The 57,671-nt window shown below is 38.4% G+C and carries 45 protein-coding genes and 3 pseudogenes (1 of these 48 running past the window's edge); 41 read left to right on the top strand and 7 right to left on the bottom strand.

All coding sequences use genetic code 11. The annotated features are described in order from the left end of the window. The 3 genes and pseudogenes from gltB to MF646_RS15905 form a co-directional block, all read left to right on the top strand. Positions 1–2,407 carry the 3' portion of a glutamate synthase large subunit gene (gene gltB, locus MF646_RS15915; RefSeq protein ID WP_250097504.1) on the top strand. Its footprint begins 2,189 nt before the window's first position, so the window shows 2,407 of its 4,596 coding nt (coding positions 2,190–4,596); its start codon lies off the left edge, out of view; it ends in the stop codon at positions 2,405–2,407. A 3-nt stretch (positions 2,408–2,410) separates the two neighbouring features. Next, the gene (locus MF646_RS15910) at positions 2,411–3,895 is read left to right on the top strand and encodes a glutamate synthase subunit beta (RefSeq protein WP_250097503.1); all 1,485 of its coding nucleotides are present in this window, start codon (positions 2,411–2,413) and stop codon (positions 3,893–3,895) included. A 170-nt stretch (positions 3,896–4,065) separates the two neighbouring features. After that, positions 4,066–4,385: pseudogene (locus MF646_RS15905) on the top strand (antibiotic biosynthesis monooxygenase). Between the two features lie 36 nt (positions 4,386–4,421). On the opposite strand, the gene MF646_RS15900 reads toward MF646_RS15905, so the two are convergent. Continuing rightward, a complete protein-coding gene (locus tag MF646_RS15900; protein ID WP_250097502.1) occupies positions 4,422–4,715 on the bottom strand; it encodes a hypothetical protein in 294 nt (97 codons plus the stop codon). 209 nt (positions 4,716–4,924) lie between these two features. On the opposite strand from MF646_RS15900, the gene MF646_RS15895 reads away from it, so the two are divergent. Next, positions 4,925–5,254, top strand: a complete 330-nt coding sequence (locus MF646_RS15895; RefSeq protein WP_250097501.1) for a toprim domain-containing protein — start codon at positions 4,925–4,927, stop codon at positions 5,252–5,254. A 141-nt stretch (positions 5,255–5,395) separates the two neighbouring features. On the opposite strand, the gene MF646_RS15890 is transcribed toward MF646_RS15895, so the two are convergent. After that, positions 5,396–6,085: a HipA domain-containing protein gene (locus tag MF646_RS15890; protein ID WP_250097500.1), complete on the bottom strand. Its 690-nt coding sequence runs from the start codon at positions 6,083–6,085 to the stop codon at positions 5,396–5,398. Continuing rightward, entirely contained in the window at positions 6,082–7,164 is a 1,083-nt protein-coding gene (locus MF646_RS15885; protein WP_250097499.1) for a glycosyltransferase family 4 protein, read from the bottom strand. Before MF646_RS15885 ends, MF646_RS15890 begins: the two co-directional genes overlap by 4 nt. 208 nt (positions 7,165–7,372) lie before the next feature. Between MF646_RS15885 and MF646_RS15880 the strand changes: the two genes are divergently transcribed. Continuing rightward, entirely contained in the window at positions 7,373–8,287 is a 915-nt protein-coding gene (locus tag MF646_RS15880; RefSeq protein WP_250097498.1) for a Ppx/GppA family phosphatase, read from the top strand. Between the two features lie 270 nt (positions 8,288–8,557). Here MF646_RS15880 and htpX read toward each other — a convergent pair whose 3' ends face one another. After that, positions 8,558–9,472: a protease HtpX gene (gene htpX, locus MF646_RS15875; RefSeq protein ID WP_250097497.1), complete on the bottom strand. Its 915-nt coding sequence runs from the start codon at positions 9,470–9,472 to the stop codon at positions 8,558–8,560. A gap of 157 nt (positions 9,473–9,629) precedes the next feature. Between htpX and MF646_RS15870 the strand changes: the two genes are divergently transcribed. The 17 genes from MF646_RS15870 to MF646_RS15790 all read left to right on the top strand — a co-directional run bounded on the left by MF646_RS15870 (position 9,630) and on the right by MF646_RS15790 (position 30,586). Continuing rightward, the gene (locus MF646_RS15870; RefSeq protein ID WP_250097496.1) at positions 9,630–9,767 is read left to right on the top strand and encodes a hypothetical protein; all 138 of its coding nucleotides are present in this window, start codon (positions 9,630–9,632) and stop codon (positions 9,765–9,767) included. Positions 9,768–10,175: 408 nt separating this feature from the next. Continuing rightward, the gene (locus MF646_RS15865; RefSeq protein WP_250097495.1) at positions 10,176–13,094 is read left to right on the top strand and encodes a substrate-binding domain-containing protein; all 2,919 of its coding nucleotides are present in this window, start codon (positions 10,176–10,178) and stop codon (positions 13,092–13,094) included. 226 nt (positions 13,095–13,320) lie between these two features. Continuing rightward, complete coding sequence (locus MF646_RS15860; RefSeq protein ID WP_250097494.1) at positions 13,321–14,043, top strand: LytR/AlgR family response regulator transcription factor; 723 nt, start codon at positions 13,321–13,323, stop codon at positions 14,041–14,043. Between the two features lie 569 nt (positions 14,044–14,612). Further along, the gene (locus MF646_RS15855; RefSeq protein ID WP_250097493.1) at positions 14,613–15,608 is read left to right on the top strand and encodes a LacI family DNA-binding transcriptional regulator; all 996 of its coding nucleotides are present in this window, start codon (positions 14,613–14,615) and stop codon (positions 15,606–15,608) included. A gap of 185 nt (positions 15,609–15,793) precedes the next feature. Beyond that, positions 15,794–16,603: a sugar phosphate isomerase/epimerase family protein gene (locus MF646_RS15850; RefSeq protein ID WP_250097492.1), complete on the top strand. Its 810-nt coding sequence runs from the start codon at positions 15,794–15,796 to the stop codon at positions 16,601–16,603. Positions 16,604–16,624: 21 nt separating this feature from the next. Beyond that, positions 16,625–17,812, top strand: a complete 1,188-nt coding sequence (locus tag MF646_RS15845) for a substrate-binding domain-containing protein (RefSeq protein ID WP_250097491.1) — start codon at positions 16,625–16,627, stop codon at positions 17,810–17,812. Between the two features lie 27 nt (positions 17,813–17,839). Next, positions 17,840–19,024 carry a levoglucosan dehydrogenase gene (locus tag MF646_RS15840; RefSeq protein ID WP_250097490.1) on the top strand — a complete coding sequence of 395 codons (1,185 nt, stop codon included), beginning with the start codon at positions 17,840–17,842 and terminating at the stop codon, positions 19,022–19,024. A gap of 51 nt (positions 19,025–19,075) precedes the next feature. Then, a complete protein-coding gene (locus tag MF646_RS15835) occupies positions 19,076–20,572 on the top strand; it encodes a sugar ABC transporter ATP-binding protein (protein ID WP_250097489.1) in 1,497 nt (498 codons plus the stop codon). Beyond that, positions 20,553–21,527 (top strand): ABC transporter permease, encoded by a 975-nt coding sequence (locus MF646_RS15830; protein WP_250097488.1) that lies wholly within the window; start codon positions 20,553–20,555, stop codon positions 21,525–21,527. Before MF646_RS15835 ends, MF646_RS15830 begins: the two co-directional genes overlap by 20 nt. A 41-nt stretch (positions 21,528–21,568) precedes the next feature. Then, positions 21,569–22,747: a Gfo/Idh/MocA family protein gene (locus MF646_RS15825; protein WP_250097487.1), complete on the top strand. Its 1,179-nt coding sequence runs from the start codon at positions 21,569–21,571 to the stop codon at positions 22,745–22,747. After that, a complete protein-coding gene (locus MF646_RS15820) occupies positions 22,744–23,715 on the top strand; it encodes a sugar phosphate isomerase/epimerase family protein (RefSeq protein WP_250097486.1) in 972 nt (323 codons plus the stop codon). The genes MF646_RS15825 and MF646_RS15820 overlap by 4 nt, the downstream gene beginning before the upstream one ends. Positions 23,716–23,784: 69 nt before the next feature. Then, a complete protein-coding gene (locus MF646_RS15815) occupies positions 23,785–24,507 on the top strand; it encodes a LytR/AlgR family response regulator transcription factor (protein WP_250097485.1) in 723 nt (240 codons plus the stop codon). A gap of 362 nt (positions 24,508–24,869) precedes the next feature. Beyond that, complete coding sequence (locus MF646_RS15810; protein ID WP_250097484.1) at positions 24,870–25,772, top strand: alpha/beta fold hydrolase; 903 nt, start codon at positions 24,870–24,872, stop codon at positions 25,770–25,772. 91 nt (positions 25,773–25,863) lie between these two features. Continuing rightward, positions 25,864–26,766, top strand: coding sequence for an alpha/beta fold hydrolase (locus MF646_RS15805; RefSeq protein WP_250097483.1), 903 nt, complete (start codon positions 25,864–25,866; stop codon positions 26,764–26,766). A gap of 283 nt (positions 26,767–27,049) precedes the next feature. After that, positions 27,050–28,285: a substrate-binding domain-containing protein gene (locus MF646_RS15800; RefSeq protein ID WP_250097482.1), complete on the top strand. Its 1,236-nt coding sequence runs from the start codon at positions 27,050–27,052 to the stop codon at positions 28,283–28,285. A 210-nt stretch (positions 28,286–28,495) separates the two neighbouring features. Next, positions 28,496–29,011, top strand: coding sequence for a GerAB/ArcD/ProY family transporter (locus tag MF646_RS15795; RefSeq protein ID WP_250097481.1), 516 nt, complete (start codon positions 28,496–28,498; stop codon positions 29,009–29,011). A 141-nt stretch (positions 29,012–29,152) separates the two neighbouring features. Beyond that, positions 29,153–30,586 (top strand): alpha/beta hydrolase, encoded by a 1,434-nt coding sequence (locus tag MF646_RS15790; protein WP_250097480.1) that lies wholly within the window; start codon positions 29,153–29,155, stop codon positions 30,584–30,586. A gap of 162 nt (positions 30,587–30,748) precedes the next feature. Here the strand turns inward: MF646_RS15790 and MF646_RS15785 are convergent, their stop codons facing one another. Then, a complete protein-coding gene (locus MF646_RS15785; RefSeq protein WP_250097479.1) occupies positions 30,749–31,948 on the bottom strand; it encodes an ROK family protein in 1,200 nt (399 codons plus the stop codon). Positions 31,949–32,267: 319 nt separating this feature from the next. On the opposite strand from MF646_RS15785, the gene uxaC reads away from it, so the two are divergent. The 15 genes and pseudogenes from uxaC to MF646_RS15710 all read left to right on the top strand — a co-directional run bounded on the left by uxaC (position 32,268) and on the right by MF646_RS15710 (position 49,804). Further along, on the top strand, positions 32,268–33,671 hold the full coding sequence (gene uxaC, locus MF646_RS15780; protein WP_250097478.1) for a glucuronate isomerase: 1,404 nt from the start codon (positions 32,268–32,270) through the stop codon (positions 33,669–33,671). A gap of 21 nt (positions 33,672–33,692) precedes the next feature. Beyond that, positions 33,693–34,964, top strand: coding sequence for a nickel pincer cofactor-dependent isomerase, group 22 (locus MF646_RS15775; protein ID WP_250097477.1), 1,272 nt, complete (start codon positions 33,693–33,695; stop codon positions 34,962–34,964). Positions 34,965–35,006: 42 nt separating this feature from the next. Continuing rightward, entirely contained in the window at positions 35,007–35,777 is a 771-nt protein-coding gene (locus MF646_RS15770) for an SDR family oxidoreductase (protein ID WP_250097476.1), read from the top strand. A gap of 96 nt (positions 35,778–35,873) precedes the next feature. Further along, a complete protein-coding gene (gene larE / locus MF646_RS15765; RefSeq protein WP_250097475.1) occupies positions 35,874–36,683 on the top strand; it encodes an ATP-dependent sacrificial sulfur transferase LarE in 810 nt (269 codons plus the stop codon). 74 nt (positions 36,684–36,757) lie between these two features. Continuing rightward, positions 36,758–38,230: a gluconokinase gene (locus MF646_RS15760; protein WP_250097474.1), complete on the top strand. Its 1,473-nt coding sequence runs from the start codon at positions 36,758–36,760 to the stop codon at positions 38,228–38,230. 60 nt (positions 38,231–38,290) lie between these two features. After that, complete coding sequence (gene larB / locus MF646_RS15755; protein WP_250097473.1) at positions 38,291–39,052, top strand: nickel pincer cofactor biosynthesis protein LarB; 762 nt, start codon at positions 38,291–38,293, stop codon at positions 39,050–39,052. After that, positions 39,049–40,503: pseudogene (larC, locus tag MF646_RS15750) on the top strand (nickel pincer cofactor biosynthesis protein LarC). Before larB ends, larC begins: the two are co-directional and overlap by 4 nt. Positions 40,504–40,644: 141 nt before the next feature. Continuing rightward, complete coding sequence (gene tkt, locus MF646_RS15745; protein WP_250097472.1) at positions 40,645–42,657, top strand: transketolase; 2,013 nt, start codon at positions 40,645–40,647, stop codon at positions 42,655–42,657. A gap of 164 nt (positions 42,658–42,821) precedes the next feature. After that, entirely contained in the window at positions 42,822–43,172 is a 351-nt protein-coding gene (locus tag MF646_RS15740; protein ID WP_250097471.1) for a hypothetical protein, read from the top strand. Between the two features lie 94 nt (positions 43,173–43,266). Continuing rightward, positions 43,267–44,868 (top strand): ABC transporter substrate-binding protein, encoded by a 1,602-nt coding sequence (locus tag MF646_RS15735; protein WP_250097470.1) that lies wholly within the window; start codon positions 43,267–43,269, stop codon positions 44,866–44,868. Further along, on the top strand, positions 44,856–45,863 hold the full coding sequence (locus MF646_RS15730) for an ABC transporter permease (protein WP_250097469.1): 1,008 nt from the start codon (positions 44,856–44,858) through the stop codon (positions 45,861–45,863). Before MF646_RS15735 ends, MF646_RS15730 begins: the two co-directional genes overlap by 13 nt. Beyond that, positions 45,860–46,723 (top strand): ABC transporter permease, encoded by an 864-nt coding sequence (locus tag MF646_RS15725; protein WP_250097468.1) that lies wholly within the window; start codon positions 45,860–45,862, stop codon positions 46,721–46,723. The genes MF646_RS15730 and MF646_RS15725 overlap by 4 nt, the downstream gene beginning before the upstream one ends. A gap of 24 nt (positions 46,724–46,747) precedes the next feature. After that, a complete protein-coding gene (locus MF646_RS15720; RefSeq protein WP_250097536.1) occupies positions 46,748–47,671 on the top strand; it encodes an ABC transporter ATP-binding protein in 924 nt (307 codons plus the stop codon). Continuing rightward, positions 47,661–48,257, top strand: coding sequence for an ABC transporter ATP-binding protein (locus tag MF646_RS15715; protein WP_250097467.1), 597 nt, complete (start codon positions 47,661–47,663; stop codon positions 48,255–48,257). The genes MF646_RS15720 and MF646_RS15715 overlap by 11 nt, the downstream gene beginning before the upstream one ends. A 243-nt stretch (positions 48,258–48,500) precedes the next feature. Next, positions 48,501–49,804 (top strand): annotated as a pseudogene (locus MF646_RS15710) (glycoside-pentoside-hexuronide (GPH):cation symporter). 218 nt (positions 49,805–50,022) lie between these two features. On the opposite strand, the gene MF646_RS15700 reads toward MF646_RS15710, so the two are convergent. Then, the gene (locus MF646_RS15700) at positions 50,023–51,486 is read right to left on the bottom strand and encodes an MFS transporter (protein WP_250097464.1); all 1,464 of its coding nucleotides are present in this window, start codon (positions 51,484–51,486) and stop codon (positions 50,023–50,025) included. A 287-nt stretch (positions 51,487–51,773) separates the two neighbouring features. Next, the gene (locus tag MF646_RS15695) at positions 51,774–52,988 is read right to left on the bottom strand and encodes an AraC family transcriptional regulator (RefSeq protein ID WP_250097463.1); all 1,215 of its coding nucleotides are present in this window, start codon (positions 52,986–52,988) and stop codon (positions 51,774–51,776) included. 371 nt (positions 52,989–53,359) lie between these two features. On the opposite strand from MF646_RS15695, the gene MF646_RS15690 reads away from it, so the two are divergent. The 4 genes from MF646_RS15690 to MF646_RS15675 are packed head-to-tail and all read left to right on the top strand — an operon-like array spanning position 53,360 to position 57,477. After that, positions 53,360–54,868, top strand: a complete 1,509-nt coding sequence (locus MF646_RS15690) for a spore germination protein (protein ID WP_250097535.1) — start codon at positions 53,360–53,362, stop codon at positions 54,866–54,868. Positions 54,869–54,904: 36 nt separating this feature from the next. Continuing rightward, a complete protein-coding gene (locus MF646_RS15685) occupies positions 54,905–56,071 on the top strand; it encodes a Ger(x)C family spore germination protein (RefSeq protein ID WP_250097462.1) in 1,167 nt (388 codons plus the stop codon). A 2-nt stretch (positions 56,072–56,073) separates the two neighbouring features. After that, complete coding sequence (locus MF646_RS15680) at positions 56,074–56,295, top strand: hypothetical protein (protein WP_250097461.1); 222 nt, start codon at positions 56,074–56,076, stop codon at positions 56,293–56,295. Positions 56,296–56,346: 51 nt separating this feature from the next. After that, positions 56,347–57,477, top strand: coding sequence for a GerAB/ArcD/ProY family transporter (locus MF646_RS15675; protein ID WP_250097460.1), 1,131 nt, complete (start codon positions 56,347–56,349; stop codon positions 57,475–57,477). The last annotated feature ends 194 nt before the right edge of the window (positions 57,478–57,671 follow it).

Here is a 57,671-nt window from a genome sequence, read left to right as displayed (position 1 = left end):
TTTATCAAAAATGGGGATTTCAACGATACAAAGCTATCGAGGAGCTCAAATTTTTGAAGCAATTGGAATCGATCAAAGTGTAATTGAAAAGTACTTTACGCAAACAGCATCCCGCATTGGTGGAATTGGCCTTGATATCATTGCACAGGAAGTAATGATGCGACATAAACATGCGTTTGCAAAAGTGCGTGGAACGGAAAAAACACTCGACTCAGGGGATGATTTTCAGTGGCGTCAAGACGGAGAAGATCATCAATACAATCCAAAGACGATTCATCTTTTGCAACAAGCTTGTCGCTCTAACAGTTACAAATTATTTAAAGAGTATTCAAAAATGCTAACAGATACGAACCACAATTTGCAGTCTATTCGCGGCTTGCTTTCTTTTAAAAAGCGTGAACCGATTCCAATTGATGAAGTAGAATCCGTTGAGCAAATATGCAAAAGGTTCAAAACAGGTGCGATGTCATACGGGTCGATTAGTAAAGAGGCCCATGAAGCTCTGGCAATTGCAATGAATCGAATCGGTGGAAGGAGCAACTCTGGTGAGGGAGGGGAAGATCCAGAAAGATTTACTCCCGACCCGAATGGAGACCTACGTCGAAGTGCTATCAAGCAAGTCGCTTCAGGTCGTTTTGGGGTAAGTAGCTATTACCTTGTGAATGCAGATGAAATTCAAATAAAAGTTGCGCAAGGAGCGAAGCCAGGAGAAGGCGGGCATCTTCCAGGAAAGAAGGTCTATCCGTGGATTGCCGAAGTGAGAGGTTCTACACCTGGTGTTGGTCTCATCTCACCACCTCCACATCATGATATTTATTCAATTGAGGATTTGGCTGAATTAATCCATAATTTGAAAAACGCCAATCCGTCTGCTCGAATTAGTGTCAAGTTAGTATCCGAAGTTGGTGTCGGTACAGTTGCAGCAGGTGTTGCCAAAGGACGAGCCGATCTTGTTCTTATTAGCGGATACGACGGCGGCACCGGAGCAGCACCAAGGACGAGCTTAAAACATGCGGGTTTGCCTTGGGAAATCGGACTTGCTGAGACACATCAAACGTTGTTATTAAATCGGTTGCGTGACCGAATTGTCGTTGAAACCGATGGGAAGATGATGACAGGGAGAGACGTTGTCATTGCTTCACTTCTAGGAGCAGAAGAATTCGGATTTTCAACCGCACCATTAGTTGTGTTAGGCTGCATCTTAATGCGCGTTTGTCATCTTGACACATGTCCAGTAGGAGTGGCAACTCAAAATCCGGAGCTAAGAAAGAAATTTCCTGGAGAAGCAGAGCATGTCGCAAATTTTATGAGATTTATCGCTAGAGAAGTACGAGAATTGATGGCTGAACTAGGGTTTAGAACGATGAATGAGATGATTGGACGAACGGATATATTGGAGGCTAATCAGGCGATTACGCATTGGAAAACAAAAGGGATTGACCTTAGTGAATTGCTTTATCAGCCGGACGTACCTGAAAAAGTTAGCCGATATGCCACGGTGGAGCAGGCTCATGGACTCGATAAAACGTTAGATGCTCAAGAGTTAATCCCACTGTGTACGGAGGCGATTGAAAATCAAGAAAAGGTCAGAGCGACTTTTTCAATTCGTAACATCAACCGTGTTGCAGGAACGATGCTTGGAAGTGAAATTACGAAGCGTTACGGAGCAATGGGCTTGCCAGAAGACACAATTGACCTGACTTGCAAAGGATCAGCGGGGCAAAGCTTTGCTGCCTTTATTCCACGCGGACTCACAATGAGACTTGTTGGTGATGCGAACGACTTTTTAGGAAAAGGCTTATCAGGTGGTAAGATTATTGTTTACCCTTCAAGAAAAAGTACTTTTGTACCAGAAGAAAACATCATAGTCGGAAACGTCTCTTTTTACGGAGCAACGGCTGGCGAAGCTTATATCAATGGCATTGCAGGGGAACGATTCTGTGTGAGGAATAGTGGTGCTCATGTTGTAGTAGAAGGGGTAGGTGACCATGGTTGTGAGTACATGACCGGTGGGAAAGTCGTTGTACTTGGAAAAACGGGAAAGAACTTTGCAGCAGGAATGTCAGGCGGTGTCGCTTATGTATTCGATGAATCAGATGATTTTAGTAGAAAATGCAATCAGGAGCAAGTGATTTTAGGGCAAGTTAGCGACGAGGCTGAGATTCAAATGGTGTACCAATTGGTAGAAAAACATGTACAGTATACGAATAGTCCACTTGGAAAAAGATTGCTTGAAGATTGGCCAAGGATGAAAGATAAGTTTGCTCGAGTCATACCAAAAGACTATTTAGAAATGCAAGAGCGAATCCAGCGTTATGAAGCGAGCGGTTTAAGCAAATATAAAGCCGCACTTGCAGCTTTTGAAGATAGTAAAAAAGCAGTGAATCAAATAAAAGATGGAGGGTGAGCGATGGGAAAGCCAACTGGTTTTATCGATTATCAAAGGCAGTCTAGACCCGAACGTGACCCTAAAAAACGGATTGAGGATTGGGACGATTACACGTTACGACTTGATGAAAAAGAACTAAAGCAACAGGGTGCTCGCTGCATGGACTGCGGAATCCCAACCTGTCATACAGGAACGATGTTAAATGGGATGACCTCTGGTTGTCCTGTCCATCACTTGATTCCTGAATGGAACGATCTAGTTTATCAAGGACAGTGGAAAGAAGCATTGCGTCGCGAGCATAAGATGAATAATTTTCCTGAATTCACTGGAATGGCTTGTCCGGCCCCTTGTGAAGGAGCCTGTGTTCTTGGAATTAACGAACCGCCAGTTGCGATTCGTTCCATTGAGCTAGAGATTGTTGAAAAAGGCTTTACCGAAGGCTGGGTCAAGCCAGAGCCACCAGAAGTTAGAACAGATAAAAAAGTGGCCGTAATTGGATCGGGGCCTGCTGGTTTAGCTTGTGCAGCACAGTTAAATAAAGCCGGTCACAATGTAACGGTATTTGAGCGTCATGACCGAATTGGTGGACTGTTAACGTATGGAATTCCAGAGATGAAGCTTCCGTATGCAGTCGTGGAGCGGAGGGTAAATCTTTTAAAAGAAGAAGGGATTACATTTATTACGAATACCGATGTCGGCAAGGATTACCCGATTTCTAAACTTCAGGAAGAATTTGATTCAGTCGTGTTATGCGGTGGGGCAACAAAACATCGTGACATTGAAGTGGAAGGGAGTGAGCTCAAAGGAATTCATTATGCAATGGATTTTCTCCACTCTAATACGAAAAGCTTGCTAGACTCAAATCTTGAAGACGGAGAGTACATTTCAGCGAAAGACAAAGATGTCGTTGTCATCGGTGGTGGTGATACCGGAACGGATTGTTTAGCGACTTCCGTCCGCCACGGGTGTAAAAGCCTGACCCAATTTGATATTTATGAGAAAAAGGGTGACGTTAGGCCAGATGACAACCCATGGCCGCAATGGCCAGTTATTCACCGAGTTGAGTATGGCCATAAAGAAGCTGCAGCAGTATTTGGATCAGACCCACGTGCTTATATGGTAATGACGAAGAAATTCGTTGGAGATGAGAACGGGCATGTGAAAGAGATTCATACAATTGGTGTTGAAACAACGAAAGATGAGTATGGCAGAAAGGTTCGTAAAGAAATTCCAGGAACAGAGAAAGTGTGGCCAGCTCAGCTTGTCTTGCTAGCAATCGGATTTAGTGGTCCTGAACAAAGCCTTATTCAAAAGTTGAATGTTGAAACAGACGACCGTTCTAATGTGAAAGCAGAATATGGGAAGTATACGACCAATATTGAAGGGGTGTTTGCTGCGGGTGATATGCGCAGAGGGCAAAGTTTGATTGTTTGGGCAATTAATGAAGGTAGAGAAGCAGCAAGAGAGTGTGATCGATATTTAATGGGCGAAACAAGTTTGCCATAGGTATTAGGAATCCTGCTCCTTTTGGGGCAGGAATTATTTTTGTTAGGGATGTAGCTGAAATGGCGGGAGAGTAAACTACCAACTGCCCCAATTTATACCAAAAAGCAATAGACGATGATAATCATTATCATATATAATATTGTTATAATCCATTGATGGGGGAGATTGAGATGTTTATTCAATTGAGGAAAATACACGTAACTGAGGGCAATGCAGATCAAGTTGTAGAACGTTTTAGTAAACCTGGAATTATTGAAGAACAGGAGGATTTATTGATTCAACTGTTATGACTAAGAAGGTAAGACGAGGTGATGAAGAAGTCATTGTCCAAATTCGTTGGGAATCTGAAGAGCATTGGAAGAAATGGGAGAAGAGTGAAGCACATATCGCCGGTCACAAAGCAAATTTAGGAAAGCCAAAGCCAGAATATATTATTCAATCTGAGGGCGGGTTGTATAATGTACATGCTGTTAAGACAGCAAAGAAATAATTTGAACAAGAGGCTTGTGCAACCTCTTGTTTTTGATTATATAGAGAAACTAATCCCGCCATCTTCACTAATTTCGATCGTTGAGTAACTTTCAAACGGCTCCATGCTGGTAATTTCAGGGCCTGCATCATTTGATAGGGTTTCCATATATTCTTCATAAACGTCTGGATTTTTCACGAGATGATAATAATACACTCGTTCTCCTTCGAACTCATCACTATTCCTTAATAAAAATCGATCCCCGAATTGTTCTTTAAACCAAGATCTTGCTTCAGAGTGGCTTTGGAAGTCTGGCATGTTGTTATAAATCGATGTAATATCAAAATTCATTGCTTTCGCCCCTTTCATACATGCTTAGTGTTGTTCATTTCTGGTATTTTATCCATAGAGGAGCGCTTACCATTATAGAAGATCGTTCATATTGAGTGATTACAAAAAATGTATAGGTTATGAAAAAAGGATTTAGACATTTTGGACATTGATGCGAAATAATCTTATGATAGCTTTAACTTAAATAAGAATGAAGAAGGATGGCGATTATGGAAGAAAAAGTCCTCATTGTAGAAGGTACAAGTGATCGAAAGAGGGTAAAGAAAGTTCTTGATGAGAATGTCGATGTTATTTGCACATATGGAACATTAAGTGAAGAGAAGCTTGAGACGTTGATTATTCCAATTGAAGATTTAGATGTTTATATTCTTGTTGATGCCGATGAAGCAGGAGAGAGTTTACGAAAACAATTAAAACGAGAATTGCCGAATGCAACTCATTTGTATACGCATAAAGGCTATGGACAAGTAGAAACGACGCCTTTTGATTATCTTGCTGAAGTGTTACGAGGTTATTTTAAGGTGAAGGAAATGTATTGAAAAGCGTAATCGAGCCAGTATCAATTGCCGGCTCGATTAGTGCTTTCTTATTCTTCACGGCCCACTTCGGGCAGGTAAACGTTTGCTACAAATTCATTGAGTACATTTGGCAGAACTTTATACTTTCGATGCGTTAATGCTTTAACAATCGCTTTTCTTTCTTTCTTTCTTTGTAAGCATCCAGCATTCAGGAATAAATGACAGGATTTCATCAATTAAAAGCATTGGTATTGCCTGAATAATCTCAAGTTGCTCTTTAAATTTCACTTCACTCGTAATAAAACGAGCCATCATTTGATGAGTTGAGCTTTCCAGGATCCCTTCTGGCAAGTTTTCTAAGTCTGATACAGTCCAAGAGGTAGAGCCAAAACATTTAGTTTGATCAATGATTGAGAGGTGGTATTGGTTTTTGCTTATTCCTTTTAACAGTATATTATTCCGAGTTCTGTCTGTATTACATAACCAATAGTCTAGCGCAATGATCCCTGCTAGTTGTTCATTGTTTATAATTTCATTTACCGTACTCGCGCTATATCCATTTACTCGGTTCATTTTGTATTGTAGGGCAATGTGGTGCTTAACATAAGGTAGATCGTTAAGTTCAGGGATTGTCAGATAAACATCCCGTGGTATTTCAACTATTTTTGACGCTGGGATCGGTAATTGAAGATACTTGGCTAAGCAATAGGCTAACCATTCATTTACTAATGCTTTTCTATGACGCAACAAATGAAATTTAACGACATATTCCATTTGATCATTAAATGTTAGAACATGTACGTTATTCGTATTATTTTCAAGTTTTTTTACATGTTGAATAGGGGTGATCATGATTTTCCCCCTTTCACAACTGAATGAAGCAGTTGAATGTATTGGTCTGCACATGTGGAAATTGAATAGTGACTGAGTACTTTGTCACGAGCGCTATTAGACATGAAAGAGTACTTTTCGTTGCTATCGATAATTTTATTAATTGCTTTAACTGCATCCTTTTCATGGTTCTCTTTAAATAGATACCCATTCTTTTTATGATCTACAATTTCTGGGATAGAAGAAATGTTTGGTGCGACGATAGGAACTCCGCAAGCCATTGCTTCGATAAAGGTGTTCCCAAAAGACTCGCCTTTTGTTGTTGCTAGAGTGCAGCCTCCTGATTTCCTAATCTTCGAATAAACAAGTGGCATCTGTTGATACGGAATAACTGGAAACCATTTAATAAGGTCTGTTAGTTTTTGTGCTTGCCACTCAACTGTAAATTTCTCCTTTTGAACGCTTTTTGCTCCACCAATAACCCAAAATTCCACATCATCACGTGTGTCTTTCATGATTTGTGCGATTTTTAATAGTAGCTTCCAATTTTTTCTTTTATCAACTCGACCAATCCAGCCAATTATTTTTTTATTTTTTTGAAGAAAAGGGGCAATATCATTTGAAAAGTCATGTAATGGTTTAAAAAAAGAAGCGTTAATTCCATTGTAAATAACTTGTATAGGTACATTATCTAGTAGGATGGAAGTGACTCTTTTTTGATGATGGGAAGGAACGACGATGACTTCAGGATTAGTATGTTGAAAATCTAGATGAGGTGCTAGCTTGATAATTTCAGGTGTGCGCGCCTCTGTGATGATAGGACCATTATAATTAGCTTCTTGAAGCCATTTATAAGCTTCGGCTGTATCAACAACGATGATCGCATCGAAATGGTTCATTCTAATAATATGAATGATTTCATTTTTATCTTTTGTTAAATATACTTTTGAGACATCCTTCATCATGTGTATGCCACCGAGGTCTTTTGTATAAAGGAATTCAGTGTCGATTCCGTAGTTTTTGAAGTAAACCGCACGATTTCGCCAGCCAGCATTGACCCCACCAACCGTTAGAAGACGCCAGATTACTAATATCTTCATAATTCCCTCCTGTTGTAACGTTTTTACTCTATTAGTAGATGTGAGAGATTGGGGAATTGTACGTATTAAATTCGTTAAGATTATGTGTTGTTTGTAAAGATACCCTCAAAGAGTTAATTCAAATTTTTACATTTGTTTTAATATATCTTTATACTAGATTAATATTTGCACTTTATACTAAAGGTATCTACAACAAGGAAGTGTGGCAATGAAGGAGAATCTAGTTGCTCTTATTGACCTTGGGTCTAATTCAATCCGTTTAGTTGTGTACAAAATTAATCATCAAGGCAATTTCAAGGAAGTAGAAAAGGTGAAAGTTCCAGCACGTCTAATTAATCATATAGATATACAAGATAAGCTAACTGGTGAAGGTTTGAAACTTGTCATAAATACATTATTAGAATTTAAAAAGATAATTCGTGCTTATCAGATAAGTCGAGTCATCGGATTTGCTACGGCGGTCATTAGACAGTCTACTAATAAGAGAAAAATTCTTGAGGAAATTAACAAACAAACTGGTTTTTCATTTCGTGTTTTTAGCGAATATGAAGAAGCGTATTACGGTTATGTTGGTGTTGTCCATTCCATGGATATAGGTAATGGCATTACGATCGATACCGGTGGTGGAAGTACGGAAATCACACTGTTTCAAGATCAGAAGCTTGTCCATTATTATAGCTTTCCGTTTGGGGCAATTACATTGGACCGTGATTTCACAAAGGGGGAGCATTTGAGTGATAAACAACTTGCTCGATTGAAATATTATTTGACCACTCAGTTTGAAAGTCTTTCATGGTTGAATCAAGCAAGGTATCCTGTGATTGGTATTGGCGGCAGTGCACGTAGCTTAGCACGAGTGTTTCAAAAACAGAGAGGGAATAAAACTAAGATGAAAGCTTACGATATTCAGAAGGTCTTTGCTACGATTGCTTCCTTGTCAACGAGTAAGCGTTCGAAAATAAAAGGACTCTCTAAAAAACGGCAAGATATTATCATTCCAGGTGTACAAACGATTTTAACATTAATGGAAGTTGTTGAAGCTCCTTATTTTGTTTATAGTGAGAAAACGATACGTGATGGAGTAGTGTATGAAGAAGTTGTCAGAAAGACCGTTAAAAATTAAAAATGTCTCAGTGGCTCTAACGATGCTTAATTAATAGATTAAATTTAAGATAACAAATATATTTCAAATGGCTGTTTCTATATGGAATTTTCTCAAAAAGGGATGTCCCAAAAGTCCGGAACAGAGGTGGCAATGGCTCCGTTCGCTACGCGCCTTGAGAGGAGAAACCCACTCCTCTCAAGGCTTTTAAAAGATGTAGCGACTTCGCTCATTGCTTCGGGGGTGTCTCAAAAGGTCAAAAGCAGACCTTTTGAGACACCCCCTAATATATTAACGTTGTTCTAAACGAGCAATTCGTTCATTTAAGTCAGGGTGAGAGGAGAAAAGCTTTGCCATCCCGCTACTCCCATTAATTTTCATTGTTTGAATTGCGGAATCATCAGTACCACGACTAACGTTAGCACGGTCAACATATGACTGTAATGAACGCAATGCGTGGGCCATTTTATCGCGGCCGGCTAAATCAGCTCCTCCTCGGTCAGCGTGAAATTCACGATGACGCGAATAGGCCATAACGACAAGACTCCCAAGGATAGAGAAGAGAATTTGGAAGATAATGATCGCAGCAAAACGAACAACAGTCTGCATCTCAGAACGCACTAACCTTGATACTAATATCGCAGCAATTCTTGAGAAGAAGACGACAAATGTGTTGACCACTCCTTGCAGCAGGGTCATCGTAACCATATCCCCGTTTGCTACGTGCGCTACCTCATGAGCAATGACACCTTCTACAGCATCATCATCCATTACCGTTAATAGTCCTGATGATACTGCAACAAGGGAACGCTTCTTTGATGGCCCCGTTGCAAATGCGTTTACTTCAGGAGAATGGTAAATTCCGACTTCAGGCATATGTGTTAACCCAGCTGCACGAGATAGTCGGTGAACTTTCTCTACAACGCTACGTTCTTGTGGTGACAATGAACCATTTGGATCTAGAACTTTTACTTTCATCATCTTTTTTGCAATCCATCTAGACATCGCTAAAGAAATAAACGAACCTGTGAATCCAACAACTAAACTAAAAGCACCTAAAGCAACAAAATCTATTCCAAGTCCAGGACCTCCAGTTTCAAAGGAACCCCCAATATCAGTAAATGTCGTAATAATCGACCAGACGATAACAATCGTCGTCATAACTAGAATGTTTGTTAAAAGTAAAAATAGTAATCGTTTCCCCATATACGCCTCCATTTATTAATAGTCTCAAATTATTTTACCATATGTTTTGGTTAGGTTTAATAAAAGAAATTGACGTAACTAGTAAAATACTTGGAATAAAACAAAGAGATTGATACATACTACATGCTGTTAGAGTCCAATGAAGGAGTGGAAAACAATGAAAAAAAATCAAGAACAGCAACAACCGATGCAATCAACAGCAGATGAGCAATCGCCACCAGTTGAACAAGGTCAAAAAACAACAGCCCAAACGGACGGGTTTCGTTACGACTACGACGACTCTTCTGACGTGTAGGTAACATGGATGCTAAAGCTCTCCTATTAAGCATAATAGGGGAGTTTTTTTAAAAAGTACCTTCTTTCGCTAGTGCAATCGCATACTATGATTTTTTTTGAGATTCAGTGAAACGTCACTTAAGTTATTAAAATGGGCGGTTTCAGATTATAGGATTATTAGACTTACTAAATGGGCAAGTTTAAAATAGAAAAGAGGAGTGTAAAGCTCTTACAATACGAAAAGGGTTTGTCTATTTTCATTAGATAGAGAATAAATAAGTACACTATTTCAAGCGCCATTAAAGAAAGAGATACTCATGTATCAACTTTAATGTTCAGGAGGAAAGATATACTTAAATGTTCAGGAGGAAAGATATACTTATTATTTTTGTACGGACTCAATAACCGTAGATTAGGAGGAAAATGAATGTCTGACTCTATATCTAATACTCCACTAAGCGTTACGGAAAGGGGACTTGTCTGTAGATTTACCAAAAGAAAGAGCACCTTTATTTTTACGTATTGTGATGGTTTTTTGCTCTACAACTGGGGATTTAACCAAGAAGATGTGAATGGAAAAAAGCTAGAAGATATATTCCCTAGTGAATTGTCCCGTATCATAAACAAGTATTGTTACCAAGCTTGGAACGGTCAATTTATTCAATATGAAACAAAGTTAAAAGGCAATGATTACATAGCTTTTTTTGCACCTTTATTTAATAATGGTGAGATTGTCGAGGTTATAGGCACTTTCATCCAAAGTAACAAATCATCTTTAGAAAATGAGCAAGTCAATACAAACTCATTATATGAAGACGTTCTTCAAACGATGTCAGAAGCAGTTATCATAATTGAAAAGGATGGTAAAGTCACTGCTTTAAATGAAAACTTTCAAAAGATGATCGGCTTAAAAGGTGATTATACATATGGATGGACGGAAGTAGAATATGTTGCAGAGGATGGATCCCATTTACCTTACTCTGAACTACCTGGAGTGAAAACACTAGAGAAGGGCATTTCCTTCCATAACTCGATTGTGGGAGTAAAGGACAACGAGAATAATCAAATTAAATGGCTTTCAGTTAACTCAAAACCTCTTACAATACGTGATCATAGTGATCGCGCCTCACTTGTAAGTATTTCTGATATTACAGAAAGAAAAGAAATGGAGAACACCTACATTCAAGCAAAAGAAGAGGCTGAAAAAGCAAATAGGGCTAAATCGGACTTTCTTTCTAAAATGAGTCATGAATTGCGAACACCGTTAAATGGGATTTTTGGTTTTGCGCAGTTATTAGAGCTTGATGACTCGTTAAATGACCAACAACGCGATTATGTGCAGGAGATCTTAAAAGGGGGAGGTCATTTATTAAATTTAATTAATGAAGTTTTAGATTTATCGAGAATTGAAACGGGTAAATTAAAAGTTTCGATAGAAGAGGTCCCTCTTTTAAACATTATTGATGAATGCACCAATATAGTTGAGCCTCTCGCTAAAAAGAAAAATATTCGTATTCAAAAGCAACTAGATCCACAGCATGATATGGTCGTTCTAGCTGATCCTGTTCGACTGAAGCAAATACTCCTTAACCTTTTAGAAAATGCCATTAAATATAATCGTCAAAATGGAAACATCATGATCAACAGTTATTTGGAAGGAGACGATCAATTTGTTCATATTGTTGATACGGGTGTTGGTTTTTCAGTAGAAGAATATCACAAAATATTTGTTCCGTTTTACCGAGTGGAAGGTACAAAAGAAGAGGGGACAGGGATTGGTTTGGCTATAGTTAAGCAGCTTGTGCAACAAATGGGCGGCGAAATAAGTGTAAGAAGTAAAAAGGGGCAAGGCAGTGAATTTTGTTTTAGGCTGCCTATTCCCAAAAATTTAAAGCCTGTTATACGTTGGGAAGACGAGGTAGAATCGATTAAGAAAGTAGAGGGAAGGTCAGAACACTATCGCTTGTTATATATTGAAGATAATGAATCTAATCTGAACTTAGTGAAAAACATTATTAAATCTCATCCTTCCTATACACTGTTAACAGCTAACAACGGGAAAGAAGGGATCAAAAAGGCTGCTTTAGAAAAAATAGATCTTATATTGCTTGATCTAAATCTCCCGGATATGAATGGTTATGCAGTGTTTGATATGTTAAAAGCAAAGGAACAAACAAAAGGGATCGCTGTTATTGCTGTAAGTGCAAATGCAATGCCTCAAGATATTCAACATACTTTGAACAAGGGGTTTGATAACTATTTGTCAAAACCAATTCATGTTAAAGAGTTTTTGAATACTGTAAGTGAGACATTAAACAATACGATTACACAAAATATTCCACATCATACGATATTAAGTACAGGCCCGTATGGAGAAGAGGCGGTTTCAGCAAAGACGCTTCAATTATCTTTGACAGAGCTAAAAAAAATTAAGGAAAAGAAGTATAGGGCGGCTATAGCAATGCACTATGCCGACAATGATTGGTCAAAGTCCCAAATTGCAGGTGTAACATCAACTTTTGAGAAAATGGGGATAGAGGTAATTGCTGTAACGGATGCACAATTTAAATGGGAAAAGCAAGTAGAAGATATTGAGACCATTTTGATTCAAAAGCCAGATATCATTGTAAGCATTCCAGTAGACCCAATCTTTACGGCAAGTGTTTACAAAAAGGCTGCTAACGCAGGCGTAAAGCTAGTATTTATGGACAATGTTCCAAAGGGGCTAGAGCATGGTAAAGATTATGTCAGCATCGTATCTGCTGATAACTTTGGCAACGGTATTGAGGCAGCTCATATTATGGGTCAAGAATTAGGAGGAAAAGGGAAGGTTGGCATGATCAATTACAATGCCGATTTCTTTGCAACAAAACAAAGAACAGAAGGTTTTGAAGAGACGATTAAGCAGCAATACCCCAGTATTGAACTCGTTGCCCAGGAAGGCTTAACCGACCCAAGTCATGGAGAAAAAGTGGCAGTTAATATGATTAGAAAAAATCCTGACATGAATGGCATGTTCGTTGTATGGGATGTACCTGCAGAAGGAGCTATGAAGGCAGCTGAAGCTGTTGGAAAAAGTGATTTGGTCATCACGACGATTGACTTAGGCTTTAATGCTGCACTAGAAATGGCCAAGGATAGAAGCATAAAAGGATTGGGTGCCCAGCTTCCTTATCAACAAGGTGTAGCAGAAGCGATATTGGCAGGGTATGCACTTCTTAGAAAACAAACACCACCTTATGTGGCTGTTCCAGCTCTAAGAGTAACAAAAGAAAATCTTTTAGAAGCTTGGAGGCTTGTTTACAATGAGGATGCTCCCAATCTTATTCAACGTACATTAAAATAAGGAAAAGCCGAGTATCTATGCCAAAAGTGTATAGGTGCTTAGTACAATTAAAAGGAGAAGTAATAAATAAATGGAACGCTTCCTAAATATCCTTATTTACTGAAATATAAAATAATTGATGCAATTAATCATATATAGAAAAAATCTTTTTTGTCATAGTTGTCCTAATAACATTCACAAATAGGTGGACATTAATAATAGGCCAATTATTGGAGGGTACTTATAAATGAAAATATTGATTGCTGAGGATGATAAGGCTTCAAGAAAACTATTAAAGTGCTTTATTGAAACGCTTCCACAATTTCAAGTTGTTGCAGAAGCGGCCAATGGAGAAGAATTAATCCGCTCTGTCATGGAGAATAAACCAGATATCGCCTTAGTTGATATTGATATGCCTTTATTGAATGGACTAGAAGCAGTTAAATCCTGTAAAAAGCTACTTCCCTCATTAGAAGTAATTTTTACAACAGGACATGATCAATATGCTTTAGATGCTTTTGACGTCAGTGCTGTTGATTATATTGTTAAACCGATCGAAAGGGATAGACTGTATACAGCTTTAGAAAGAGTGGAAAAAAGGTTATATCAAAGCGGTATTCCAAGTGAAAAAACTTCAAAAAATAAAGATATCATGATAAAAAGAAACAATCAAATTACGTTTCTCCCACCTGAAGAGATTCTATTTATTGAAAAAATGGACAGGAAAACGGTTATTCATACGAAGGATAATAAATATGAAACAAATGAGCCATTAACGACTTACGAAAACGTTCTAGGGCCCCGTTTTATGGCAACACATAGGTCTTATCTTATAAATCTAGATCAATTAGCAAGAGTAGAGACAGCTGGTCGAATGTATGAGGCTTATTTCAAAAACTATAACGAACCAGCAAGGGTTTCAAAGCAGAAATTAGTAGAATTACAACATTTAAAATCAGTATCCAATTAAAAAGACAGTGGAAAATGGTAAAGGCAGCCTTTTTTAAACCATCATTAAATGATTACAAAAGCTCACGATAACTTAATGATTATTGTGGGCTTTGATCTTTTTAAAAATTATGACCATTTTGTCTAAAAGAATGAAAAAGAATATCGAATAAAATGGTAACGCTACCAATTGAATAGATTACATGTCTAAAGCTTGTTAGACACGATTACTGAGTGCGTTTACAATTTGGTTATAGCAATAAAAGAGAAACATAAAACCCAATGTAAGAACAATCGAAATGTTAAGAGGAAAAGTAAAGCAGATTTATGGAGATAGCGAGAGGATCAGCCTCTAACTTAAATGAACATATTTGTAGACTAGCAAGCCCGTAATCGACAAAAGTTGATTCCGGGCTTTAGAAATTCTTATAATTTGTGATTTTTTTGTCTGAATGAATGAAATTCGTGTCTGAATTAAAAGTAAACGCTTTCGAAAATGACAAAAAGGTGCCTGAAGCTAGTTAGACACCAATACTGAATACGTTTACAATGCAAGCATAGAGTTAAAAAAAAAGAAATGAGCGAACAAAAATGGTTGGAATCATTGATGTAGCCAAAAGGGCTAAAGTTTCTACTGCTACCGTTTCAAGGGTGTTAAGAAGTCCTCATACTGTTAGGGAAGAAACGATGGGAAGGGTTTTGGAAGCGATAAAAGATTTAGATTACCATCCCAATATATTAGCCCGCCAGTTACGAACGCTAGAGACAAAGACAGTCATTGTCGTTGTTCCAGATATTTCAAATCCCTTTTTCTCGAAGGTTCTTAGAGGGATCGAATATGTTGCAGCCGCAAATGGTTATCAAGTTTTATTAAAAGATACAACCAATGACTTAGAGTTAGAGAGTGGTTATGTAGATCTTCTTAGACAGAAGAAAGCAGACGGCATGATTTTTTTAACAGTAATGAATTCAGAACTTGTAAATATAGTAGAAAATCAATATCCCGTCGTTCTAGCTTGTGAATATATAGAAGGTTCAAGTATCCCAACAGTATCAATTGATAATATCAGTGCTGCAAGAAAAGCGACCGAATATCTGATTCGATTGGGACATAGACAAATAGCCTTTATATCAGGACCGACTACCAGCGTTCTCGGACAGGATCGGCTAAAGGGATTTTATCAAGCGTTGGCCCAATATAATGTAACGGTCGAACCGGTACTTATTCAAGAAGGGGATTTCACTTATGAAAGTGGCTTTAATGTAATGAATAAGCTGCTGGCTCTAAATCAGCTTCCCACTGGAGTGTTTGCCGCTAATGATGAAATGGCACTTGGGGCCATTAAGGCAATCAAGTCTAAACATTTTCGAGTTCCTGCTGATATCTCAGTCATAGGATTTGATAATATCAAGTTTTCAACGATTGTTGAACCAGAGCTTACGACGATTGCTCAACCGGCTTTTGAAATTGGGAACAAAGCGATGGATCTGCTTATAAAGCTGATGAAAAATAAAAAGATTATTAGAAATCAATATATTTTAGATGACAAGCTTATTATCAGAAATTCGTGCGTGAAAAAGCTCTAAAAAAAAGTAAGTTGCTAAAATGTAATCCTTTACAAAATATAACACAATCAGTTTATAATTCCTAGTTAATCGGGATCTTTAGTTTGGTTAAATGTAATCCTTTACATTCTTCAAGGGGGGTGATGCAAGCAATCGATCGTGTGAAAACTGTACAAATTACTTGATTTGAATTGGAGGAGAAAAATATGAAACTAGGATACCAAACAAATACATGGGGTGGCGTTGTTGGTCACCCGGCAGGAGTAACTTCTATTAAAGATTGTTATTACTTAGCAAATGGCTCAACAGAAGAAGCATTAGAAGATCTTTCAAGTATAGGATATCAGGGCTTTGAAATTTTCGATGGAAATCTGCTGCAATATGAAAACAAGAAAGAAGAGTTTCAAACATTGATGGACTCTTTAAAGCTAAAGTTGATTGGTGTTTATTCTGGAGGAAACTTTATTTTCGATGAAATCCTCGAGGAAGAGCTAGCAAAAATTGAAAAGGTGGCAAGTCTTGCTGCTGAATTCGGTGCAGAGCATTTAGTCGTTGGCGGGGGAGCGCTAAGAAGTACAGGAATTTTAGAAAGCGACTATGAAAAATTAGGACAAGCTCTAGAACGCGTAAGTGAGATTGCGAAAGCAAATGGGTTAGTTGCGAGCTATCATCCGCATTTAGGTTCATTGGGAGAGTCTCCAGAGCAAGTCGAGAAGATTGCACAATTTACATCGATTAACTTTTGCCCAGATACAGCCCACATTGAAGCGGGCGGCGGAGATCCGATTGAATTTATTAAAAAATATAAGGATCGTATCCCTTACGTTCACTTGAAAGATTTAAAAGGTGGAGACTTCCTGCCATTAGGTGAGGGAGAGCAAAACTTACAAGGGGTAATTGAAGCGCTTCAAGCAATGAATTACGACGGATGGGTAACGGTGGAATTAGATAGTTACACCAATCCGAAGCAAGGAGCAGAGATCAGCTTAGATTTCCTAAACAAATTTTATAAATAAAACATAAATGGGGGGTTGAAATTGAAAAAGTTTAAAAGATTTGCGGTCGCGTCGCTTGCGGCAGGAATGCTTGTCTTAGCTGGTTGTAATACAGAAAGCACATCAAGAAGCGAGGAGGAGCTTTCATCATCTAACAGCTCAGAAACAAAGACTGAAGAAACTGTCCTTGAGCCAATCACGATTAATCCAAATATTGATGCCGATGCTGTCATTCAAAGTGAAGGGCCATATGGAGAGTCGGCGGTATCTGCTACGACGCTTGAGCTTACCGTAGAAGATATTGAAAAAATTAAAGAAGGAAATTATACAGCAGCTCTCGTTATGCACTATGCAGGAAATGATTGGTCAAAAGCGCAAATAAATGGATTGGAGACGACATTTGAAAAAATGGGAATTGAAGTCATTGCCGTAACGGATGCTCAATTTAGTGCAGAGAAGCAAGTATCTGATCTTGAAACAGTAATGGCAAGAAACCCAGATATTATCGTAAGTATTCCAACAGATCCTGTTTCGACTGCTTCTGCGTTTAGAAGAGCTGCTGAACAAGGTACTAAATTAGTCTTTATGGACAATGTACCGAGCAATTTAACCCATGAGGAACACTATGTAAGCGTTGTTTCTGCTGATAACTATGGAAATGGAATTGCAGCTGCTGAAGTAATGGCGGAAGAACTTGGCGGAGAAGGGAAAATTGGTGTCGTCTACCATGATGCAGACTTCTTTGTCACAAAACAAAGAACGGAAGCATTTGAAGCAACAATTCAAGAAAAGTACCCAAACATTGAAATTGTAGCGCGTGGCGGCATTAGTGGTCCTGATGACGGACTACAGGTAGCTTCAGCCATGTTGACAACAAACCCTGATCTAGACGGCATCTTTGGTGTATGGGATGTACCAACTGAAGGAATAGTAGCAGCTGCTAGAACAGCGGGTAGAGATGATTTAGTCATTACAACCATTGATTTAGGTGCAAATGTAGCTTTGAACATTGCAAGAGGTGGTTCGATTAAAGGACTAGGAGCCCAACTTCCTTATGACCAAGGAGTCGCAGAAGCCATTTTAGCTGGTTACGCACTGTTAGATAAGGAAACGCCATCTTACGTGGCCGTACCTGCTTTAACAGTAACACAAAATAATATTCTCGACGCATGGGAAATGGTTTACTCGACATCAGCTCCACAAGAAGTTCAAGATGCATTGTCAAAATAACTAGGATATTAGAGGAGGAATTTCAAAATGAAAACATATAACGTAGGTTTAATTGGTGCAGGATTTATGGCAAAAGCACATTCACTAGCATATGCAGGGATGCCAATGTATTTCTGGCCAGCTCCAGGGCTGACACATCGTAAAATGGTGGCCGATGTAACAGAAGAGTTAGCGAAAGATGCTGCAGCTCGACTTGGATACGACGAATATACAGCAAATTGGATGGATATTATCAACAACCCTGATATTGACATCGTTGACATTGTAACTCCGAATGATTCTCATGCAGAGATTGCGATTGCAGCAGCAAAAGCAGGAAAACACATTATTTCAGAAAAGCCATTAGCTCGTAATGCAGCTGAGGCGAAAACGATGCTGGATGCGGTCAAAGAAGCAGGAGTCAAGCATATGGTTGCATTTAACTACCGTAGAACACCTGCTGTTGCCCTTGCGAAAAAATATATTGAAGAAGGGGCGATCGGAAAAGTATTAAACTTCCGTGGGACGTATCTGCAAGATTGGTCTGCAGACCCGAATTCCCCACTTTCTTGGAGATTTAAAAAAGACATTGCTGGTTCGGGGGCGTTAGGAGATATCGGAACACATGTCGTTGATTTTGCAAGATATTTAGTTGGTGAAATCTCTGATGTAATGGCACATACACAAACATGGGTGAAAGAAAGACCGATCCAAACTGGTGGTGTTGATAAATTAGGAACCGTAAAGTCAGCGGAAGATGTACCAAAAGGACAAGTTGATGTTGATGATGAGTTAATGACACTTTTAAAATTTGAAAATGGAGCCGTTGGAAGTATTGAAGCAACTCGTAACGCTCACGGCAGAAACAACTTCCTTACATTTGAAATTCACGGGGAGAAAGGTTCACTTATTTTTAACTATGAGCGTCGCGATGAATTACAAGTTTTCTTTGCCGATGACCCAGCAGATCGTAAAGGCTTTAGAACAGTATATACAGGTCCTGCACACCCATACGGAGAAGGGCTATGGCCAATTCCTGCATTAGGAATCGGTTATGGAGATACGAAAATTATCGAAGTGTATGATTTTGTGAAAGCCATTGCCGATGACACGGAGGTTTCCCCTAACTTTGATGATGGATACCAAATTTGTGTGATTAGTGATGCAATCTTGGAATCTGCTGAAAAAGGCGAGTGGGTAAAAGTAAACAAATTAGAAGTAACAATTCCTTAATTACAATAAAGGGGGTAATTCATTACCCCCCTTTAAACAAAGGGTGATTTTATGACAAAGCTAGCATTGACAATGTCAGAAATATCAAAATCTTTTAATGGAATAAATGTACTTGATCATGTTGAATTTGAGTTAGAAAAAGGCGAAGTTCATGCACTAATGGGTGGGAATGGAGCTGGAAAGTCAACGTTAATGAAAATTCTAACGGGTGTCTATCAGAAAGATAGCGGGAAAATTGTCATTAATGACAAAGAGGTAGAGATTGAAAAGCCGCAAGATGCACAAGAAAACGGTGTAGCGATGATTTTCCAGGAATTTAGTGTGATCCCTTCCTTAACAGTAAAACAAAACATTTTTTTAAATCGTGAATTAAAGAATAGCAATGGATTTTTAGATGAAAAAGCGATGTATGTTCAAACTGAAGATCTTTTAAAGCAATTAAATGTCAATATTAGTCCAGATATGTTAATCGAAAATCTAAGTGTCGGCTTTTGGCAAATGACCGAAATTGCCAAGGCACTTGCTCAAAAGGCAAGTATCTTAATTATGGATGAGCCAACCGCAACCTTATCAAAAAATGAAACCGAAACATTGTTTGAGTTGATTGAGACATTAAAGTCAGAAGGCATGTCAATCATTTATATTTCACATAGAATGGATGAAATCTTTCAAGTATCCGACCGCATAACTGTACTGCGGGATGGCAAATTTGTGATTACCAGCCCAACAGCTGATTTAACCATGGAAGAGCTTGTTCAACATATCGTTGGTAAATCGATGGAGTCAAGCTTTGGTTGGAAGCCTCGTTCATATTCAAAAGAAGAAGTAATATTAGAAACGAAGGACTTACACTCAGGATCAAAAGTAAATGGAGTCAATCTCCGTGTATATAAAGGAGAAATTCTTGGTATTGCAGGCTTAATGGGAAGCGGCCGGACAGAACTGGCGCAAGCTATATTTGGTATCGATCCAATTACGTCTGGAGAGGTCTTTGTGGATTGTCAAGCGGTCAGAATAAAACAGCCGCAAGACGCCATTCGCGCCGGAATTGCGTTAGTTCCAGAAGATCGACGAGTACAAGGATTAGTACTGACCCACGAAGTAAAAGAAAATATCATTTACCCAATCTTAAACAAAGTATCGAAATCTGGGTTTATCAATAAGAAGAAAGTAGATCAACTATCCGAGCAGTTCGTTGAAAAGTTGAATATTAAAACGGATAGTATCTATAAGTCTACCAATCTCTTATCAGGCGGGAATCAGCAAAAAATTGTTCTTGCAAAATGGTTAGCAAACGAACCGAATATATTAATCCTTGATGAGCCGACAAATGGAGTTGATATCGGTTCAAAATCCGAGATTATTGAAATTATTCGTGAGTTAGCTGATCAGGGGAAAGCCGTTATTGTCATTTCTTCTGAACTAGCAGAGCTTTTAGCTGTTTCAGATAGAATTATTACGTTAAAAAATGGCAAGGTAACAAGTGAATTATCACGTGAGGAAATTAAATCAGAGGAGGATTTAGAGCATGCAATCCAAAATCATTAATACTACTACAGCTGCAACAAAACGTCCTGCTTTTGATTGGCGAAATTATATTGTCTATATTGCTTTTATCGGAGTTTTTATCACATTCTCAATCACGCTATATGATTATGGATTTTTATCAACCAATAACCTTTTAAATATTGTAAGACAAACAGCAATGATTTCAATTATGGCTGTAGCGGTAACATTCGTGATCTCAACTGCCGAAATTGATTTATCGGTTGGTTCGATTGCGGCCTTATCTTCCTTAACAGCGGCATTAGCGATTCAATCATTTGGCGTTGTTGGTGGAATCCTTGCTGGAATTGGGACAGGCGCCTTTATCGGTTTAATTAATGGACTTTTAGTTACCAAGGTGTTAATTCCATCCTTCCTTGTCACGCTTGGAATGATGATTATTGTGAAAGGAATTGCGATGTGGATTACAGGAACAGCTCCTGTACCAATCTTAAACGATGCATTTATTTTCTTATTTGGTTCTGGAAGCTTAGGGCCGATTCCGATGCTTTTCGTTTGGACGATTTTAATAGCGGTAATCGGTCATATTGTTTTAAGAAAAACAACGTTTGGCAGACAAACTCTTGCAACAGGGGGAAATGAAAGCGCAGCTAGATTCTCAGGGATCAATACAGCTCGTGTCAAACTAATCGCCTTAGTATCTTCAGGGATGATGGCTGGTTTTGCTGGTATGTTATATGCAGGTAGACTTGAGGCCGGTCGTTTTACCTTCGGTGAAGGAGCAGAACTTTCTGTTATTGCAGCCGTTATTCTTGGTGGAACGAGTTTGTTTGGCGGAGTTGGAACAGTCGTTGGAACGATTTTTGGTTCAATTTTAATTGGAACGATTAATAATGGCTTAATCATTATGGGCTTAGATGTCAGTCAGCAAATGATGGTTAGTGGCTTGATTATTATTTTAGCAGTAGCGTTTGGACGCAAAGCAAAGAAAAGATAAAGAAAAAACAGTTTTTAATAGGATAGGAGAGGTGAGTTAGTATGAATAAAATCAAAGTAGGTGTCATTGGAACAGGATTTATAGGACCGACTCACATTGAAGCGGTCAGACGATTAGGATTTGTTGAGGTAGTAGCATTAGCAGAATCGAGTCTTGAGGTGGCTGAACAAAAAGCGGCTGAGTTAGGCATTCCAAAAGCATACGGAGATTACAAGGAAATGCTGCGTGATGAAGAGATTCAAGTCGTACACAATTGTACGCCAAATCATCTGCATTTTGCGATTAATAAAGAGATTATTTTAGCAGGTAAACATGTTTTATCAGAAAAACCGTTAGCCATGTCAAGTGACGAATCAAGAGAATTGCTAGAGTTAGCTAAAGAGTATGGCGTTGTTAACGGGGTTAACTTCAACTATCGCCAATTCCCTATTTTAAAGCAATTAGAAACGATGATTAAAAATAATGAGTTAGGGAAAATAAATCTTGTTCACGGAAGCTATTTGCAGGATTGGCTGTTATATGAGACTGATTATAATTGGCGGTTAGCTCCAGAAGCAGGTGGGAAGTCGCGTGCGATAGCTGATATTGGCTCGCATTGGTGTGATACCGTCCAACACGTAACGGGTAAACAAATTGTTGAAGTATTTTCGGATTTAGCGACTGTTATTCCAGTAAGAAAGAAAGCAATCGGAAATGTGGCTACTTTTGGAGCTCAAGAGACGGCGGACCAACAGTATGAAGAGGTACCAATCAATACAGAGGACTATGCGTCCGTTCTCGTTCGCTTTGATGACGGTACAAGCGGTGTCTTTACTGTATCGCAAGTAAGTGCAGGACGTAAAAATCGATTAAGCTTTGAAATTAACGGTAGCCAAAGTTCCGCTTACTGGAACCAGGAAGAACCAGAGAAGCTATGGCTTGGGCATCGCGGCCGTGCAAATGAAACTCTTCTAGCAGATCCAGCTTTGTTTAGCAATGAAGCGAAGGGCTCGATTCATCATCCAGGAGGTCATAACGAGGGCTGGCCTGATGCGTTAAAAAATATGATGAAAAACTTCTATACCTTCATTCATGAAGGAAAAGATCCATTAAAGGATCAAACGAACTTTGCGACATTTGCTGATGGCCACCTTTCCATGTGTATTACAGATGCGATTCTAGAGAGTCATACAAACCAAAAGTGGGTGAAAGTAAGCGTGGGACAGGAGGTCAAATCGTGAAATTAGGAGTCTTTACCGTCCTCTATCAAAATCTGCCTTTTGAAGAAATGCTAGATAAAGTTGCTGAAATGGGGATAGAAACAGTCGAGCTAGGTACGGGAACCTACCCTGGGACAAGTCATTGTAATCCAGATGAATTACTAGATAACCCTACGAAATTAAACGAATACAAAAAAGCCATTGAAGCAAGAGGCCTTAGCATTAGCGGGTTGAGCTTCCATGGCAACCCGCTTCATCCTAACAGGAAGTTTGCAAATGAATCCCATGAGTCATGGCGAAAAACCGTTTTATTAGCAGAACGTTTAGAAGTACCCGTAGTAAATGGATTTTCCGGTTGTCCAGGTGATCACAAAGATGCAAAGTTCCCGAACTGGGTTACTTGTTCATGGCCGCCTGAATATGTCGAAATGCTTGAATGGCAGTGGAATGAGGTTGTCATTCCATATTGGAAAACAGAAGCAGCATTCGCCGAATCACATGGAATCAACCAAATTGCCTTTGAGATGCATCCTGGCTTTATTGTCTATAATCCAGAAACATTGCTGAAATTAAGGGAACATGTGGGCCCTATGATAGGAGCAAACTTTGATCCTAGTCATCTTGTCTGGCAAGGAATTGACCCAGTTGAAGCAATCAAAAAACTTGGACGTGAAAAAGCTATTTTCCATTTCCATGCAAAAGATACGTATTTAGATCAAGCGAATATCAGTGTGAATGGTGTCCTTGATACGAAACATTATAGTCAAGTCCTTGATCGTTCATGGACGTTTCGAACGGTAGGATATGGTCATGACGCAAAGACGTGGCACGATATGATCAGCGCACTTCGGGCAGTTGGATACGACTACGTCCTCTCAATTGAACACGAAGATATGCTTGCATCCATTGACGAAGGACTAGGGAAAGCGATAGCGCTTTTAAAAGCATCCCTTTTTAAAGAAGAAATCTCGGAAATGTGGTGGGCGTAAGGAGAAGCAAGGGGCATTTCCCTTGCTTCTTTATATATTGATTATATTTGGGAACTTGGAGGGGTCATAATGAAAGTATTAATTGCTGAGGATGACAAGGCTTCAAGAAAACTATTAAAGTGCTTTATTGAAAATCTTTCACGCTTTCAAATCGCTGGTGAAGCAGTAGATGGAGAAGAGTTCGTTCGCTTAATTATGAATGAAAAACCAGATATTGCGATAGTAGATATTGAAATGCCTTTTTTGAATGGAATGGAGGCAGTGAAAACATGCAAAAGACTTCATCCGTCTCTTGAGGTAATCTTTACATCAGGTTATGACAATTATGCTTTAGAAGCGTTTGAAGTAAGCGCTGTCGATTATATTGTCAAACCGATCAAAAGAGAAAGACTATTCACGGCTTTAGAGCGTGCGGAAACAAGATTATATCAAAATCGCATCACTATTGAAAAAGGTCATGCAAATAAAGATTTAATGATTAAGAGAAACAATCAGATCACCTTTCTTTCACCTGAAGAAATTCTATTTATTGAAAAATCTAATCGGAAATCGATTATTCATACGGAGCATTATAAATATCAAACAAACGAGCCATTAGTCAGCTACGAATATCTTCTCGATTCCCGTTTTATGATCGCACATCGGTCGTATATCATTAATTTGGATCATTTAACGAAAGTGGAAACAGTAGGTCAGATGTATAAAGCTTATTTTAAAAATTACCCGGAGACAGCAAGGATTTCGAAGCATAAGTTGGTAGAATTGCAGAGTTTGAAGGCGGGAGTGGGGTGAGGAAGTATTCACAGCGATTTAGTATCATAAAAAAAAGAAAGATTACCAGTTTACAATGGTAATCTTTCTTTTTTTTTTTTTTTTGAAATTTGTGACTTTTTTGTCTAGAAGAATAGAGGGTGTGTCTAACTGGTTAGAAAGGGCTTTCGGATGGAGGGATAAGGTGTTTAAAGCTCGTTAGACACTTTTAATAGATCCCTATACAATTCAAGTATAGCAATTAAAACCTAATAGAAAGGAGTTTGATAGCAGAGGTTACATAAAGAATGTAATGAAGAAATAGTAATCTAATTAATGTAACCGTTTACAGTCGGTTCATAATCTATTAATTGTTAAAAATTTTTAAGAAAGAGGCGAATGAAATGGCACAAATCATTAAGGATCACAATGGAAACAGAGTAACACACGGTCGAGAAACAGTTAACGGAGTACGTCTACACTATTACACAGCTGGATCTGGAGAGCCAATTGTCCTTTTACATGGTGTACCGAAAACGTCCTATTACTGGCGGAATGTAGTGCCGAATTTGTCATCGGAATACACGGTTATTGTACCTGATCTTCGTGGGTTTGGTGATTCCGGCCGTACATTATCTGGATATGATATGCCGAATATGGCTGAAGATATCGCTCAACTGATGACTGCTTTAGGGTATGATACGTTCCACCTTGTAGGGGAAGACTGGGGTGCAGCAGTTGCGTATGCATTAGCAGCACAATACCCGGAAAGAGTGAAAAAACTAGTTTATCAGGAAATGCTTCTGCCAGGATTCGGATTGGAAGAATGGTCACATCTAACACCTGAAAATGTTAAAACAAATGCTTGGATTTGGCATATCAACTTTTATAATGTACGTGACTTTCCTGAGCTTCTTATTTCGGGTAGAGAAAAAGCCTATTTTTCTCACTTCATTAAGCATGAGTGCTACGATCCGACTGCCGTAAGTGATGAGGCGATTGACGAGTATGTAAGATGTTACTCAGCACCAGGCGGCTTGCGTTCTATGTTTGAAGTATATCGTGCTACGTTCCAAGATGCTGAATTTTTCCTAGAGGCAGCTAAGACCAAGTTGAAAATGCCGGTGCTTGCCTTAGGCAGTAAGTATTTTATCGCTGAGGAGAATACTCGCGAAATGAAATTAGTAGCAGAGAACGTTGAGGAAGTGATTCTACCATGGGGACATCAATTAGCTGAAGAGTGTCCGGAAGAATTAAGTAAAGTGCTACTTGAGTTTATCAAGAAAGAAGAGTTGGTTAAACGTTAAGGCTCAATAAAGCTTACACCGATTTAAGGTCATGAACTGAACAGGGGGGATTCCCCCTCCCTTACAAATAAAAAGAAAAGAGGCGAATAAAATGGCACAAGTAATTAAAGATCACAATGGAAACAGAGTAACACATGGTCGAGAAACAGTTAACGGAGTACGTCTACACTATTACACAGCTGGATCTGGAGAGCCAATTGTCCTTTTACATGGTGTACCGAAAACGTCCTATTACTGGCGGAATGTAGTACCGAATTTGTCATCGGAATACACGGTTATTGTACCTGATCTTCGTGGGTTTGGTGATTCCGGCCGTACATTATCTGGATATGATATGCCGAATATGGCTGAAGATATCGCTCAACTGATGACTGCTTTAGGGTATGATACGTTCCACCTTGTAGGGGAAGACTGGGGTGCAGCAGTTGCGTATGCATTAGCAGCACAATACCCGGAAAGAGTGAAAAAACTAGTTTATCAGGAAATGCTTCTGCCAGGATTCGGATTGGAAGAATGGTCACATCTAACACCTGAAAATGTTAAAACAAATGCTTGGATTTGGCATATCAACTTTTATAATGTACGTGACTTTCCTGAGCTTCTTATTTCGGGTAGAGAAAAAGCCTATTTTTCTCACTTCATTAAGCATGAGTGCTACGATCCGACTGCCGTAAGTGATGAGGCGATTGACGAGTATGTAAGATGTTACTCAGCACCAGGCGGCTTGCGTTCTATGTTTGAAGTATATCGTGCTACGTTCCAAGATGCTGAATTTTTCCTAGAGGCAGCTAAGACCAAGTTGAAAATGCCGGTGCTTGCCTTAGGCAGTAAGTATTTTATCGCTGAGGAGAATACTCGCGAAATGAAATTAGTAGCAGAGAACGTTGAGGAAGTGATTCTACCATGGGGACATCAATTAGCTGAAGAATGTCCTAAAGAATTAAGTCAAGTGTTGCTTGAATTTATTAAGAAAGAAGAGCCGGTTTTACGGTAAAGTTTAGAAATAATTATTAAGACTAGCTAACAATTGTAGTAAAAAAGTTTTGAATAAGATGTTTCATCTGATGTGACCGGTTACGGAGAGGGAGAGCTTTTCCCTTCCCGTTCAATCGGTTTTTAAAATATAGAAAAAGAAATACAAATAAGTAATTAGAGATAATCCAGAAGAAGATCTTTTCCTATCTCAAATTCCATCTAAAACGATATGAAAATTCAGATAAGATCTGTATTTATGAATCTAGTTTTCGTCATGTAATTAAACATTTAGGGGGATCATTATGAAAAAAATTAGTTTCTATAAAGGGAACTTAAAGCTAATGGCACTGTTGTTTTTTTCTTTTGGATTAATTGCCTGCAGTAATAATGTAGAGCAAGTTAGTGGAGACGCAACGATTGATTCAAACAATGATTCAAACAAAGATTCGGAAGTAACCCATCCAGCATGGTATGAGGAACCTTCTGAGGAACAACTTGAAGCAGCTAAAATGGACAACGTTTCTAATATTATTGTAAGTAATGGACCTCATGGGGAAGAAGCAGTTTCGGCAAGTGAAATCGTCATCACGGATGAACAAGCTGAAAAAATAAGAGAAAGTAATATTACTGCTGCCATTGCAATGGGATTTCTGGGAGATGATTGGTCTGAACAACAGCTGGCTGGTCTTAAATCTGAATTTGACAATTTTGGGATTGAGATCATTTCTGAAACAAATGCAAACTTTGATGATACGAAACAGATTTCAGATCTTGAGACTATAGGAGTAAGAAATCCAGATATTCTTGTCAGCATTCCTCTTGATGGTCAGACAACGGCGGGTGCTTATAAAGCTCTTGCTGAAGGCGGAACAAAAATTGTTTTTATGGATCAGCCGGCAGCGGGAATGGAACCAGGCAAAGATTATGTATCAGTTGTTTCAGCAGATAGTTTTGGCCTTGGGATGAATATTGCTGATGAACTGGCAAATGCACTTGGGGGCGAAGGTGAAGTAGCCGCACTGTATTATGCACCAGACTTTTATGTAACAAATCAACGCTACCAAGGGTTTGTTGCTCGGCTGGAGGCAAAATACCCTAATATTAAACTAGTTACAGTACAAGGGTTTCAAGACCCGAATAAATCTCAAGAGGTTGCTGCTGCTATTTTGACTAGATATCCTAATTTAGACGGAATGTATGCTAGCTGGGACGTTCCTGCAATGGGAGCTTTAGCGGCTGCAAGGGTTGCAGGAAAATCACCGCAAGATTTTAAAGTTGTGAATGAAAACTTAGGGAATGAAGTAGCTTACGCTATGGCTAAAAATGAATTTATAGCTGGAATTGGATCGCAACGCCCGTTTGACCAAGGCGTAGCTGAAGCTAGGTTGGCTGCCTTGGCGAAGATTGGTGTAGAAACTCCTCCTTATGTAGCTGTTCCATCATTGGCTGTAAATCGCTCCAATTTGGCAGAATCATTACAGGAAATTTACCATCAAGAAGTAAGCGGTGAAATACAAGAGGCGTTGAATTCAAATTAAATGACAATTTTAACCTCCTCAAGATAGGTTTTCTGCTGAGGAGGTTTTTAAAATGAGAACTAATGTATACGTTACTGTCGTCTTTTTTTCAATTAGATCAACAAAATTTTAAAATGAATAAAAAGACTTTGAAGATGTTAAGTCTCTTTAACTTACTCTCAATCTGTGAAATTTCAATTAATTATTGAGTATTTTATATAGTTAAGGTAAATGGTAATATATGTAAATCTAACTATACCAGGCGGGGTGTTACTCTTCCTATTATTTGACTACCTGTTTCGGGCGTATCCAGATTTAATCCTTAGCGGTTATATGAAAAAAGTTTTCGGGACGTATATCGGTTGGAGTCTGAGTCTTCTGTATATTGGCTTTTTTATTTATATTTATGCTAGAAACTTACGCGAAGCTGGCGATTTGCTCGTCTCTGCTGCGTATGATCAGACACCGCTTATTGTAGTAGAAGCTGCTATGATTTTGGTCGTCATTTACATCTTATATAAGGGACTTCAAGTATTTTTTAGACTAGCGGAAATTTATTTAATTATTATCTTTTCTATAGGGGAAATAGGCAATGTTTTAATGATTTTTTCAGGAATCATTGACTTAAGTAATTTATCTCCTGTATTTGGAGATGGAAGGTGGAAAAGAAGAAATTGGTTATGGTTCTGTTCTGGGCGTCTAAAACGGGAAAATTGTGACAATAGCCCCGTGATTTTAGAAGAATGAAACAGTAAAATAGTATTGTCTGAATTGTGTGAATTTACCGCGAGGAAGAAGGGCTATGAACTATCTGAAAGGAAAATTGTTGACGCTTGCTTTATCTTCGTCTTTGCTATTTACGTTTTATACTGGAGGTATGCTTCAGAAATGGAAGAGTTGATACCTGGGGCACGTGATGTGTCTCAAATTTATTTTGATGGGGCAAATGGAAACTGGCTGACTACGAAAAATCCGCAGCAATATCAAAAAGCAGTTGTTTATGAGAACCTCGGTTTGGCTCCTTATAACTGGGGGAATTCCACTGAAGGTACTGGTTGGTATCAGATGTATAAACCTTCAGAAATTAAGGGGACACAGATTACTGGATTTTTTGACGATGCGCAATTCGTTATTCGTATACCAGAGAACTGGAACGGAAAATTGGTCGTCTCTGGTATACCTGCTACTCGGAATGAAACTTCGACAGACCTGCTATTTTCTGATTTTGTATTAGAAAAAGGTTTTGCATTTGCGGCGATTGATAAAGGGACACAGGGGGAAAGCGATCCCATTGATCCGTTTGCAAAGGTGAAAAATGCACTAATCAACGCGGATGATAGTGTAGCAGAATGGCATCTGCGCTATCGCCAAGTGACAAAATCGGCTCAAAGCTATTTAAGCAAGCATTACCCTGATAAGCTGATTCGACCGAATGATCCTGCAAACCCTGCAAGCCGTTTAATTAAAGTAGACCATAAAGTGCCTACATACGCTCTGGGAATATCAAATGGGGGCTATGTTGTCCGTTATGCGCTTGAAAATGATGGACCGGAAAAAACAGGAGAGCCACGACTTTTTGACGGCGGAGTTGATTGGGAAGGGGTGTTATGGACAGATAAGGCTCCGAACTTAATTAGCTCTTTAACAACTGTAGTCAAAAATGCCAATGAAGCCATTTTTGGCAGCGGGAGAGCACGGGATAATGCAGTTAAGGAAATGTACAAAGCAGGTCTTCCGCATGGATCCGAAAAATTATGGGCCTATCATGACCAGGTATATTGGTTTGTAACCTTAAATATATACCGCGATCACTTTGATCCAGACGCACCAGCTAGAATTAATTGGAAAAACTATTTAAATTTTGTGAATGGGGTAAGAGACCGTAGCTATGATCATATCTTTGAAGATTATAACTACGTATCACGTCCAAAAAGTATAAAAGAAAACATTAAAGAGGTAGCGAATACCGGTGATATAGACGTGCCTTTAATCAGCATAACCGGTTCATTGGATTGTCTCATTTTTCCTGCGATTCATGCAGAAGGATACAGAAAACTAGTGAACAAAGCAGGAAAAGATCATTTGCATCGTCTATATATGATCGAAAAAGGCACTCATGTTGACAGTCTGGTCTGGAATCAAATAACAGATCCAGACAGAGAGCTTCAACCCTTATTGCCTTATACTCATCAAGCATTTGATCTGCTTGTTGATTGGGTGGAGAACAAAGAAGAAGCTCCAAACAGTATGACTGTAGCCGCACCTCAAAATCCGGTTAAAGTTATTGACATAAATTCAGGGGAGGAAAGGGATCCCCGTTAGAGGCTAAAAATGCTGTTTCTTGGATTGATTTACCCGAATGATGGACATAAATTTAGGAATTATAAGCTTTATAATAAAAATGGTAATTTGGGTATGTGTCATTATTAAAGAGCCTTACCTGAACGATTTTACAGGTAGGGCTTTTAAAATGACCTATATTTCTTAAACTGGAACATCCACTGTAAGTTTTGGTAAATCCTGATCATCTATACTAAGCTTTAATTCTGGGATGTTTAAGAAGTTTTTTATTGCTAAAGAGCATGCACCCATGACGGTTGCTTCCTTTCCAAAATCCGAAATGAGCAACTCTTCAAAAGAACTTACTGATGATGTTAGATTACCCTTTATTTCATCAAGCGCCCCTTCGTTCATTTTTAATAGCTCACTATTTAGAACGATTGTGGCAGGATTGTGAAGGTTTATGATGTTATTTAGACCAATAGATAAGTAATTTATAAACTCTTCCATTTCCTCACTGAAAGTAGAGTCTTTATCATTTAACCGCTTCTGAATATCGGTATAGTCGATATCGTCTATATTTTGTTTTTCTGAAAGTTGTTTGAAAAAGGTAGACTCTGAAGAGTATTGTTCCCAACACCCTTTATTCCCACAATTACACGGTCTGCCATTAGGAACAATAATCATATGTCCCATCTCACCAGCAAAACCATGATACCCTTCATAGAGTTCGCCATTAATCATAATCCCAAGTCCAATACCTGAATACAAACTAACGCATAATAGATTTTCACTATGGTGATGTTTATATACTTGTTCGGCAAATGCACATAGGTTCGCATTATTTTTAATGTAAGGAGAAATCCCTGCTTTGGCTTCAATGTCAGATTTCAAATCTTTATTATGCCAATTATGTCGAGGGACGAATTTGATAACTTCATCTTCGGTAACGGTTCCATGAACTCCAATTACAATTCCAACAATGCCGTATCGACTGTCTGTGCACTTGTCTTGGAAGTCCTTAATGTACTTGACTAATAATTCAAGTATTTCATCATAATCAGAAGTATTCAAATCAACGATTTCTGTAGATAGGGGGGATCCTAATAAATCTGACAATGTAAAGGTAATATGTTTGTAGTCTAAATCAATTCCTAAAGCATAGCCTGCCTTGCGGTTAAGTGAAAGCATAATGGGCCTTCTTCCTAAGTTGTTGTGTTCTTGCTGAGTTTCAATGATTAACTCTTCATTTAGTAAATCTGCAACTTGGACAGAAATTGTCGCTTTATTTAATCCAGTAATTTTAGATAATTCTGCTCTTGATATAAATCCATGCTCAATTATTTTACTAATAAGAAAGCTTCGATTAATTTTCTTAATGTATGAAGCATCACCTGTAACCATTATTTAACCTCCTGTAATATAAACCTTATCCTAACTCTGTCTATACACTAATTCATCATTGGATCAATTGTTATTAGTCATTTAGAAACGATACTATATATTATACATTTATTTCAAATACTTATATAGAGAAGAGTGTACGTTGAAAGATGGAGCCAGTATTTAGGAATTGACTAAAATGCGTATAAATGATATTCTACATTTGTTAGTTTGTTTAGTAAACAAATAAATAGTGAATGTATAATGAAAGTGGTTACAATAATTGTAATATTTATATGTTTTTTTTCAATAGTAAATATGAAATAAGGGGGAAGTACTTATGAAGAATTTTTTAGATCATGATTTTTTATTAAACAATGAAACTTCACAAAAACTATATAACAATATAGCAAAAGATTTACCAATTCATGACTTCCATTGTCATTTAGACCCGCAAGAGATTTGGGAAAATAAGTCGTTTGAAAATATGACGCAAGTGTGGCTTGCTGGGGATCATTATAAATGGAGAGCAATGCGATTAAATGGAGTTAATGAAGAGTTAATCACTGGTGATTCTTCTGATTGGGAGAAGTTTGAAGCTTGGGCCCAAACGGTACCTAATTTAATAGGAAACCCGTTATATCATTGGACTCATATGGAATTGAAAACATTTTTTCGCGTTGATAAGAGGTTAAGTCCTGAAACAGCTCGTGAAATATGGAATGAGTGTAATGAGAAATTACAACAACCTGATTTTAAACCGAGAAAATTTGTAGAAAGATCAAAAGTGCAATTTATTGGCACAACAGACGACCCAACTTCTAAGCTAGAGTATCACAAACTATTAAAAAGTGATCAGACATTTAAAACAGAAATTGCACCGACCTTTAGACCAGATGGAGCACTTTTCCTAGAAAAGCCGACCTTCCATGAGTGGATAAAAAAATTAGAAGAAGTATCTGGCCAAGAAGTTACCTCTATCGATGGATTGTTGAATGCGATGCAACAAAGAATTGATTACTTTAATGAAATGGGATGCCGTGCATCTGATCATGGTCTTACCCAATTGGTATTTAAAAACGTATCAAAAGATGTGGCTAGGAAAGTATTTGAAAAGCGTTATAACGATGAGGCACTTACAAACGAAGACATTGTCAATTATCAATCGTTTCTTCTATTTGAATTAGGGAAAATGTATGCAGAGAAAAAATGGGTAATGCAATTGCATATAGGTGCTACTAGAAACAACAACACAAAGATGTTTCGTGCACTCGGTGCTGATGCTGGATTTGATTCCATTGGTGATGCGAGTATAGCTGAAGACTTATCACGTTTCTTGGATGCACTAGACCAAAACAATTCGTTGCCAAAAACAGTCCTTTACAACTTAAATCCACGTGACAATTATGTGTTAGCAACAATGACAGGAAACTTCTACGAAGCAGGTATTCCAGCCAAAATTCAATTCGGTTCGGCATGGTGGTTTAATGATCATATCGATGGAATGGAAAAGCAGTTGAAAGATTTAGGAAACTTAGGGGCGTTGAGTCACTTTATTGGGATGCTAACTGATTCTCGTAGTCTTCTTTCTTTTGTAAGACATGATTATTTTAGAAGAATCTTGTGTAATCTTATCGGTGAATGGGTGGAAGAAGGTAAGGCGCCAAATGATGAGCTACTCCTGCAAAGAATGATTCGTAATATTGGTTATGATAATGCGGAATCCTATTTCACAAACCGTTAAAAAAGGAGTGAACGAATAAGTATGGGTATTCTTCAAGATTTATTAAAAGATATTCCATTGCCTAAAATGGCAAAAGTGAGGCAACACTTTGATAGTCGTAAAATTGATAATATTCATGAAGCCTTAAACGAAAAGCTACAACAACCTCAAATAACTACAAAGGTTAAGCCTGGAATGGAAATTGCCATTGCAGTTGGAAGTCGAGGGATGGATCGTCTAGTAGAGGTAACCGCGTTAACCGTACAATTCTTAAAAGGATTAGGTGCGAAACCGTTTATTGTTCCGAGTATGGGGAGCCATGGAGGCGCTACCTCTGAGGGGCAACGAGAAGTGTTAGCACATCTTGGTGTTACAGAAGACAGCGTAGGGGCTGAAATTCGTTCTTCTATGGACGTGATAAAACTAGGAGAATTACCAAATGGTCTCCCTGTTTATATTGATAAATATGCATCAGAAGCTGATGGGATTATTGTCATTAATCGTATTAAGCCTCATACAGCGTTTCGTGGACCTGTAGAGAGCGGAATTATGAAAATGATCAGCATTGGGCTAGGTAAACAAAAGGGGGCAGAGGCTTGTCATCAATTAGGATTTAAGTATATGGCAGAAAATGTACCAGCAATGGCGAAATTGATGATGGCCCAAACGCCTATTTTATTCGGTGTAGCTACTTTAGAAAATGCATTTGATAAAGTGGCGAGAATCGAAGTGCTTGCTGCAGAGGAAATAGAGGAGAAAGAGCCAGAACTTCAAGCTTTGGCTAAGGAACTATTACCGAAACTATTTTTTGAGCAAATAGATGTGCTTGTTATTAATGAAATAGGAAAAAATATTAGTGGAGACGGGATGGATCCGAATATAACTGGACGTTACCCGACACCGTATGCACATGGCGGCCCTGAAGTTAACAAGATGGTTGTACTAGATTTAACCCCAGAAACAGAAGGGAATGCGAACGGGGTTGGAACTGCTGATTTCACGACGCAACGTTTGGTTGATAAAATGAACCGAGAATTCACTTATGCCAATGGGTTAACATCAACGGTCGTTGCACCAACGAAAATTGCAACGACGCTTGCCAATGATAAAGAAGCCATTCAAGCGGCGGTTAAGACATGTAATATTTTAGACTTTTCAAAAGTGAAGATGGTTCGAATTAAAAATACTTTGGAAATAGGGGAAATTGAAGTTTCGGAAGCCCTTCTCGAATTAGTGTCACAACATCCACAAATGGAGAAGATTTCAGATCTTTATGAAATTCAATTAGATGAGGATGGAAATATAAGTAAGTAGAGGTTTTGTAGAGAATAAATATAATTTTTAGGAGGAGAACAAATGGGAAATCTATTTGATTTAACGGGGAAAACAGTAGTTGCAATTGGAGGGAACAGTGTATTAGGTGCTTCCATCTCAAAGGGATTAGCTGAACACGGTGCCCAAGTAGCCATTTTAGGTCGTAACTTAGAAAAGGCAAATAAAGTGGTAAAGGAAATTGAAGAGAGTGGAGGTATTGCTAAAGCATTTGCTGCAGATGTAAGTTCACGAGAATCATTAGAACAGGCTGCTAATGAAATTGAACAATGGTCTGGAGGCTGGGATGTAGTATTAAATGCCCCTGGAAAAAATAGCACTACACCGTTCTTTGATCTCGATATGGAGGAATGGGATGACATTATGGATGTCAACTTAAAAGGAGTAGTAGTGACGTGTCAGATCTTTGCAAAAAAGATGATTGAGCAAGAAAGAAAAGGCAGCATTATTAATATTTCTTCTGTTTCTTCGACAACACCATTATCAAAAGTATTTACGTATTCTGTATCAAAAGCAGGCGTAAATAGTATGACTCAATATCTTGCAAGAGAATTTGCGCCACATGGTATTCGTGTAAATGCGATTATTCCAGGATTCTTCCCAGCGGAACAAAACCGCAAAATTTTAAGTGAAGAAAGAATCGAGTCAATTATGAATCATACACCAATGAACCGTTTCGGTGAACCAGATGAATTACAAGGAGCAGCTGTTTGGCTTTCGTCAAATAAAGCATCCAGCTTCGTGACAGGAGCTCTTATTAGAGTTGACGGTGGGTTTGGTAGCATGACCATCTAATTGGGGGAGACGGTAGGTCTTTTACCGAGTAGCATTCAATACACTATAGAGATATTTATTTAGAAGCGGTGCTACATTTTTAGAGAGGAGAGACCAATGTTAAATAAAAAGTATCAGAAGTTAGTATCCATCCTCCAAGACATGGATTCCGTTGTTGTAGCTTTCTCTGGTGGGGTAGATAGTACATTTTTATTAAAAGTAGCTGTTGAAACATTAGGCAAGGACCGGGTGCTAGCTGTTACAGCTGACTCAGAAACTTATCCGTCCAGTGAGTTACTAGAGGCAAAAGAATTAGCTGGAAAAATTGGAGTCCGTCATCAAGTTATTGAAACATCTGAATTGGCCATTCCGGGCTATACAGAAAATGATAAAAATCGATGTTACTTCTGTAAAAACAGTCTGTTTGAACTTTTAATACCAGTGATGGAGGAAAAAGGGTTCAAGAATGTTATTTATGGGGTGATTGCAGATGATATGAATGAACATCGCCCTGGAATGAGAGCAGCGAAAGAAAAAGGCGTTCGTGGTCCGTTGCAAGAAGCTAATTTATTCAAACAAGAAATTAGAGATCTATCCAAAAGGTTCGATTTACCTACGTGGAATAAGCCTTCTTTTGCATGTTTATCTTCTAGAATTGCTTATGGAGAAAAGATTACAAAAGAAAAGCTTACGAAAGTAGAAAAAGCGGAAGCGTATTTAAAAGCGCTAAATATCCGTCAAGTGCGCGTTCGAACACATCAGAAAATGGCAAGAATTGAGGTCGAGCCAAACGATATGGGGATAGTACTTGAAAATCACGAATTGATATCGAAGGAACTACAAGCGTATGGGTTTCAATATGTCACACTAGACTTAATTGGCTATCAAAGCGGCAGCATGAATAAAGTTCTTCATAAGAGAGCGTAACAAGTAGAAAAAGACTTTGAGCTCTCTCAAAGTCTTTTTCTATTCGAATAGATTTATGAAAAGGAAGATGTGATATGTCAAAAGAGTATGTAATGGGACTAGATATTGGAACGACGAGTGTTAAAGCGGTTGTATTCAATTTATTAGGAAATGTAATTTCTGAGGCTGAAGAGATGATTACATCCTACTATCCTAAGACAGGTTGGGTTGAGCAAGATCCAAATGAGATTGAACGGTTGGCAGTACAAGCTGTTCGCAAGTCAATTCATAAGGCAAGCATCCAGGGTGACGAGCTGCTTACAATTGGATTTTCATCCGCGATGCATTCTCTCATCTGTGTTGATTCTAAGGGGGAACCTTTATCTAAAGCTATCATTTGGGCTGATGGTAGAAGCAATGAGCAAACTGATAAGTTACTGCAAGGTGAGGGGATGAAATTTTATAAGAGAACGGGCATGCCCATTCATCCAATGTCCCCATTAAGTAAACTGTTATGGATGAAAGAAACAGGCTATGATCCTTATCGTAAAGCAGCTTTTTTCATGTCAATAAAAGAGTTTGTTATTCTGAAATGGTTTGGCCAAAGAGTAGTTGATTATTCAATGGCATCTGCTACGGGACTTTTCAATCGCCAAACTTTTCAATGGGATGAAGAAGCAATGACGTTTGTCAATATTCAAAAGGATCAACTTTCAAAAATAGTCCCTCCTACTGAGAAGTTGACTGGAATCACAAAAGGTGTTTCTAAAGAAATGGGAATTTCAGAAAGTACTCCTTTTGCCATGGGAGCAGCTGACGGACAATTAGCAAACTTAGGGATAGGTGCGATTTTACCAGGTGAAGTGGCAGTGACGGTAGGAACAAGTGGTGCTATTAGACAATTTGCTAAGAGCGCTCAAGTTGATAAGAAGCATGAAACTTTCTGCTATGCTTTTACAGAGGATTTTTCAATCATTGGGGGACCGACGAATAATGGAGGTATTGCTCTTCAATGGTTAAAGGAACTTTTAAATCATCAAGGGAGTTTTGATGAACTAACAAAAGAAGCAGAACGAGTTTCTCCTGGAGCAGAAGGAATTCTCTTTCATCCATACATTAATGGCGAAAGAGCGCCATTATGGAATCAACGAGCTAAAGGAAATTTCTTTGGAGTAACCATCACTCATAAAAAAGAACATTTTGTTCGAGCAGTACTTGAAGGAATTACCTTTAATTTATACCAAATTGGAAAAGCGCTAGAACGAGTGGCAGGAGAACCAGAAAAGCTCTTTGTTAACGGCGGATTGGCTAGGTCTAGCTTGTGGCTTCAAATGGTTGCTGATGTGTTTGGTAAAGAAGTATATGTTCCAGAAAGTCATCATAGTGCAGCATGGGGAGCAGCCTGGACAGCACTAGTTTCTATTGGAAAAGTTGATTCTTTTGAAGATATAAAAAAGAATGTCCCTATGGGGAGTGTTGTAAAACCTAATGGAGAAAATCACCAGATCTATTTAGAGGTGTATGAAAAGTACAATAAGGTAGCGAATGATTTGTCTGAGTATTTTTAAATCCTTCTAAACACATGATACATTAAGAGGAACCATAAATTAGAAAAGTGAGTGTTAACCATGTTAGAAGAGATATTAGGACAAGTCCAAAGTGGAAACATGAGTGTTTCAGAAGCGAAGAAAAAGTTAGCGCAATATGAAGACTTAGGTTTTGCGAAAGTGGACCATCATCGTAAGAAAAGGCAAGGGTTTCCAGAAATTGTTTTCGGAGAGGGAAAATCTGCTGAACAAATCATCTCTATTATTAAGGCATTACGAGGAAAGGGCAACAATGTCTTAGTCACACGTATATCAAAAGACAAAGCCAATCTTGTTCAGAGAGTTTGTGCAGAATTCATGTATTATGATATTGCAGAAATCTTACTTTGGAAAAATGAAGAGAACGCTAAACCCGATAATTTAAAAGGGTACATTAACATCTTATGTGCAGGAACCTCTGATTTAAAAGTAGCTGAAGAAGCAGCAATTACAGCAGAAGCGTTAGGATGTAATGTTAACCGTATTTATGACGTAGGAGTGGCAGGTATTCATCGGTTGTTTGATCACTATGAAGAGATTCAACAAGCAACGGTCTCTGTCGTAGTAGCTGGAATGGAAGGAGCGCTTCCAAGCGTGATAGGCGGGATCGTGTCACATCCTGTCATCGCTGTACCAACAAGCATAGGATATGGCGCTAATTTTCATGGTTTATCAGCTTTACTAACAATGTTGAATTCGTGCGCTTCGGGAATTAGTGTAGTAAACATTGATAATGGATTCGGTGGTGCTTACAATGCAGCTTTAATTTATCAGTTAGCGCAAAAGGGAGCTGAAAAAGAATGAAGACACTTTATTTAGACTGTTTTTCAGGAATAAGTGGCGATATGATGATTGGAGCTCTTCTTGATGCAGGGGCCGATCCATTTAAATTAGAAGAGGAGTTAAAAAAACTCCATATTAACGAAGAATATAAGCTGAAATGGACAAAAGTTGTGAAAAATGGAATTACCAGTACGAAATTTGATGTACTGCTAACCGATGAGCACCACGCCCATGGACATAGCCATGATCACGGACATAGCCACGATCACGAGCATAGTCATGATCAGGGACATAGCCACGATCACGAGCATAGTCATGATCAGGGACATAGCCACGATCACGAGCATAGCCATGATCAGGAACATAGCCACGATCACGAGCATAGCCATGATCAGGGACATAGCCACGATCACGAGCATAGTCATGATCATGGACATAGCCATGACCATGGGCATCATCATCGTTCTTATAAAGATATTGTTAAGCTTATTGAATCAGCAGGTTTTACTCCAAAAGTGGAAGAAACTGCTTTGAAGATTTTTATGAAGATCGGGGAAGCAGAAGGGCATATTCATAACATGCCATTAGAAACGGTTCACTTTCATGAAGTAGGTGCAGTTGATTCTATTATAGATATTGTAGGAGCGGCGATTCTTCTTGATCAGCTTGAAGTTGACAAGATCAAATCTTCACCTATCCCTGTAGGAACAGGAAAGATTAAAATTGATCATGGTGTGTATCCAGTTCCGGCACCAGCTACATTAGAAATGTTAAAAGGAGTTCCGATTGCCCAAAGTGACTTAAAGGCTGAACTTACAACACCAACAGGCGCAGCAATTGTTTCAGTTTTAACTGATGAGTTTTGTACCTTCCCAGCTATGAAAGTAAAGAAGATTGGTTACGGAGCAGGAACAAAAACATTTAAAGACCACCCAAATGTACTAAGGGTCATCATTGGTGAGTAAATGATGATTAAAACGAGAGGAGTATAGATGATGCACTCTGAACTACCTCCTGACCATCAACATATTGATAATCAAATGGTCAAAATGGAAGTAAATCTAGATGATGTATCAGGTGAGTGGCTTGGCTATGTTATAGATTTACTCTTTGATCAAGGAGCAAATGACGTTTTTTATACGCCTATATATATGAAAAAAAATAGACCAGCTATTTTACTTCAGTTGCTTTGCTCCACCAAAGCGTTACCAAAAATGGAAGAAATTCTTTTTAAAGAAACGACAACGTTAGGGGTGCGGTATTATCCATTGACGGTTCACCGCCTAGAAAGACGCTACAAAATAGTAACTACCGAGTGGGGACCGGTCTCTGTGAAAGAGGGAATTTTGAGTGGACAAGTTGTACAAAAATCACCAGAATTTGAAGATTGCAAAAAAATCGCCCAACATTTTAATGTCCCACTAAAAAAAGTTTATGAACAAGTTTGGAAAGAGATTGATGCCGACCGTTAATAGAGAAAACACGGTCGGGAATCCATTAAGAAAAGGAACTAAGAGTGAGTTCTATGAAATTGTATGATTTTATTAAACTAGTTAGTTAAAAACTACTAATCTAGCTTGAAAATATAAGAAGAATAAGGGGTTATGTACACAATGCAAAATGTAATAGATGAAAAGCAACTAGACCAATTAGCTATTAACACAATTAGAACATTATCTATAGATGGAATTGAAAAAGCAAACTCAGGACACCCGGGAATGCCAATGGGAGCAGCCCCAATGGCGTATGCATTATGGGCAAAAGAAATGAACCATAATCCAGCTAATCCAAATTGGTTAAACAGAGATCGGTTTGTCCTATCAGCAGGTCATGGATCTATGCTGCTATATAGCATGCTACATTTATTTGGATATGATGTCACAATGGATGATTTAAAGAACTTCCGTCAATGGGGAAGTAGAACACCTGGTCATCCAGAACTTGGTCATACACCTGGAGTAGAAGCAACAACAGGGCCCCTAGGGCAAGGAATTGCAATGGCTGTAGGGATGGCAATGGCTGAGCGACACCTTGCAGAAACATATAATAAAGAAGGTTTTAACCTAGTAGATCATTTCACGTATAGTATTTGTGGTGATGGAGATTTAATGGAAGGTGTATCAGCTGAAGCTGCCTCGCTTGCAGGCCATCTTAAGTTAGGACGTCTAGTTGTGTTGTATGACTCAAATGATATTTCCTTGGACGGTGAATTGAACTTATCATTTTCAGAAAGTGTAGAAGATCGCTTCAAAGCGTATGGTTGGCAAGTGATTCGTGTTGAAGATGGCAATGATATTGACACAATCCAAAAGGCTCTACAAGAAGCAAAAGGAGATCTAGATCGTCCTACGTTAATAGAAGTAAAAACAATCATTGGGTATGGTTCACCTAATAAATCAGGTAAGTCAGCTTCTCATGGTGCTCCTCTTGGTAAAGAGGAAATTACGTTAACGAAAAAAGCTTATAATTGGAGCTCAGAAGAAGCGTTTTATGTACCTGAAGAAGCATCAAATCATTTTTCACAGTTTGTTAAACTTGGAAAAGAGAAGGAAGATGAATGGAATAAACTTTTTGAAGATTACAAAAAGTCATACCCGAAGTTGGCTGAACAATTTGAAGCGGTATTAGCAGACAAGCTTCCTGAAAACTGGGAAGAAGCATTGCCGAACTTTAACGAGGGTGAATCATTAGCAACTCGTGCATCATCAGGAAAAACGCTTAATGCAGCTGCTACTGCCATCCCGCAATTAATTGGTGGGTCTGCCGACTTAGCAGGATCAAATAAAACATTAATTACATCAGAAAAAAATTACGGTATTGATAGCTTTGCAGCGCGAAATGTCTGGTTTGGTGTACGTGAATTTGCAATGGGTGCTGCAATCAATGGAATGGCCATTCATGGAGGAATAAAAGTGTTTGGTGCAACTTTCTTCGTCTTTTCTGATTATTTACGTCCAGCGATTCGTTTAGCTGCATTAATGAAATTGCCAGTAACCTATGTCTTTACACACGATAGCATTGCGGTTGGTGAAGATGGACCAACTCATGAGCCAGTTGAACAGTTAGCGTCATTACGCGCAATGCCAGGTGTGTCGGCAATAAGACCAGCAGATGCGAAAGAAACGGTTGCAGCATGGAGATTAGCCATTGAAAGTACGGATACACCTACTGCCCTTATCTTGACTCGTCAAGACTTACCTACATTACAAATGGATCAAGAATCTGTCTATGAAGGAGTTAAAAAAGGTGCATATGTTGTATCAGAAGCAAAAGGAGATGTTAGTGGTTTATTGCTAGCATCAGGTTCTGAAGTTTCTCTTGCAATGGAAGCGCAAAAAGAACTTGAAAAAGAAAATATTTTCATATCTGTAGTAAGTATGCCAAGTTGGGATCGTTTCGATAAACAGTCTGTGGAGTATAAAGAGCAAGTGTTACCGAAGCATGTTAAGGCTCGTCTTGGAATTGAAATGGGATCATCCCTTGGTTGGAGTAAATATGTTGGGGATGCAGGTGACGTTATTGCGATTGATCAATTTGGAGCATCGGGACCTGCTAACATTTTACTTAAGGAATATGGATTCTCGGTTGAGAATGTTGTGAAGAATTTCAAAGAACTACTTGGGTAATTTAGGACTAAGAGATTTGAAAAGTAGAGCTATGACAGAATAAATAGGGTGTCTTATGCTTCGGGAGTGTCCCAAAAGGTCAAAAAAGACTTTTGGGACACTCCTGCTTTTTTACGATTCTCTAGTAGGGACACTTTAAGTCATAGGAAATGAGGAGGGGTGTGATGTTTGTTCAAGTGGTTACTATACGTTGTCAAAAAGGTTTAGAAGAGCAGTTGCTTAATAATGGGAAGAAGAATCTGATTTCATATTATCAATATGCTGGATGTGTAGAGGTGGACTTTCTAGAGCCAAATACTGGACATCCCCCATTTACTTATGAGTTAATAAGCATTTGGGAAAACGAAGAAACATTAAATACAATGAAAAATAGTTTGAGTTACCGAGAATTGCTAAACAGTATTACTCCGATTGTGTATTTATTAACGGAAGTAGTTTATAGCAAAAATCAATCGAAGTATGAAGATGCCAATGTATCATTTATTGAAGTTTCTACCACTCGCAATGCTATCTAATATTATTTACTTTTCATGAAAATTTAGTGGTGTTCAACTATCCAACTATTATTTTAAGTACACTGATTGATAGTTAATAAAAGGAGTGGAAAAATTGAAAAAGCAGGGACTTATATATATCTATTTGCTAGTAGCGGTTCTAGTTATAAGTGGATGCACTCAATCTAATACTACGGAAGAGTTTGCTAATTCGAATGAAAAAGAAGAGTTGATTTTAGCTATCGGACCGGAACCAGAGACTGGCTTCGATCCTACAACGGGTTGGGGACGCTACGGTTCTCCGCTATTTCAAAGCACATTATTAAAGCGCGACAGTGATTTATCAATTACGTATGATGTTGCAACTAGTTATGAAATTAGCAGTGACGGTTTGGAATGGACGGTTGAGATCAGAGATGATGTCAGGTTTTCCGATGGAGAGCCATTAACAGCCAAAGATGTACAGTTTACTTTTGAAACAGCGAAAGCTAGTGGATCTGTGATAGACTTAAGCATTCTTGAGAGTGTTAAGGCACTGGATGAACATACTATAACCTTTTACCTAAAAGAGCCTAAATCTACTTTTATTCAGTTGTTATTGACAATGGGAATAGTTCCTGAACATGCATATGATGAAAATTATGCTACAAATCCAATTGGTTCAGGTCCTTATAAATTAGTGCAATGGGATAAGGGGCAGCAGATCATTGTTGAAGCAAATCTAGAATACTATGACACAGAACCATATTTTGAGAAAGTTACCTTCTTATTTTTAAATGATGATGCTGCTTTTGGTGCGGCGAAATCAGGACAAGTTGACATGGTATCTATTCCAGCAGCTTTTAGCATGCAGGACGTTCCTGGTATGCGCCTTGAATCAATTCAGAGTGTCGACAATCGGGGCATTATGTTTCCATATGTATCTTCAGGAGAAGTAACAGAAGATGGACTTGCAATTGGGAATGATGTAACAGCAGACCTAGCCATTCGTCAGGCAATTAATATTGCTATTGATAGACAGGGATTAGTAGATGGGGTGTTAGAAGGTCATGGCACTCCTGGGTATTCTGTTGCAGATCGTCTTCCTTGGTGGAATTCAGAAACAGTGGTTGATGATAATGATATGGAACAAGCAAAGGAAGTCTTAGCCGCAGCTGGATGGGAAGATGTAAGTGGAGATGGGGTTCTTGAAAAAGGTTCGTTAAAAGCAGAGTTCACTCTTCTTTACCCAGCAAGCGATGTGACTAGACAATCACTTGCCATTGCAGTTGCTGATATGATTAAGCCATTAGGCATTAATATAATAATTGAAGGCAGAAGCTGGGATGAAATACAGTCATTGATGCACTCAAATGCAGTTCTAATGGGCTGGGGAAGCCACGATCCTTTGGAAATTTATCATGTTTATGGTGGAGACAATATTGGAATAGAGTGGTTTAATCCTGGGTATTATTCCAATTCAAAAGTAGATGAGTATTTAAAGCAGGCAATAGCTGCGAAAAGTGAGGAAGAGGCAATTGAATATTGGCAAAAAGCCCAATGGGATGGTCAAACAGGTTTCAGTGTAAAAGGAGATGCACCATGGGCGTGGCTTGTAAATATCGATCACCTTTATTTAGTAAGAGATGGGCTTGATATAGGGGAGCAGAAGATTCAACCTCATACTCATGGTTGGCCTATTACAGATAATATAGTTGAGTGGAAATGGAACGAGTAATAGCGCAGGTGGGGACCATACTCTCGTACTTTGTGAAAAAAAGCATAAGGCTAGCTTCACTTTTATTTGGTGTATGTTTGTTTTCTTTTATACTCATTAGTTACTCACCGGTTGACCCTATTCAAGCCTATATTGGTGCAGACATGATGAGCGTTGGTCCGGAACAACGGGAACAAATTGCAGAGAATTGGGGCCTTGATAAGACTCCAGGTCAGCAATTTCTTCATTGGAGTACGGCTGTATTCCAAGGTAATTTAGGAACATCAATGATTTATCGCCGACCTGTATCAGAAGTGATAAGCGAAAAATTTCTTAATTCACTAGCTCTTATGATGACAGCTTGGGTGTTATCTGGAATCATCGGTTTTGTATTGGGAATTGTCGCGGCTATGAAAAGAGGTTCTTGGTTAGATAGAATCATTAAATGGTATTGTTATACGTTAGCGTCGACTCCTACATTTTGGATGGGAATGTTGGTCCTACTTATTTTCGCTGTTTGGTTAGGTTGGTTTCCGATAGGAATGGGGGTCCCAGCAGGGGTTCTTGCTGAGGAGGTTACATTTACTGAACGAATTCAACATCTGATTTTACCAGCGTTAACATTAAGTATGATTGGGGTAGCCAATGTAGCATTACACACAAGGGAAAAGTTAATCGAGGTCCTCTCAAGCGATTATATTTTATTTGCTAGAGCTAGGGGTGAGAAAGGTTTTACTTTACTATGGCGACATGGGTTGCGTAACATTGCGCTACCAGCTATTACGCTTCAGTTTGCTGCTTTTGGTGAACTATTTGGTGGAGCTGTATTAGCAGAGCAAGTATTCTCTTATCCTGGATTAGGGCAAGCAACAGTTGAAGCAGGGGTTCGGGGAGATGTCCCACTTCTTTTAGGAGTCGTCATCTTTAGTGCCTTATTTGTCTTCATAGGAAATCTTATTGCTGATGTGATTTATCGAATTGTTGATCCACGGGTGAAGGAGAGGAGAGGGCTATGAACGTTTTAATGAAGACCAAGCATCTTCTCACATTACCTTTTCAAATAAATCAAAGGCAAAAAAGTATCGTTGTCATAGTGGCACTTGGACTTTTGTTGGCTAGCGTTATCCTTGGCGGTTTTTTTCTCAGTAATGAGAAGATTGCTACGAATTTAGAGTATCGTAACTTAGGACCAATGCTCGCTCATCCTTTTGGTACTGACTGGCTTGGCAGAGATATGTTTACGCGTACTATTAAAGGCCTGACGTTAAGTATTGCTGTCGGCTTAGTCGCTGCAGCTGCAAGTGTAACGATTGCCCTTACTTTAGGAATAATGGCTGCAACTATGGGCAAAGTGATAGACGGCATTATCTCATGGATAGTTGATTTGTTTTTAAGTGTTCCTCATTTGGTCATTTTAATTTTAATAGCTTTTGCAATGGGGGGAGGAGCAAAAGGTGTGATTATAGGACTTGCTCTTACTCATTGGCCAAGTTTGACGCGAGTCATTCGAGCAGAAGTAATGCAGCTGCGCTCAGCGGAATATGTACAAATGTCGAAACGTTTAGGGAAAACGCGCTGGTATATTGCAAGGATGCATCTATTGCCTCACCTCATACCACAGCTTTTAGTTGGTCTTTTTTTACTGTTTCCGCATGCAATCTTACATGAGGCGGCAGTCACTTTTTTAGGAATGGGATTGTCTCCGCATCAACCCGCTATTGGGATTATTCTCTCAGAATCGATGAGATACTTATCTACAGGGATGTGGTGGCTTGCCTTTTTCCCAGGGCTTTGTTTGTTAGTTATTGTAAGAGCGTTTGATGTGATGGGAGAACAGTTACGAATCATGCTGGACCCACATCGAGCACATGAATAGTTCATATAGGGGACGGTGAAAAAGATGCCTCTTCTTGAAGTTGATGAATTGTCTATATCCTTCAATCAATATTCAAAGGGTTTTAAAAAAAGCGATTTAAAAGTCATCCAAAATTTAACAATGTCAATTGATAAAGGAGAAGTTGTGGCTGTTGTTGGATCAAGCGGGTCTGGGAAAAGTCTATTAGCTCATGCTATTCTTGGAATCTTACCAAGTAATGCAAATATAAGTGGTACGATTAAATATGATGGAGATGAGCTTACGCAGAAAAAGCGGACTGATATGCAGGGAGATGAAATTGCTCTTGTTCCACAATCTGTAAATTTCTTAGATCCATTAATGAAAACAGGGGCACAAGTAAGGTTAGCTGCAAAGAAAAAAGATGCAATAGGCGCTCAACGCAGAGTTTTTGATCAGTATCATTTAGACAGAAATGCTGAAAAGCTGTATCCCTTTCAGCTATCTGGAGGGATGACACGTAGAGTCTTAGTATCAACAGCAGTGATCAGTGAGGCGAAAGTGATTATTGCCGATGAGCCTACTCCTGGGCTTGATCCGGTAGTCGTTAAAGAGGCCTTATCTTCTATTAGAGAATTAGCGGACAATGGGAGTGCAGTTATGCTTATTACTCACGATATTGGTTCGGCATTAAGTATAGCGGATAAGATTGCAGTTTTTTATGCAGGTACAACTGTAGAAATCGCAACAGTAAAAGATTTTTACGGGAAAGGTGAAGCATTGCGCCATCCGTATTCAAAGGCATTATGGAGAGCTCTTCCACAAAATGAATTCTTACCTATTCCTGGTTCACAACCCGAAGCTCACGCCTTACCTAACGGGTGTTTGTTTGAACCACGCTGCGCATTTGCTACTGCACAATGCTCTCGTGAAATGCCAGCTGTCAAAACAGTTCGAGGTGGAATGGTGAGGTGTTTTCATGCAACTTGAAGCAAAAAATATTGGTTTTTCTTATGATAAAAGCCGGTGGATATTTCGTAATTTGGATTTTACGATTGGTGCGGGTGAGATTGTAGGTATAAGAGGACGAAGCGGATGTGGGAAGACAACATTTGCACGGGTGCTTTCAGGATATGAACAGCAAAAGGAAGGAACGGTTACATTAAAAAATTCCCCGTTACCAAAAAGGGGGTATCAGCCGGTACAGCTTGTGTTTCAGCACCCTGAAAAGGCTGTTAACCCTAAATGGCGTATGGAGAAGGTCTTACATGAAGGTGGCAAAATAGACGGTCAACTTCTAGATCTTTTAGGTGTTAAACAAGAATGGCTTACTCGCTGGCCAAATGAATTATCAGGTGGTGAATTGCAACGTTTTTGTGTTGCTAGAGCACTAGGTACTGGTACACGATTTCTAATTGCAGATGAAATGACGACAATGCTAGATGCGATTACACAAGCTCAAATATGGCATGCAGTAGTAGAAATTGCTAGGCAACGCAAGATTGGGATAGTCGTAATAAGTCATGAAGAAGCTCTAATCCGAAGATTATGTACTAGAGTGGTTACTTTTTCTTAGCGAATTTAAAATTAATTGGGGTTACTTACAGTATCCAGATTCATGTTTCTTACGATTGTTTAAGAAATGTGAATCTGGATTTTTTTGTGGAATTTGTAGAATTATATAAAAGTTGTTTGTATAGTCCTGATTTTGCAATTTTAGTCCTGAATAAAAAGAAGATAATATATTATAATGATTTTTGAAAACGATTTCAAATAGTTTAGGAGGATTATAGTGGCGAAATTAAAACTAAAAGAAAAAATGTCTTACGGATTGGGGGATGCGGCAAATAATTTAACCTTTTCAATGGTGTCTACTTATTTACTAATTTTTTATACTGATGTGTTTGGAATAACGGCAGCTGCAGTAGGTACATTATTTTTAGTCGCACGAATTTTTGATGCATTTACTGATCCTATGATGGGGGCACTTATAGACCGTTATGGGAAAAACGGAGAAAATGGGAGGTTTAGACCGTATTTAAAATGGGCGGGATTCCCTCTAGTTATATTGGCGGTCTTACTGTTCACTACACCAGACTTATCTGACTCTGGGAAATTAGCTTATGCCTATGTAACCTATATCCTTTTTAGAATGGCTTACACAGCGGTTAATATTCCATACGGATCACTGGCATCCGTAATGACTAGGGATCCAGTAGAGAGGTCTTCATTAGCTTCATTTCGTGGTTTAGGTCAACAAGTAGGCATGTTTGTTGTAGGGGTACTGGTTGTTCCGATGATAGCGCTTTTTCCAAGTCAACAAATTGGTTATCCGGCTGTAATTGCAATTATTGGAGTACTCGCACTCATTTTCTATTATTTAGCATATAGAAATACAAAGGAAAGAATTCAACCAAATAAATCTGTAAAACCAGAAAAAATGAGTTGGAAGATGATTTCTCGAACATTGAAAAATGGACCATTTATGGCTCTTTCACTTATGTCATTTTTTATCTTATCAGCGATGTTATTAAATCAGGCTGTTGCACTTTACTTCTTTACTTATAATCTAGAAAATGAAATGTTATTCCCTGTGTATAACATGATCAATATCGCGTCATTATTTGTAATCATCCCATTAATACCTATGTTCGCAAAGCGGTTTGGGAAAAAGAATGTTACACTTTGTGGTTTTTTTATTGGTTTCATTGCTTTTGGTGGATTGTTCTATTACCAACTACTCCGGTAATCGTTATTTTTCTTCTTTGGCTTGGAATGCAGGGGATTATGGTTCCAAATATTCTTGTTTGGGCTTTTATTTCTGATGTTATTGACTATGGTGAGTGGAAAACAGGCGTTAGACAGGAAGGAACAACGTATTCTTTGTACAGCTTTATGCGTAAATTATCGCAAGCGATTGCAGGGTGGGGAGCGGCAATGGGGTTAGCTCTAATTGGTTACGTTCCTAATGTAGCACAATCTCCTGAAACATTATTTGGGTTCAAAGTAATTATGGCGCTTCTACCAGCAATTGCATGCGTCATTTGCTTTATTATCTTTAAATATGGATATCTATTAGATGATGAGAAGTTTAGGAAGATTTCTGCAGATCTTTCTGCTTAAATTCGAAAAACTGATTTCAAGAAGTAAGGAAATAAATCAAATCAATTATTAAAAACAAATTAAAATGTGCTGATTATATGAGTAAAGAAGTATAAATTGATGTTATAAAAGATACACTCGATCAATCAGTCGGGTGTATCTTTTATATTTTTCATACTTGTTAAGACATACTAATAACAGGTTCACACGCTTGAGCCTGTTATTAGTTAAAGCTGAGTCTAAACAGCTTCTTTGCTTTCTTTTTTTATGTCCGCAATGGCTGTTTGGATTTCTTCCATTTTCTTATCATCTAGAGGGTAAAATTTCATTGCAATTAATGAAATAATGTAACCGATCATTGGGATACCGAACATTAAAAATAACGACATTAATAGTAATGCAGGTGTTAAAGCTTCTCCCACTTCTGGGAATGAGTCTCTATAACCAATAAGCGCTACTGCAAAACCAACAATTGCTGGTGCTAATGAAGAGACAAATTTATCGACAAAAGAGAAAATGGTGGCAATCATCCCAGGTACATATCGGCCTGTTCTGTATGTCTCATAGTCAGAAACGTCGGCAATCATCGGTATAACCATGTTCCCCGTTAAACTTGAAAAACCTTGTGCTAAACTATATAAAATTAAAAATACAACCGTTACTAAGCCAATGCTCGTTAGAGAAATGGTAGTTGAATCAATGGATAGTAAGAAAATAGTTGTTACACCAAAAAAGAATAATGCTACCCACGTGCCCATAACGAAGGCACGTTTTAGACCTATTTTTCTTGCTTTTTCAATTCCAAAAAATGTAACGAGCAGGGTTGGAATTAATACAACTAACCCAATTGTACCACTTAACGCATAATCCCCTAATAGGATACCAAAGAACATAACCCCAACAGCTGCTTGCCTAGGCATCATGTTTGCTAATTTATCTGTGGAAGCAGCTAAAACTAACATTTGTAAGGCACGATTCCCTTTTAGAACTGGCCAATAATCACGGAAGCTAGTTTTAACGTTTTGATCTACCAATCCATAATATTCTTTCCGGTCTTTCCCTTTAATGGCGATCACGGCTAAACAAGTGAAGATAGCACTAAGGATAATTACATAATATTTTAACTCAGCAAAGAGAGGTAAAGTAAAGCCGCCATGTTTTGCAACAAGATACATAGCTATAAACATTTGTCCACCAGTAAATAATACAGCATTATATGTGGCGTCAAAAATAGAAAAGAGTGGACGTTGCTTCGGATCGTTTGTTAAAACCGTCTGTGCCGCTCTCGTACAAGCTGCTTGGAATGTATAACCTATTATATAAATAATATGAATCGCAACGAAAAAGGCAAATTGTAGTGAATCAGGCATTAAATGTGTAAATGTGAATGTGATGTAAGCCGTCGCAGCTAAGATGATATTTCCTAAAACCATTAATGGAGCAAATTTACCGAATCTAGATTCCGTTTTATCAATGATATAGCCAATGATTGGGTCGGTAATGCCGTCAAAAATCCGCATAAACGTTAAGATTGTACTAACAAGTACAACTGTTAATCCAGCAACTCCTGTTGCATAGTAAGAGACAAACAACATCAAAAACATATAAAGGTTTGTCGCAGTGTTGTTTAAAGCAAAAAATCCTATTTGCCATTTCTTCGCCGTATGGTACTTTTCTTCCTGATTCACTGTTACTGTCGCCATTTTGTTTTCCCCCTAATAGAACGATTACTTATTTTTTTATAATCAGTTTATTTTGTTTACGCAACAAACTAATTATGAATTCATCATAGATGAAAGCGCTTTAAATAGCAAGTGGTTTTTTAAATGAATTATCAAAAGAATATTATTAGGGCCTTGGAAGCAAATATGCAGAAAAAATTCCAAAAGCTCCTAAGGTAAAATTACTAATAGGAGCTTTTAGGAGGTGGATGCAAAGAAATAGAGTATGGTTAGAACGTCCAATAAGTTAACTTTAAAGTAGTTATTTCTTAGTTAGCATCTCTATACTTTGTAGGTGGCATCCCCGTAGTCTTTTTGAACATTCTGGCGAAATAGCCAGCATCATCATAGCCAACCGCACCCGCGATCCAATCAATGGATGTTCGATGTTGCTTTAATAAAATCTTCGCTTCTTCTATTCGAACTTGGTTTAAGAAATTAGTAAGAGTCATCCCTGTTTCTTTTTTAAATTCACGAGATAAGTGAGACGGATGTACGAGGCAATATTGAGAGATTTCATTTAAATCAAAAGGCTGCCTATAATGAATGGTTAAAAAGTGAATAGCTTTTTGCACTAATAACGTATATTTAGTGATGGATCGTTGCTTAACCAACTCACAATATTCCTCGCACATTTGTATAATTAGTTTATTTAAATGATCGATACTATTAATTTGCTCAATCTTGATAGAAAACTTTTCTGAAATATGATGTAGAAAGAAAGGATGAACTTTTCCCTTTTCCGCAGAAATGCGAAAGGTTGTATTCAACACGATCAATATATTTTTCATTGCTCTTACCGGCTGATTTGGAAAACGGTCAGCAAAATCAAATAAATTGCCTGTCTTTAAAAAAAACTCCTTAGCTTTTTGTGAATCACCTTTTTCAACCGCTCTCATCAATTCCTTCTCCAATTTATATCTTAATTCAATTAACTCTATATTGGTCTCATCCTGTTTTTGTACGAATTTACTCAAATGAGATTTTTCTTCATGTTCTTGTGACACTTCTAAGTTTTGAATCGGAACTTGGTCGATTGACCCCATTAGCTTAATCAAGTTTGAAATACTTTGAACTCTTGAAGGACTCACTAATTTTAGTGCTTGAAAAAACTCCCCTAAGCTCATTTGCTTTTTTTGGTCTAATTTGTAAGTAGTTGAAAGTCGATTTATATCGGGGGTTTGTTTCAAAAAAGGACCAATAATTAAACACATAGTTGTGTTTTGCTCAATTGTAAAAGAGTAGGCTAAATAGGAAAGACCAAGTTCATTCGTATACATACCGCATTGGGTTACTTGCTGTTTAGTCCGGAGTTGAAGAATAGCGAGATCTTTTTGATGGATATCGACTAAAAAATCAGGTATGGGATTACGTTCATATGACAAATTAATAGAACCGTTTTTATTTAAAATAAGTGTATTTATATCTGTTAAGTGAAAAATGGTCATGCTGGCGGTTGCTATTGAATGAGATTGAATGCTCATATAAAGTTATTATCCTTTCATGTCAAATTAGTTCAGGGAAAGCAAATATAGTCCTGTTTGGTTTTAATCATAGACAGTTTAATCTATCTTGTAAATACTGACAATGCCGGGTAAGCAAGTGTGGAATATAGCTACTAGTCTGGGTGTAATAAAGGTTCAAGGCAACAAAAAGGTAATCTTTACAGGTGATCGTAAACCTAAATATGCCGTTAAGAAAATAAGTTTAACATAGGGGACAACTACTAAGCCCATAAATTGTAACTCTGAATAAAAATTGGAGGTCGGTGAATGCTAAAAAACAAAAAGGGGGTGGTGTCTTGATTCGTAAGGTTAATAAATTAGTAAAAAGGAAGCTAAAAAAACATAGTCGAATGCAATTGAATGGATCAGATACTAAGCCACAAAATCCCCTAACTGTATCGATTGACGAGAATTGTAAATACCTTCGATCGATCTATCAACAATGCTCAGATGTCATCTTTCGTCCTTTTTTACTTTTTGGGAAGATACACGGGATGATTATCTATATCGAAGGACTATCAGATCAGAAAGGCATTGATGAACACGTCCTTAGTCCTTTGATGAAAAATTCTCTGGAAGAACCTCTTCATTTGTTTGACTATTTACATCAGAATTTGCCTGTGTCAAATATGACAACCGTTAACCTAATACCAGATTGTATCGAGTCCATCTCAACAGGTAACCCCATTCTCTTGATAGATGGACATGATCAAGCACTTTCACTTGGACTGGCACAATGGAAACAACGATCAATTGAAGAACCTCAAGCTGAGAAAGGTGTCAGAGGACCAAGGGAAGGTTTTGTTGAGTCACTTCAAGTGAATACATCGCTTATAAGACGGATTATTAAAACACCTGCTTTAAAAATTCAATCCATAAAGGTAGGTAAGTATACAAAAACGTCCATTGTAATTGCTTATATCGAGGGGGTTGCCGATAAAACAGTAATTGAAGAAGTTACTACACGAATTAATCGCATTAACATCGATGGTATATTAGAAAGTGAATACATAGAGGAACTCATTGAGGATAATCCGTATTCTCCATTTCCTCAAATTCTTTCAACTGAACGGCCGGATATTACATGTTCCAGTTTACTGGAAGGTCGTGTCGCGATTTTAACAGAAGGTACTCCGTTTACTTTGATTGCGCCAGTGACAATCTTTTCCTTATTGCAGTCGCAAGAAGATTATTACCAGCGTTTTCTTATTAGTACAATGATCCGTTGGTTACGCTATATCGCTTTTGTAGCTTCATTTGTTGTGCCAGCATTGTATGTCGCGATTCTTACCTTTCACCAAGAAATGATTCCAGAAGTTTTGCTTTTAAGTATTGCTTCTTCAAGAGAAGGAATTCCTTTCCCGGCATTCGTTGAAGTATTAATGATGGAAATTGTGTTTGAGGTACTTAGGGAAGCAGGAATTCGACTACCAATGCAGGTCGGGGCGGCGATTAGTATTGTTGGAGCGCTAGTTATTGGTCAGGCTGCTGTTGATGCAGGGTTTGTGTCAGCGCCTATGTTAATTATTGTTGCCTTAACAGGCATTAGTTCATTCATGATTCCGCGCTACTTTTTGGGCCTTGCTGTGAGAATCATTCGGTTTCCCATGATTTTTCTCGCTAGTGCTTTAGGGCTTGTTGGCATTATGCTTGGAATTATTGCAATTGTAATTCATCTATGTACGTTACGTTCCTTAGGTGAACCTTATTTAACACCAGTTGCCCCTTTTAAACGAGACGAACTGAGGGATGCTCTTTGGCGTTCACCATTATGGATGATGGATACTCGCCCGAATTTCACACAGGACTCGAACTACGAGCGTCAGTCAGATCGATTACAACCTAAACCAACTAAATGATGTTCATCATTTGTGAAATACAGAGGAAGGGTGAAAATGAAAAACCTCTATCTGTTTCTCATTTGTACTTCAGCTTTACTCTTAACTGGATGCTGGGACTCTAATGAGTTAGATGATTTAGCCATTGTCACAGCTGCATCACTTGACCAGGCTGAAGATGACCAAATTGAACTCTCAATTCAAGTCTACAATCCTCAAGTTACTTCTACTGTTGGAGCGGGAGAGGGGGGCGGGGGTGGTGATTCCATTACCAAGATTATTTCTGCGGTAGGAGACAATCCTGCTGATGCCTTATCAAAGCTGCAAACGAAAGTTTCGAGAAGGATTTTTTTGGGACAATGCAAAGTTTATATATTTAGTGAGGAAGTGGCTAAAAAAGGAGTATATGATCATATGGATATGTTATTACGTCACCCATTTACTAGAGAGCGCGCTAACCTATTCGTAAGTGAGGGTGATGCAAAGCGAATCCTTGAATTAGATGCCTACCTAGAACGTTATGGAGGAGAAACACTTCGTAAATTAGCAGAACTTGAAATCGGAATGGAAATAACAGTGAAAGAGTTAGATGAAATGTTAACAAGTAAAATAAATGAGGCCTCACTTCCTTATGTCATCGCCTCAGCTGCAACAGGAGAAGGTGAAGGCGAAACGCAGGCTTCAAGAATTTTTGGAACAGCCATCTTCAAAGCAGATAAAATGGTCGGAAAGCTAACGGAAGCTGAGACGCGTGGACTGCTATGGATTCGAGACGAAATTCGGGACTATACCGTTACTATTAAAATGGGAGGTGGCACCGTATCATTAAATCCAGTCTCTGCCAGAATTAATTTACGTCCCGAGATCGTAGGAGGTAAGCCAAAAATAACAATTGAAGTGGAGACAGAAGGAGGCATCTTGGAGAATTCGAGCCAGTTTGATTTTTCAAACCCAAAAGAAGTGTATGCGCTCGAAGAAAAATATCGGGAACGCATACGCGAGAGACTTCACTCTACCCTTACTCGTCTAAAAGAGATAAACGCTGATGTCGTAGGGTTCGGAGAGTCCATCCATCGTACGTATCCACAGAAGTGGAAAGAGCTTGAACCACGATGGGAAGAAATATTTCCAGAAATTGACGTGCAGCTAGATATAAATGCTCATGTACGTAGAATGGGGAATATTTCGAATAGAGATTATTTAAGAAAAGACGAGTTGAATTAACAATGCAATGGGATGCTTTTGTAATAACAGCTGTTCTTATTATCCTGATTATTTTACTACAATGGCCTTTATTAAAAAAAGCGCCTGCTAAGGATAAAATCGTGTTCGCTAGTTTTCTCTTCATTGGTTGGTCTCTTACCTTGTTAGACCTTATGCAAGTTCCTGGGCCAAACTCTATTTTAAAAGCGATCTTTCTCCCAATAGCAAGAGTAATTGGGCTTTAATACTAAAGGCAGATGATATCGTCTGCCTACCTTGATAAAAAGGAGAAGATGATGAATAAGTTTAATATTTCAGCTTCACAAATGGCCATCTTACTATACCCAACAATTATCGCTACAGGTATATTGTCGGTACCTAGTATTACATCACAATATGCACAAAATGACCTATGGCTCTCACCGATCTTCGCTTCTATCGTAGGGTTTTTAACCGTTTTCATCACTTGTCAATTACATAAACAGTATCCAAATGACACGATTGTCCAAATAACTGAAAAAGTACTAGGTCGCTTTTTGGGAAAAGTGGTTGGCTTTTTCTTTATGCTTACCCTTATTCATACAACAGGAGAAATAACAAGGGCATATAGTGAATTACTGTTAGGCTCCTTTTTATTAAATACACCCTTGAGTGTGATTATGGGTTCGATGTTATTCTTATGTGCTATCGTAGTCTATTCAGGTGTAGAGGTATTAGCTAGAGTGGGGCAAGTCTTTTTTCCATTATTTCTCATTCCGCTCTTATTACTTGTCATTTTCCTCATTCCTGATTATAACTTTGGAAATACTTTCCCTATTCTTGAGGACGGACTTGTGCCACCTCTTTTAGGAGCCGTTGTGCTAAGTGGTTGGTACAGCCAATTTTTTCTAATGATTTTCTTTCTTCCGTTAGTAACTGATAAGAAAAATGGAATGAAGTATGGCATGATTACAGTCGCTTGTGTCGCATTGACATTAGTGATTGTGAATTTGATGGTTCTCTTTATATTAGGGCCGACCACACCTTCAAAGATCTATCCAGTTATAAATGCTAGTCGCTACGTAAGAGTAGCTGACTTTTTTGACAATTTAGAGGCTGTTTCAGTAACGCTTTGGATTATTGGTGCATTTGTAAAGATTTCAGTCTTTTATTACGCTGCAACAATTAGCACGACACATGTTTTTAACCTGAAAGATTTTAGACTAATCATATGGCCTTTATCAATTTTCATGATGATTTTTGGTATTTGGGATATTAAAAGTACAATGGAATATAACGAATACATAAATAAAGTTGTTCCTTTTTACAGCCCTCTTATGTTCACTCTTCTCCCTCTTCTAATACTTATGATCGCAAAGGTTAGAAATAAAAATGAAGACTCATCAGGATCACAAACGATTAAAGGAGGTGCAACGACCAATAATTGATCATTGTACAAGCGCACTGAAAAAATTAAGGTTTATGACTTTTCTAGTGTCCCTTCATTGCACGGCTTTTAGCGTTCTTCCATTCTTTGAGGATTTAGGCCAAATAATGGATTATAAACTAATTTAAGTGCTTTGTTAGAGTGAGGGGAATAAATTTTTGCACGTAATGCCTGAAGGTGTTAGGTGCTTTTTTA

Origin of the sequence: Halalkalibacter alkaliphilus, assembly GCF_023555415.1 — a bacterium.
In the GTDB taxonomy this organism is placed as follows: domain Bacteria; phylum Bacillota; class Bacilli; order Bacillales; family Bacillaceae_D; genus Halalkalibacter; species Halalkalibacter alkaliphilus.
The sequence above is the reverse complement of the archived record's forward strand: the minus strand, read 5'-3'. Positions and strand labels throughout refer to the sequence as shown.

Bases quoted from the DNA above. Each gene is read 5' to 3' on its own strand.
- MF646_RS15860 (WP_250097494.1), top strand. From the start codon at position 13,321: ATGAAAATATTGATTGCTGAGGATGATAAGGCTTCAAGAAAACTATTA.
- MF646_RS15900 (WP_250097502.1), bottom strand. From the start codon at position 4,715: ATGAATTTTGATATTACATCGATTTATAACAACATGCCAGACTTCCAA.
- MF646_RS15715 (WP_250097467.1), top strand. From the start codon at position 47,661: ATGCAACTTGAAGCAAAAAATATTGGTTTTTCTTATGATAAAAGCCGG.
- MF646_RS15775 (WP_250097477.1), top strand. From the start codon at position 33,693: ATGGGTATTCTTCAAGATTTATTAAAAGATATTCCATTGCCTAAAATG.
- MF646_RS15835 (WP_250097489.1), top strand. From the start codon at position 19,076: ATGACAAAGCTAGCATTGACAATGTCAGAAATATCAAAATCTTTTAAT.
- htpX (WP_250097497.1), bottom strand. From the start codon at position 9,472: ATGGGGAAACGATTACTATTTTTACTTTTAACAAACATTCTAGTTATG.
- MF646_RS15810 (WP_250097484.1), top strand. From the start codon at position 24,870: ATGGCACAAATCATTAAGGATCACAATGGAAACAGAGTAACACACGGT.
- MF646_RS15690 (WP_250097535.1), top strand. From the start codon at position 53,360: ATGCAATTGAATGGATCAGATACTAAGCCACAAAATCCCCTAACTGTA.
- larB (WP_250097473.1), top strand. From the start codon at position 38,291: ATGTTAGAAGAGATATTAGGACAAGTCCAAAGTGGAAACATGAGTGTT.
- MF646_RS15840 (WP_250097490.1), top strand. From the start codon at position 17,840: ATGAAAACATATAACGTAGGTTTAATTGGTGCAGGATTTATGGCAAAA.
- MF646_RS15885 (WP_250097499.1), bottom strand. From the start codon at position 7,164: ATGAAGATATTAGTAATCTGGCGTCTTCTAACGGTTGGTGGGGTCAAT.
- MF646_RS15830 (WP_250097488.1), top strand. From the start codon at position 20,553: ATGCAATCCAAAATCATTAATACTACTACAGCTGCAACAAAACGTCCT.
- MF646_RS15800 (WP_250097482.1), top strand. From the start codon at position 27,050: ATGAAAAAAATTAGTTTCTATAAAGGGAACTTAAAGCTAATGGCACTG.
- MF646_RS15910 (WP_250097503.1), top strand. From the start codon at position 2,411: ATGGGAAAGCCAACTGGTTTTATCGATTATCAAAGGCAGTCTAGACCC.
- MF646_RS15850 (WP_250097492.1), top strand. From the start codon at position 15,794: ATGAAACTAGGATACCAAACAAATACATGGGGTGGCGTTGTTGGTCAC.
- tkt (WP_250097472.1), top strand. From the start codon at position 40,645: ATGCAAAATGTAATAGATGAAAAGCAACTAGACCAATTAGCTATTAAC.
- MF646_RS15730 (WP_250097469.1), top strand. From the start codon at position 44,856: ATGGAACGAGTAATAGCGCAGGTGGGGACCATACTCTCGTACTTTGTG.
- MF646_RS15895 (WP_250097501.1), top strand. From the start codon at position 4,925: ATGGAAGAAAAAGTCCTCATTGTAGAAGGTACAAGTGATCGAAAGAGG.
- MF646_RS15720 (WP_250097536.1), top strand. From the start codon at position 46,748: ATGCCTCTTCTTGAAGTTGATGAATTGTCTATATCCTTCAATCAATAT.
- MF646_RS15725 (WP_250097468.1), top strand. From the start codon at position 45,860: ATGAACGTTTTAATGAAGACCAAGCATCTTCTCACATTACCTTTTCAA.
- MF646_RS15785 (WP_250097479.1), bottom strand. From the start codon at position 31,948: ATGGTTACAGGTGATGCTTCATACATTAAGAAAATTAATCGAAGCTTT.
- MF646_RS15825 (WP_250097487.1), top strand. From the start codon at position 21,569: ATGAATAAAATCAAAGTAGGTGTCATTGGAACAGGATTTATAGGACCG.
- MF646_RS15870 (WP_250097496.1), top strand. From the start codon at position 9,630: ATGAAAAAAAATCAAGAACAGCAACAACCGATGCAATCAACAGCAGAT.
- MF646_RS15740 (WP_250097471.1), top strand. From the start codon at position 42,822: ATGTTTGTTCAAGTGGTTACTATACGTTGTCAAAAAGGTTTAGAAGAG.
- MF646_RS15855 (WP_250097493.1), top strand. From the start codon at position 14,613: ATGGTTGGAATCATTGATGTAGCCAAAAGGGCTAAAGTTTCTACTGCT.
- MF646_RS15695 (WP_250097463.1), bottom strand. From the start codon at position 52,988: ATGAGCATTCAATCTCATTCAATAGCAACCGCCAGCATGACCATTTTT.
- MF646_RS15760 (WP_250097474.1), top strand. From the start codon at position 36,758: ATGTCAAAAGAGTATGTAATGGGACTAGATATTGGAACGACGAGTGTT.
- MF646_RS15770 (WP_250097476.1), top strand. From the start codon at position 35,007: ATGGGAAATCTATTTGATTTAACGGGGAAAACAGTAGTTGCAATTGGA.
- MF646_RS15805 (WP_250097483.1), top strand. From the start codon at position 25,864: ATGGCACAAGTAATTAAAGATCACAATGGAAACAGAGTAACACATGGT.
- larE (WP_250097475.1), top strand. From the start codon at position 35,874: ATGTTAAATAAAAAGTATCAGAAGTTAGTATCCATCCTCCAAGACATG.
- MF646_RS15680 (WP_250097461.1), top strand. From the start codon at position 56,074: ATGCAATGGGATGCTTTTGTAATAACAGCTGTTCTTATTATCCTGATT.
- MF646_RS15790 (WP_250097480.1), top strand. From the start codon at position 29,153: ATGGAAGAGTTGATACCTGGGGCACGTGATGTGTCTCAAATTTATTTT.
- MF646_RS15700 (WP_250097464.1), bottom strand. From the start codon at position 51,486: ATGGCGACAGTAACAGTGAATCAGGAAGAAAAGTACCATACGGCGAAG.
- MF646_RS15880 (WP_250097498.1), top strand. From the start codon at position 7,373: ATGAAGGAGAATCTAGTTGCTCTTATTGACCTTGGGTCTAATTCAATC.
- MF646_RS15685 (WP_250097462.1), top strand. From the start codon at position 54,905: ATGAAAAACCTCTATCTGTTTCTCATTTGTACTTCAGCTTTACTCTTA.
- MF646_RS15815 (WP_250097485.1), top strand. From the start codon at position 23,785: ATGAAAGTATTAATTGCTGAGGATGACAAGGCTTCAAGAAAACTATTA.
- MF646_RS15890 (WP_250097500.1), bottom strand. From the start codon at position 6,085: ATGATCACCCCTATTCAACATGTAAAAAAACTTGAAAATAATACGAAT.
- MF646_RS15865 (WP_250097495.1), top strand. From the start codon at position 10,176: ATGTCTGACTCTATATCTAATACTCCACTAAGCGTTACGGAAAGGGGA.
- uxaC (WP_250097478.1), top strand. From the start codon at position 32,268: ATGAAGAATTTTTTAGATCATGATTTTTTATTAAACAATGAAACTTCA.
- MF646_RS15795 (WP_250097481.1), top strand. From the start codon at position 28,496: ATGGTAATATATGTAAATCTAACTATACCAGGCGGGGTGTTACTCTTC.
- MF646_RS15675 (WP_250097460.1), top strand. From the start codon at position 56,347: ATGAATAAGTTTAATATTTCAGCTTCACAAATGGCCATCTTACTATAC.